The organism is Streptomyces sp. NPDC008313 (assembly GCF_042956125.1).
Taxonomy (GTDB): Bacteria; Actinomycetota; Actinomycetes; order Streptomycetales; family Streptomycetaceae; genus Streptomyces.
Genome location: NZ_JBIBFR010000028.1, coordinates 1 through 56,206 on the forward strand (window position 1 = coordinate 1; position 56,206 = coordinate 56,206).

General features: G+C 73.1%; 51 protein-coding genes, 1 tRNA gene, 2 pseudogenes and 1 riboswitch (1 of these 55 cut by a window edge). Of the genes and pseudogenes, 32 read left to right on the forward strand and 22 right to left on the reverse strand.

The window, feature by feature from the left end; all coding sequences use genetic code 11:
• Positions 1–92 precede the first annotated feature (92 nt).
• From ACFY93_RS29470 to ACFY93_RS29490, 5 genes and pseudogenes are all read right to left on the reverse strand, one after another.
• Positions 93–941 (reverse strand): annotated as a pseudogene (locus ACFY93_RS29470) (MFS transporter); the annotation flags it as partial.
• A gap of 236 nt (positions 942–1,177) precedes the next feature.
• On the reverse strand, positions 1,178–1,810 hold the full coding sequence (locus ACFY93_RS29475; protein ID WP_391364765.1) for a response regulator: 633 nt from the start codon (positions 1,808–1,810) through the stop codon (positions 1,178–1,180).
• A gap of 66 nt (positions 1,811–1,876) precedes the next feature.
• A complete protein-coding gene (locus ACFY93_RS29480; RefSeq protein WP_391364600.1) occupies positions 1,877–3,190 on the reverse strand; it encodes a histidine kinase in 1,314 nt (437 codons plus the stop codon).
• A gap of 15 nt (positions 3,191–3,205) precedes the next feature.
• The gene (locus ACFY93_RS29485; RefSeq protein ID WP_391364601.1) at positions 3,206–3,922 is read right to left on the reverse strand and encodes an ABC transporter permease; all 717 of its coding nucleotides are present in this window, start codon (positions 3,920–3,922) and stop codon (positions 3,206–3,208) included.
• Positions 3,922–4,992: an ATP-binding cassette domain-containing protein gene (locus ACFY93_RS29490; RefSeq protein ID WP_391364603.1), complete on the reverse strand. Its 1,071-nt coding sequence runs from the start codon at positions 4,990–4,992 to the stop codon at positions 3,922–3,924. The genes ACFY93_RS29485 and ACFY93_RS29490 overlap by 1 nt, the downstream gene beginning before the upstream one ends.
• Positions 4,993–5,152: 160 nt before the next feature.
• Here ACFY93_RS29490 and ACFY93_RS29495 point away from each other — a divergent pair, with 160 nt between their 5' ends.
• The 7 genes from ACFY93_RS29495 to ACFY93_RS29525 all read left to right on the forward strand — a co-directional run bounded on the left by ACFY93_RS29495 (position 5,153) and on the right by ACFY93_RS29525 (position 13,175).
• Entirely contained in the window at positions 5,153–6,016 is an 864-nt protein-coding gene (locus ACFY93_RS29495) for a MaoC/PaaZ C-terminal domain-containing protein (RefSeq protein WP_391364605.1), read from the forward strand.
• Between the two features lie 155 nt (positions 6,017–6,171).
• A riboswitch (cobalamin riboswitch) is annotated at positions 6,172–6,309 on the forward strand.
• A gap of 120 nt (positions 6,310–6,429) precedes the next feature.
• Positions 6,430–7,692, forward strand: coding sequence for a prenyltransferase/squalene oxidase repeat-containing protein (locus tag ACFY93_RS29500; RefSeq protein WP_391364607.1), 1,263 nt, complete (start codon positions 6,430–6,432; stop codon positions 7,690–7,692).
• Complete coding sequence (locus ACFY93_RS29505) at positions 7,689–8,375, forward strand: SCO2322 family protein (RefSeq protein WP_391364609.1); 687 nt, start codon at positions 7,689–7,691, stop codon at positions 8,373–8,375. The genes ACFY93_RS29500 and ACFY93_RS29505 overlap by 4 nt, the downstream gene beginning before the upstream one ends.
• A 20-nt stretch (positions 8,376–8,395) precedes the next feature.
• Positions 8,396–9,655, forward strand: coding sequence for an energy-coupling factor transporter transmembrane protein EcfT (locus ACFY93_RS29510; protein WP_391364611.1), 1,260 nt, complete (start codon positions 8,396–8,398; stop codon positions 9,653–9,655).
• The gene (locus tag ACFY93_RS29515; protein WP_391364613.1) at positions 9,652–11,367 is read left to right on the forward strand and encodes an ATP-binding cassette domain-containing protein; all 1,716 of its coding nucleotides are present in this window, start codon (positions 9,652–9,654) and stop codon (positions 11,365–11,367) included. Before ACFY93_RS29510 ends, ACFY93_RS29515 begins: the two co-directional genes overlap by 4 nt.
• Positions 11,364–12,257, forward strand: a complete 894-nt coding sequence (locus ACFY93_RS29520) for an ECF transporter S component (RefSeq protein ID WP_391364615.1) — start codon at positions 11,364–11,366, stop codon at positions 12,255–12,257. Before ACFY93_RS29515 ends, ACFY93_RS29520 begins: the two co-directional genes overlap by 4 nt.
• A gap of 504 nt (positions 12,258–12,761) precedes the next feature.
• The gene (locus tag ACFY93_RS29525; RefSeq protein WP_391364617.1) at positions 12,762–13,175 is read left to right on the forward strand and encodes a transglycosylase SLT domain-containing protein; all 414 of its coding nucleotides are present in this window, start codon (positions 12,762–12,764) and stop codon (positions 13,173–13,175) included.
• Positions 13,176–13,284: 109 nt separating this feature from the next.
• Here the strand turns inward: ACFY93_RS29525 and ACFY93_RS29530 are convergent, their stop codons facing one another.
• On the reverse strand, positions 13,285–15,462 hold the full coding sequence (locus tag ACFY93_RS29530; protein ID WP_391364767.1) for a phosphatase PAP2 family protein: 2,178 nt from the start codon (positions 15,460–15,462) through the stop codon (positions 13,285–13,287).
• Between the two features lie 478 nt (positions 15,463–15,940).
• Between ACFY93_RS29530 and proP the strand changes: the two genes are divergently transcribed.
• The 3 genes from proP (at position 15,941) to ACFY93_RS29545 (ending at position 19,706) form a co-directional block, all read left to right on the forward strand.
• Positions 15,941–17,353, forward strand: a complete 1,413-nt coding sequence (proP, locus tag ACFY93_RS29535; protein WP_391364619.1) for a glycine betaine/L-proline transporter ProP — start codon at positions 15,941–15,943, stop codon at positions 17,351–17,353.
• Between the two features lie 169 nt (positions 17,354–17,522).
• Positions 17,523–18,884, forward strand: coding sequence for a DUF2330 domain-containing protein (locus ACFY93_RS29540; protein WP_391364621.1), 1,362 nt, complete (start codon positions 17,523–17,525; stop codon positions 18,882–18,884).
• A 150-nt stretch (positions 18,885–19,034) separates the two neighbouring features.
• Entirely contained in the window at positions 19,035–19,706 is a 672-nt protein-coding gene (locus ACFY93_RS29545) for a class I SAM-dependent methyltransferase (RefSeq protein WP_391364623.1), read from the forward strand.
• A gap of 51 nt (positions 19,707–19,757) precedes the next feature.
• Here the strand turns inward: ACFY93_RS29545 and ACFY93_RS29550 are convergent, their stop codons facing one another.
• Positions 19,758–20,162 (reverse strand): hypothetical protein, encoded by a 405-nt coding sequence (locus ACFY93_RS29550; protein ID WP_391364625.1) that lies wholly within the window; start codon positions 20,160–20,162, stop codon positions 19,758–19,760.
• Positions 20,163–20,299: 137 nt separating this feature from the next.
• On the opposite strand from ACFY93_RS29550, the gene ACFY93_RS29555 reads away from it, so the two are divergent.
• A complete protein-coding gene (locus ACFY93_RS29555) occupies positions 20,300–20,719 on the forward strand; it encodes a DnaJ family domain-containing protein (protein ID WP_391364627.1) in 420 nt (139 codons plus the stop codon).
• A gap of 66 nt (positions 20,720–20,785) precedes the next feature.
• On the opposite strand, the gene ACFY93_RS29560 is transcribed toward ACFY93_RS29555, so the two are convergent.
• Positions 20,786–21,430, reverse strand: a complete 645-nt coding sequence (locus ACFY93_RS29560) for a hypothetical protein (protein WP_391364629.1) — start codon at positions 21,428–21,430, stop codon at positions 20,786–20,788.
• Between the two features lie 14 nt (positions 21,431–21,444).
• Positions 21,445–22,167: a hypothetical protein gene (locus ACFY93_RS29565; RefSeq protein ID WP_391364631.1), complete on the reverse strand. Its 723-nt coding sequence runs from the start codon at positions 22,165–22,167 to the stop codon at positions 21,445–21,447.
• A gap of 210 nt (positions 22,168–22,377) precedes the next feature.
• Here ACFY93_RS29565 and ACFY93_RS29570 point away from each other — a divergent pair, with 210 nt between their 5' ends.
• Positions 22,378–22,896: a GNAT family N-acetyltransferase gene (locus ACFY93_RS29570; RefSeq protein WP_391364633.1), complete on the forward strand. Its 519-nt coding sequence runs from the start codon at positions 22,378–22,380 to the stop codon at positions 22,894–22,896.
• A 130-nt stretch (positions 22,897–23,026) separates the two neighbouring features.
• Here the strand turns inward: ACFY93_RS29570 and ACFY93_RS29575 are convergent, their stop codons facing one another.
• Positions 23,027–25,096 carry a DHA2 family efflux MFS transporter permease subunit gene (locus ACFY93_RS29575; protein ID WP_391364635.1) on the reverse strand — a complete coding sequence of 690 codons (2,070 nt, stop codon included), beginning with the start codon at positions 25,094–25,096 and terminating at the stop codon, positions 23,027–23,029.
• Positions 25,097–25,279: 183 nt separating this feature from the next.
• Here ACFY93_RS29575 and ACFY93_RS29580 point away from each other — a divergent pair, with 183 nt between their 5' ends.
• Positions 25,280–26,392 carry a peptidoglycan-binding protein gene (locus ACFY93_RS29580; protein ID WP_391364637.1) on the forward strand — a complete coding sequence of 371 codons (1,113 nt, stop codon included), beginning with the start codon at positions 25,280–25,282 and terminating at the stop codon, positions 26,390–26,392.
• A 182-nt stretch (positions 26,393–26,574) separates the two neighbouring features.
• Here the strand turns inward: ACFY93_RS29580 and ACFY93_RS29585 are convergent, their stop codons facing one another.
• Positions 26,575–27,237, reverse strand: coding sequence for an HAD-IA family hydrolase (locus ACFY93_RS29585; protein WP_391364639.1), 663 nt, complete (start codon positions 27,235–27,237; stop codon positions 26,575–26,577).
• A gap of 254 nt (positions 27,238–27,491) precedes the next feature.
• Positions 27,492–28,073 carry a TMEM165/GDT1 family protein gene (locus ACFY93_RS29590; RefSeq protein WP_391364641.1) on the reverse strand — a complete coding sequence of 194 codons (582 nt, stop codon included), beginning with the start codon at positions 28,071–28,073 and terminating at the stop codon, positions 27,492–27,494.
• 578 nt (positions 28,074–28,651) lie between these two features.
• Between ACFY93_RS29590 and ACFY93_RS29595 the strand changes: the two genes are divergently transcribed.
• The 4 genes from ACFY93_RS29595 to ACFY93_RS29610 all read left to right on the forward strand — a co-directional run bounded on the left by ACFY93_RS29595 (position 28,652) and on the right by ACFY93_RS29610 (position 32,916).
• The gene (locus ACFY93_RS29595) at positions 28,652–29,296 is read left to right on the forward strand and encodes a DUF1524 domain-containing protein (RefSeq protein WP_391364643.1); all 645 of its coding nucleotides are present in this window, start codon (positions 28,652–28,654) and stop codon (positions 29,294–29,296) included.
• 157 nt (positions 29,297–29,453) lie between these two features.
• Positions 29,454–31,106 (forward strand): alkaline phosphatase D family protein, encoded by a 1,653-nt coding sequence (locus ACFY93_RS29600; RefSeq protein WP_391364645.1) that lies wholly within the window; start codon positions 29,454–29,456, stop codon positions 31,104–31,106.
• A gap of 353 nt (positions 31,107–31,459) precedes the next feature.
• Positions 31,460–31,924 (forward strand): DoxX family membrane protein, encoded by a 465-nt coding sequence (locus ACFY93_RS29605; protein WP_391364647.1) that lies wholly within the window; start codon positions 31,460–31,462, stop codon positions 31,922–31,924.
• Between the two features lie 356 nt (positions 31,925–32,280).
• Positions 32,281–32,916, forward strand: coding sequence for a VTT domain-containing protein (locus tag ACFY93_RS29610; protein WP_391364649.1), 636 nt, complete (start codon positions 32,281–32,283; stop codon positions 32,914–32,916).
• 18 nt (positions 32,917–32,934) lie between these two features.
• On the opposite strand, the gene ACFY93_RS29615 is transcribed toward ACFY93_RS29610, so the two are convergent.
• From ACFY93_RS29615 to ACFY93_RS29630, 4 genes are all read right to left on the reverse strand, one after another.
• Positions 32,935–33,165 (reverse strand): DUF2277 family protein, encoded by a 231-nt coding sequence (locus ACFY93_RS29615; protein WP_391364651.1) that lies wholly within the window; start codon positions 33,163–33,165, stop codon positions 32,935–32,937.
• Between the two features lie 124 nt (positions 33,166–33,289).
• Positions 33,290–33,874, reverse strand: a complete 585-nt coding sequence (locus ACFY93_RS29620) for a hydrolase (RefSeq protein ID WP_391364653.1) — start codon at positions 33,872–33,874, stop codon at positions 33,290–33,292.
• A 4-nt stretch (positions 33,875–33,878) separates the two neighbouring features.
• Positions 33,879–34,319: a hypothetical protein gene (locus ACFY93_RS29625; RefSeq protein ID WP_391364655.1), complete on the reverse strand. Its 441-nt coding sequence runs from the start codon at positions 34,317–34,319 to the stop codon at positions 33,879–33,881.
• Positions 34,316–34,774, reverse strand: a complete 459-nt coding sequence (locus tag ACFY93_RS29630; protein ID WP_391364657.1) for a MarR family transcriptional regulator — start codon at positions 34,772–34,774, stop codon at positions 34,316–34,318. The genes ACFY93_RS29625 and ACFY93_RS29630 overlap by 4 nt, the downstream gene beginning before the upstream one ends.
• 380 nt (positions 34,775–35,154) lie before the next feature.
• Between ACFY93_RS29630 and ACFY93_RS29635 the strand changes: the two genes are divergently transcribed.
• From ACFY93_RS29635 to ACFY93_RS29675, 9 genes are all read left to right on the forward strand, one after another.
• Positions 35,155–37,188 (forward strand): SpoIIE family protein phosphatase, encoded by a 2,034-nt coding sequence (locus ACFY93_RS29635; RefSeq protein WP_391364660.1) that lies wholly within the window; start codon positions 35,155–35,157, stop codon positions 37,186–37,188.
• 72 nt (positions 37,189–37,260) lie between these two features.
• Positions 37,261–37,617, forward strand: a complete 357-nt coding sequence (locus ACFY93_RS29640; protein ID WP_391364661.1) for a hypothetical protein — start codon at positions 37,261–37,263, stop codon at positions 37,615–37,617.
• Positions 37,618–37,638: 21 nt separating this feature from the next.
• Positions 37,639–38,556 (forward strand): GNAT family N-acetyltransferase, encoded by a 918-nt coding sequence (locus tag ACFY93_RS29645; RefSeq protein ID WP_391364663.1) that lies wholly within the window; start codon positions 37,639–37,641, stop codon positions 38,554–38,556.
• 296 nt (positions 38,557–38,852) lie between these two features.
• On the forward strand, positions 38,853–39,344 hold the full coding sequence (locus tag ACFY93_RS29650; protein ID WP_391364665.1) for a hypothetical protein: 492 nt from the start codon (positions 38,853–38,855) through the stop codon (positions 39,342–39,344).
• Positions 39,345–39,540: 196 nt separating this feature from the next.
• Positions 39,541–39,984 (forward strand): hypothetical protein, encoded by a 444-nt coding sequence (locus tag ACFY93_RS29655; RefSeq protein WP_391364667.1) that lies wholly within the window; start codon positions 39,541–39,543, stop codon positions 39,982–39,984.
• Positions 39,985–41,815: 1,831 nt separating this feature from the next.
• Complete coding sequence (locus ACFY93_RS29660) at positions 41,816–43,066, forward strand: helix-turn-helix domain-containing protein (protein WP_391364669.1); 1,251 nt, start codon at positions 41,816–41,818, stop codon at positions 43,064–43,066.
• A gap of 88 nt (positions 43,067–43,154) precedes the next feature.
• Positions 43,155–43,760, forward strand: coding sequence for a hypothetical protein (locus ACFY93_RS29665; RefSeq protein WP_391364671.1), 606 nt, complete (start codon positions 43,155–43,157; stop codon positions 43,758–43,760).
• A 194-nt stretch (positions 43,761–43,954) separates the two neighbouring features.
• Positions 43,955–44,455, forward strand: coding sequence for a hypothetical protein (locus ACFY93_RS29670; protein WP_391364673.1), 501 nt, complete (start codon positions 43,955–43,957; stop codon positions 44,453–44,455).
• A gap of 74 nt (positions 44,456–44,529) precedes the next feature.
• Positions 44,530–45,183, forward strand: coding sequence for a methyltransferase domain-containing protein (locus ACFY93_RS29675; RefSeq protein ID WP_391364675.1), 654 nt, complete (start codon positions 44,530–44,532; stop codon positions 45,181–45,183).
• A gap of 717 nt (positions 45,184–45,900) precedes the next feature.
• Here the strand turns inward: ACFY93_RS29675 and ACFY93_RS29680 are convergent.
• Positions 45,901–46,121: pseudogene (locus ACFY93_RS29680) on the reverse strand (IS5/IS1182 family transposase); the annotation flags it as partial.
• Positions 46,122–46,276: 155 nt separating this feature from the next.
• Between ACFY93_RS29680 and ACFY93_RS29685 the strand changes: the two are divergent.
• Positions 46,277–46,846, forward strand: a complete 570-nt coding sequence (locus ACFY93_RS29685) for a GNAT family N-acetyltransferase (protein ID WP_391364678.1) — start codon at positions 46,277–46,279, stop codon at positions 46,844–46,846.
• Positions 46,847–47,050: 204 nt separating this feature from the next.
• On the opposite strand, the gene ACFY93_RS29690 is transcribed toward ACFY93_RS29685, so the two are convergent.
• Positions 47,051–47,122: transfer RNA gene (locus tag ACFY93_RS29690), tRNA-Val, on the reverse strand.
• Between the two features lie 33 nt (positions 47,123–47,155).
• Between ACFY93_RS29690 and ACFY93_RS29695 the strand changes: the two genes are divergently transcribed.
• The 4 genes from ACFY93_RS29695 to ACFY93_RS29710 all read left to right on the forward strand — a co-directional run bounded on the left by ACFY93_RS29695 (position 47,156) and on the right by ACFY93_RS29710 (position 49,762).
• Positions 47,156–47,308, forward strand: coding sequence for a hypothetical protein (locus ACFY93_RS29695; RefSeq protein ID WP_391364680.1), 153 nt, complete (start codon positions 47,156–47,158; stop codon positions 47,306–47,308).
• Positions 47,309–47,381: 73 nt separating this feature from the next.
• Positions 47,382–48,755: a hypothetical protein gene (locus ACFY93_RS29700; protein ID WP_391364682.1), complete on the forward strand. Its 1,374-nt coding sequence runs from the start codon at positions 47,382–47,384 to the stop codon at positions 48,753–48,755.
• A gap of 134 nt (positions 48,756–48,889) precedes the next feature.
• Complete coding sequence (locus tag ACFY93_RS29705; RefSeq protein ID WP_391364684.1) at positions 48,890–49,486, forward strand: DUF4383 domain-containing protein; 597 nt, start codon at positions 48,890–48,892, stop codon at positions 49,484–49,486.
• A 51-nt stretch (positions 49,487–49,537) separates the two neighbouring features.
• Positions 49,538–49,762 (forward strand): FmdB family zinc ribbon protein, encoded by a 225-nt coding sequence (locus ACFY93_RS29710; protein WP_391364686.1) that lies wholly within the window; start codon positions 49,538–49,540, stop codon positions 49,760–49,762.
• A gap of 198 nt (positions 49,763–49,960) precedes the next feature.
• Here the strand turns inward: ACFY93_RS29710 and ACFY93_RS29715 are convergent, their stop codons facing one another.
• From ACFY93_RS29715 to ACFY93_RS29725, 3 genes are read right to left on the reverse strand one after another with little or no spacing between them, the layout of a single operon-like run.
• Complete coding sequence (locus ACFY93_RS29715) at positions 49,961–50,827, reverse strand: HAD family hydrolase (RefSeq protein ID WP_391364688.1); 867 nt, start codon at positions 50,825–50,827, stop codon at positions 49,961–49,963.
• The gene (locus tag ACFY93_RS29720) at positions 50,824–53,400 is read right to left on the reverse strand and encodes a phosphoribosyltransferase domain-containing protein (RefSeq protein ID WP_391364770.1); all 2,577 of its coding nucleotides are present in this window, start codon (positions 53,398–53,400) and stop codon (positions 50,824–50,826) included. The genes ACFY93_RS29715 and ACFY93_RS29720 overlap by 4 nt, the downstream gene beginning before the upstream one ends.
• Before the next feature lie 47 nt (positions 53,401–53,447).
• Complete coding sequence (locus ACFY93_RS29725; RefSeq protein WP_391364690.1) at positions 53,448–54,611, reverse strand: HpcH/HpaI aldolase/citrate lyase family protein; 1,164 nt, start codon at positions 54,609–54,611, stop codon at positions 53,448–53,450.
• Positions 54,612–54,788: 177 nt separating this feature from the next.
• Between ACFY93_RS29725 and ACFY93_RS29730 the strand changes: the two genes are divergently transcribed.
• A complete protein-coding gene (locus tag ACFY93_RS29730) occupies positions 54,789–55,673 on the forward strand; it encodes a TerD family protein (protein ID WP_391364693.1) in 885 nt (294 codons plus the stop codon).
• Positions 55,674–55,716: 43 nt separating this feature from the next.
• Here the strand turns inward: ACFY93_RS29730 and ACFY93_RS29735 are convergent, their stop codons facing one another.
• Positions 55,717–56,206 carry the 3' portion of a Tellurium resistance gene (locus ACFY93_RS29735; RefSeq protein WP_391364695.1) on the reverse strand. Its footprint extends 248 nt past the window's final position, so only the last 490 of its 738 coding nucleotides appear in the window; its start codon lies off the right edge, out of view — the gene reads right to left on this strand; its stop codon occupies positions 55,717–55,719.

Here is a 56,206-nt window from a genome sequence, read left to right on the forward strand (position 1 = left end):
CCTCCTGCGCCGACGGCGACAGATGCCGCGCGTCCCCCACCAGATCGCTCACACCCGATCCAACGACCCAGAACCCAAACCGTTTCTGATCAATAGAAGGCGACGCCGACCATGATGGAGGCGAGGTTGGTGAAGAGGACCGGGCGGCGGGCCGTGGTGCGCAGGTCCACCAGCGGGGCCTTCACGCGCAGCTCCATGACGCCCCACAGGACGAGGACGACGGCCGCCGCGCCGAACAGCACGAGCGTCGTGCCGGAGGTCCAGCCCCAGTCGCTGCCCTTGGTGATCGGCAGCAGGAACAGGACGAGGCCCGCGGAGAGGCCGAGCGCGCCCAGCCCGTCGAAGGTGCCCTCGGCGCGGGTGCGGGACTCGGGCACGAAGGCGAGCGTGAGGACGATGGAGAGGGTGCCGAGAGCGGCGGAGAGGAAGAACAGGGCGTGCCAGTCGGCGTGCTGCGCGACCAGGGCGGCGACGGGAAGCGCGAGTCCGCCGCCGACGCCGATCGAGGAACTCATCAGGGCCATCGCCGAGGCGAGCTTCTCGCGGGGCAGCTCGTCGCGCATCAGGCCGATGCCGAGCGGTATCGCGCCCATCGCGAAGCCCTGGAGCGCGCGGCCCGCGATCATCACGATCAGGTCGCTGGTGAATCCGCAGACCAGCGAGCCCACCACCATCACGGCCAGGCTCGCCAGCAGCATGCGCCGCTTGCCGTAGAGGTCGCCGAGGCGGCCCATGATCGGGGTGGCGACGGCTCCGGCGAGCAGGGTGGACGTCATGACCCACGTGGCGTCGCTGGGCGCGGTGTCCAGCAGTTCCGGCAGGTCCTTGATGACCGGGACCAGCAGGGTCTGCATCACCGCGACGACGATGCCCGCGAAGGCCAGGACAGGCACGATCGCGCCGGTCGGTCTCGTGGGCCGGTCGGTCGTCGTGTGCGTCATTGCGTGAGGCCTCCTGGCCATGAGGAAGAAGCGACGGGCTCGATGCGCCGTACGGGATAGGTGCAGGTGGAACCCGGTCTCCCGGGGCAACTATTCCGATGCTTCGGCGTACTAACGAAATCTTGACCGACTCATGGGAATCTGACAGACCATCAGATAACACGTCATGTGAGGGTGCGTCAGGTCTTGGGCCGGTGCGGCCGGGGGCCTCCGGCGCTCGAAACGGGCGCGGTGGCTCAGAGCCAGCCCTGCCGGCGGGCCTCCCGCACCGCTTCCATCCGGTTGCGGGTGCTCGTCTTGCCGATGGCGGAGGAGAGGTGGTTGCGGACCGTGGACTCGGACAGGTGCAGTCCCGCCGCGATGTCGGCGACGGTCGCGCCGTCCACCGAGGCCGCCAGCACCTCGCACTCACGGGTGGTCAGCGGGTTGGGCCCGGCGCTCAGCGCCGCCGCGGCGAGCACCGGATCGACGACGGTCTCCCCCATGAGCACCCGGCGGATCGACGTGGCCAGCTCCTCCACGGGCCCGTCCTTGACGAGGAACCCGGCGGCTCCGGCCTCCATGGCCCGCCGCAGATAGCCGGGCCGGCCGAAGGTGGTGAGGATCAGCACCCGGCAGCCGGGCGCCTGCGCCCGCAGCTCGGCCGCCGCGTCCAGTCCGCTCATCCCGGGCAGTTCGATGTCGAGCAGCGCCACGTCGGGCCGGTGGGTCAGCACCGTGTCGACGATCACGTCCCCCGCCGCGACCTGCGCCACGACCTCGATGTCCTCCTCCATGCCGAGGAGCAGAGCGAGGGCGCCCCGCATCATTCCCTGGTCCTCGGCGAGCAGGACCCGGATGGACGGGGCGGGCCGGTGGTCCCGGGGCATCTCGTTCACGGCCCAAGGGTAGGGCGCGTGCCCGCGCCCGGATCCGGGCGTCCGGCACCGTCCGTGTCACAGTGCCCCGGACTCGGCCGGCAGCTCGGCGGTGACCAGGAAGCCCCCGCCCTGCGCGGGCCCCGCCTCCAGGGAGCCCCCGGCCGCCGCGAGGCGTTCGGTGAGGCCCTTGAGCCCGGTCCCGCCGATGACCGCGAGGGGCGGACCGGCGAGGGGACCGGCGGCGGGCGGCGGACCGGCGGGCGGCGGACCGTCGAGGGACGGACCGTCGAGGGACGGACCGGCGCCGGGGCCGGTGGCGGGCGGCCCGGTGAGCGCCTCCGCCCCGTCGTCGGAGACCTCGAGGCGGACGCGTTCGGCCGTGCCGTCGACGGTGATCCCGCACCGGGTCGCGCCGCTGTGCCGTACGACGTTGGTGACCGCCTCGCGGACCACCCAGCCCAGCAGCGCCTCGGTGCGGGGCACCAGGGGCGGCCCCGACCGCCGTACGACGGGCTCGACCCCCGCCGCGGTGAGCGCGGAGCATGCCCGGTCGAGCTCGGTGGCGAGGCTGCCCTCCCGGTAGCCGGTGACCGCCTCGCGGATCTCGGTGAGCGCCTGGCGTCCGACCGACTCGATGTCCGTGACCTGGACGAGGGCGGCCTCCAGATCGCGGTGGGCCAGCCGCCGGGCCGCCTCCGACTTCACGACGACGACGGAGAGGGTGTGTCCGAGCAGGTCGTGCAGGTCGCGGGAGAAGCGCAGCCGCTCCTCCTCCACGGCCCGGCGGGCCAGCTCCTCGCGGGCGGCGCGCAGTTCGCGGACCGTCTCGGTGAGCGAGAGGATCGCCGCGGTCACCATCGTGGACAGGAACGTGCCGTACGCGACGTTCACCGCGGCGGCCGTCCCGCCGCGCAGCTGGGCGACGGCGGCGCCGAGCGCGGTCAGCGCGACGGCGGTCCAGCCGAGCCACCGGCCCCGTACGACCGCGCCCGCGGCCAGTCCGAGCAGCGGGAAGAAGTAGAGCCAGTTCTCGCCGTACGCGAAGGCGAGCCCGCTGGTCACCGCGGTCATCAGGACGAGGGCCACCCGGGTCGAGCGGGCCTCCCGCGTGACCTTCAGGAAGGCCCGGAAGATCACGTACACATAGAGCGAGTTGAAGGTGAGCAGGCCCAGGGCGCCGATCCACGGGTTCGCCGTCCCGCCCCGCAGCAGGTTCGAGCAAGCGCCCATCCCCAGCAGGAGCCAGGGCAGCAGCGAGAAGCCCGTGGGCGAGGGCCCCGTCCGTCCGAACCTCCTCGGGGCCCGCTCCCCGGCCGGACGGGCCGGACGGGCCGGACGGGCCGGACCCAGGCGGCACAGCCGGCGACTCGTCGTGCGCATCCAGGACATGGTGGGGGTCTCCGATCAGGCGGTCCGCGCCGCACGACGGTACGACGTCGCGGCGTACGCGCCGAAGAGCAGCAGCCAGAGGGTGAGCACCGTGACCGCGCCCGCGGCGGGCGCGTGTCCGTCGGCGACGGACGTGCCGAGCTGCGCGAAGCGGTTGGCGGGGGTCCAGCGGGAGAGGGAGTGCAGCCACGCCGGGAACAGGTCGACCGGGAACCACAGTCCGCCGACGATCGAGAGGCCCAGGTTGCAGACCATGTTCGCCACACCCGCGGTCTGCGGCGTCAGCCGGTAGCCGTTGCCGAGACCCAGCAGGGTGAAGGGGACGGAGCCGAGCCAGAGCAGCACCGCGATCGCCGCCCACTGCCAGGCGTCCAGGCGTACGCCGTTGAGCAGGCCGCCCGCGGCGAGCACCGCGGCGATGGCGGGCAGCACGGTCACGGAACCGGTCAGCGCACGCCCGAGGACCACCTCGCGCGGTGTCATCGGCGTGACGGCGAGCTGCCGCAGCCAGCCGGTCCCCCTGTCCTCGGCGACCGCGCCGCCGGTGCTGAGGGCGGAGCCCACCGCGCCGTACGCGGCCATGCCGACCATCGCCATCGTCTTCCAGGCGCCGTCGTTCTCGCCGAGGTTGGTGAACAGGAGGTACATCACGACCGGCATCGCGACGCCGCCGATCACGAAGCCGGGGTCGCGCAGCGTCCGGCGCGCTTCGAGTCTCAGGTAGGCGAACATCACACCGTCTCTCTGTCCGGTCGAGGCGCGCGGGTGGCGGTGCGAGCGGCGGTGCCGATGCCGGCCTCGGCGCGGGTGCCGGCAGGGGTGCGGGTGCCGGCAGGGGTGCGGGTGTCCGCGTGGTGGTGGGGCGCTCCGGGGCCCGTCAGGGCGAGGAACGCGTCGTCCAGCGACGCCGGGGCCACCTCCAGGCCGCGTATCGCGCCCCGCTCGGCGAGGGCGACCACGGTCGCGTCGGAGTCGTCCGTCCGCAGCCTGGCCCGGCTTCCGCTCATCTCCACGGACACCACACCTGGCAGCAGCGCCAGCGTCCGGGCGACCTCGTCGGGCGAGGGGGCCACACCGCCCGGGCCGGCCGGGCCGACGGGAGCCTCGACGGAGACCAGGCTGCCGCCCGCGGCACGCCTGAGCTGTTCGCCCGTGCCGTCGGCCACGATCCGGCCGCGGTCGATGACCAGGATCCGGTCGGCGTGCGTGTCGGCCTCCTCCAGGTAGTGCGTGGAGAACAGCACGGTGTGGCCCCGCCGCGCGTGGGAGCGCATCGAGTCCCAGAAGGCGAGCCGCGCCTCGACGTCCAGCGCGGCGGTCGGCTCGTCGAGCACGAGCAGCGCCGGGTTCCCGGCGAGCGCCACCGCGAACCGGACCCGCTGGGCCTGTCCGCCGGAGAGCCGGTCGGCCCGGCGCCCGGCCAGTGCGGTGACGCCCGCCAGCTCCAGCACGTCGTCCACCGCCATCGGCGCCGGGTAGCGGCTGGCCACGAAGGCGACCAGTTCGCGGACGGTGACGCGGGGCACCGGCCGCGTGTCCTGCAGCATGGCGCCGACCCGCCCGGCGCGTACGGCCCGCTCCGGGGCGGCCCCGAACAGCTCGACCCGGCCCTCGTCGGGCTCGTCCAGGCCCAGCAGCAGCGAGATCGCCGTGGACTTGCCCGCGCCGTTGCGCCCGAGCAGCGCCACCGTCTCCCCGCCCGCGATCTCCAGATCGACTCCGTCGACGGCGCGCACGGCGCCGAAGGTCTTGACCGCCCCCGTGAAGGACACGGCCGGAGGTTTCCCACCTGTCTGTGTCATGGGTACGACGCTAGGGCGCGGCCCCCGGAGCCAGGAAGATTCGGTTGTCCGGACTCCGGCAGGACAAATGTCCCGGGTCGCCGCCCGCGAAAACCAGAGCATCCCAGGACCGCAGCATCTGAAGACCAGAGCATCCGAGGACCAGAGCATCAGGAGAACCATGCCCATCGACGCAGCCGAGGCCGTCGCCGCCGCACCCCGCGTCGCCGAGATCGCCTGGGACCACAAGGACGTCCAGCTCTACCACCTCGGCATCGGCGCGGGCCTGCCCGCGACCGGCCCGCGTGAGCTGCGCTACACCCTGGAGTCCCGGCTGCGCGTCCTGCCGAGTTTCGCGACCGTCGCGGGCGGCGGCGCTCCGGGTGTGACCGCCGCGCTCGCGAGGCCCGGGATCGACGTGGACCTCGCGCACGTCCTGCACGGCGGGCAGGGCCTCGTCCTGCACCGCCCGGTCCCGGTCACCGGCCGGGCCGCGGCCACCTCGCGGATCACGGCCGTGTACGACAAGGGCACGGCGGCGGTCCTCGTCATGCGCACCGAGGTCGCGGACGCCGAGGGACCGCTGTGGACCGACGAGGCCCACGTCTTCGTCCGGGGAGAGGGCGGCTGGGGCGGTGACCGCGGCCCGTCCGCGCGCCCCGAAGCACCGGCCGGGCCGCCCGTACGGACCGTGGAGCGGCACGTACGGGAGGACCAGGCGCTGCTCTACCGGCTCTCGGGCGACTGGAACCCGCTGCACGCCGACCCGGACTTCGCCCGGCGCGCCGGGTTCGGCCGGCCGGTCCTGCACGGCCTGTGCACGTACGGGATGACGCTCAAGGCCGTCGTCGACACGCTGCTGGACGGCGAGGTGGCGCGGGTGCGCGCGTACCGCACGCGGTTCGCCGGGGTCGTCGTCCCCGGCGAGACGCTGAGCGTACGGATGTGGCGTCCGGACTCCGCCGGGCGGGTCCGGGTGGCGGTGAGCGCGGCCGACCGCGACGACACGCCGGTGCTGGCCGACACGGTGGTCGAGCTCGGCTGATCATCGGGGGCGCGAGGTGCTTGTGCCGGGGCCGAGGCCGCCCGCCGCCGGTACTCGTGCCGGGGCCGCCCGCCACCGATGCTCATGCCGGGGCCGGGGCCGGGGCCGCCCGCCGCCGGTGCTCATCCGGTCCGGCGGGACGCACCGCCGGGCGATTCCTACGGGCCGGTACAGTGAGTGGGTCGTCCTCACACCCGTACGGGGGAAAGCCGGTGCGATTCCGGCGCTGACCCGCAACCGTGAACCGTCCTCCGGGACGGTCAGCCGGACCGCTCCGTACGGGGGTGAGCGGCTCGCGTCACCGGCAGTCCGCCGGTGGCCGGCACCGTCGAGGAATACGGGGCCGGAGCCGCCCGGTGCCCGAGGGTGCCCGTGCTGCCCGGCTCCCCCGCAGGGAGAGGCACCCGCCGATCATGAACGTTCGCCGCAGCGCAGCGGTACTGGCCGCCACCGCCGTGATCGGCGCGGCCGTCGCGCCCGCCGCCCACGCCGACGACGCGTCCCCGTCTCCCTCCACGGCGCTCCCGTCCGGCCTGTACGGCACGGGTGATCCCACCTACGACGGTGTCTGGCGGCAGTCGCTCGCGCTGCTCGCCCAGGACACGATGGGCGTGAACCCCGCCGCGAAGGCCGTGGACTGGCTGACGGGGCAGCAGTGCGAGAGCGGGGCCTTCGCGCCGTACCGCGCGGACGCGTCGGCGAAGTGCGACGCGAAGACGATGGTCGACACGAACAGCACCGCCGCCGCCGTCCAGGCCCTCGAAGCGCTCGGCGGCCACGACTCCGTGACCGGCGCGGCCGTGAAGTGGCTGAAGTCCGTGCAGAACAAGGACGGCGGCTGGGGCTACACCCCGGGCGGCGCCAGCGACACGAACTCGACGGCCGTGGTCATCGGGGCCCTGGTGGCCGCCGGCACGGACCCGGAGGACGTGCCGTCGAAGGACGACAAGACCCCGTACGACGCCCTGCTGGCCCTCACCGTCCCCTGCGACGAGGACGGCGGCGGCGCGTTCGCCTTCCAGCCCGACAAGAAGGGCAAGGTCGCCGCCAACGCGGACGCCACGGCTGCGGGCGTGTCCGGCAGCCTCGGCAAGGGGCTGGCGCCCGGGGCCGGGAAGGCGGGCGCGGCGGCCCAGGGATCCGAGTGCTCCGACGGCGACTCGTTCACACCCCGGATCGCGGCCGGCAACGGCGCGCGGTACCTCGCCGACGCCCTCGCCGAGGACGGCCGTCTGACGACCCCCCTCGCCGGCGCGAAGGTGGACCAGCCCGACTACGGCAACACGGCGGACGCCGTCGTGGCCCTGGCCGCCGCCGGTTTCGTGTCCGAGACGAAGAAGCCGCTGGCCTGGCTGGAGAAGAACTCCGCGAGCTGGGCCGAGAAGTCCGGTCCCGCCGCCTACGCGCAGCTGATCTTCGCGGCGCGCGCCGCGGGCGCCGACCCGCGTGACTTCGGCGGCGCGGACCTGGTCGAGCAGCTGAACGCGACCGGTCCGGCGCCCGCGGCGGCCGGCTCGGCCGCCACGCCCTCGGGCGACGAGAAGAAGAAGGACGAGAAGGACGAGAAGGACGACGACGGCGGCATGGGCGTCTGGTGGTTCGTCGGCGTCTGCCTGGTCGCCGGGATCGGCATCGGCTTCCTGATCTCCGGCCGCAACAGGAAGAACCGGCCGTGACCCGCGTCCGCGGCGGACGGGGCGGCCTCCCGGGCACCGCTCTCGCCCTGGCCGCCCTGCTGCTCCTCCTCGCGTGCGCCGGGCAGGCGCGGGCGGCCGGCTACCGCTACTGGTCGTTCTGGGACCTCGACGGCGGCAGCTGGACGTACGCCACGCAGGGCCCGTCGCTCACCCGGCCGTCCGACGGGGACGTGCAGGGCTTCCGCTTCTCGGTGAGCGAGAACTCGCAGGACGCGTCGAAGCCCCGCGGCAACGCCGACTTCGCGTCCGTCTGCGGGGACACCGAGCCGCGCGACGGCCGCAAGCGGGTGGCGCTCGTCCTGGACTTCGGCACGGCGGCGGACGCCCCGGGCGGCGAGACCCCGCCGCCCGCGCGCACCGCCTGCGCGAGCGTCGGTCCGGACGCGACGACCGCGGAGGCCCTCGCCTCCGTGGCGAAGCCCCTGCGCTACGACACCAACGCCCTGCTGTGCGCGATCGCGGGCTACCCGAGGACCGGCTGCGGCGAACAGGTCTCCGGTTCCGGACGGAAGGCGCCCTCCGGGGCGAAGGGGTCCTCGGCCCCCGCGGCGTCCGCGAGCGACGACGACGGCGGTCCGTCGGTCGGCCTGCTCGCGGGCCTCGGCGCGGTGGCCGTGCTCGGCGCGGCGGCCGTCTGGCAGACACGCCGCCGCCGCGGCTGACGGGACGCAGCGTGACGACGATGCCTCCACCCGCGCCGACGGCGACGCGGCCGCCCCCGGCCCCCGGCGTGTCCGCGACGGCCGGGGCACCCGGCACGCGCGGGGCACGCGCGCGGCGCCGCCGTCACCCCCTCGCCCCCCGCGCGCACCGCGGCAACGCGCTGCACCCGGGGGCGTGGTGGGTGTGGGCCCTCGGCCTCGGCACCGCCGCGTCGCGGACCACGAACCCCCTGCTGCTCGCCCTGCTCGTCGGCACTGCCGGATACGTCGTCGCCGCGCGCCGCACGGACGCGCCCTGGGCCCGCTCGTACGGGGCCTTCGTGAGGCTGGGTCTCGTGGTGCTCGGCATCCGGCTGGCGTTCGCCGTGTTCCTCGGATCGGCGATCCCCGGCACGCACATCGTCGTCACCCTGCCCGAGGTCCCGCTGCCGCACTGGGCCCAGGGCGTCCGGATCGGCGGCCGGGTCACCGCCGAGGGGCTCGTCTTCGCCCTGTACGACGGGCTGAAGCTGGCGACGCTGCTCATCTGCGTGGGCGCGGCGAACGCCCTCGCGAACCCGGCGCGGCTGCTCAAGTCGCTGCCGGGCGCGCTCTACGAGGCGGGGGTCGCGGTCGTCGTCGCGCTGACCTTCGCGCCGAACCTCATCGCCGACGGCCGGCGGCTGCGCGCCGCGCGCCGGCTGCGCGGGCGCCCGGACCGGGGCCTCGGCGGGCTGCTGCACGTCGGACTGCCGGTGCTGGAGGGGGCGCTGGAGCGTTCGGTCGCACTGGCGGCGTCGATGGACGCGCGCGGATACGGGCGCACCGTGGAGGTGTCGCCCGCCGTACGGCGGACCACGGCCGTGCTGACCCTGGGCGGTCTGCTCGGCGTCTGCGTGGGCACGTACGGGCTGCTGACCGCCGACGGCGGCCGGTACGGGGCGGCGGTGCTCCCGGCCGGTCTCGCCGCCGCGCTGGGCGGGCTCGCGCTCGGCGGGCGCCGGTCGCCGCGCACCCGGTACCGGCCGGACGTGTGGGGCGTACGGGCGTGGCTGGTGGCGGGTTCGGGCGTGGCGGTGGCGGCGCTGCTGATCGTGACCGGCGCACACGATCCGGCGGCGCTGCACCCGGGGGTCGTACCGCTGACGGCGCCGTCGCTGCCCCTGTGGCCGGCGGCCTCGGTCCTGCTCGGCCTGCTCCCGGCCCTGGTCGCCCCGGCGCCCGCGCCCACTCCCACTCCCCCGACGCCCCCGACCGCCCCGCCTGCCCCGACAGCCCCGACTGCCAAGGAATCCTCATGATCCGTTTCGAGGATGTCTCCGTGACGTACGACGGTGCGGCCGAACCCACCGTCCGGGGCGTCGACTTCGAGGTGCCGGAGGGCGAACTGGTCCTGCTCGTCGGCCCTTCCGGGGTCGGGAAGTCGACGGTGCTGGGCGCGGTCGGCGGACTGGTCCCGCACTTCACCGGCGGCACCCTGCGCGGCCGGGTCACCGTCGCCGGGCGCGACACCCGCACCCACCGACCGCGCGAACTCGCCGACGTGGTGGGCACGGTGGGCCAGGACCCGCTGTCCCACTTCGTGACCGACACCGTCGAGGAGGAGCTCGCCTACGGCATGGAGTCCCTGGGGCTCGCGCCGCACGTGATGCGCCGCCGCGTCGAGGAGACCCTGGACCTGCTGGGCCTCGCCGGTCTGCGCGACCGCCCCATATCCACGCTCTCCGGGGGCCAGCAGCAGCGCGTCGCCATCGGCTCGGTCCTCACCCCGCACCCCGCCGTCCTCGTCCTGGACGAGCCGACCTCCGCCCTGGACCCCGCGGCAGCCGAGGAGGTCCTCGCGGTGCTGCAGCGTCTGGTCCACGACCTGGGCACCACGGTCCTGATGGCCGAGCACCGTCTGGAGCGCGTCGTCCAGTACGCCGACCAGGTCGTCCTTCTGCCGTCCCCGGGTGTCCCGCCGACGCTCGGCCCGCCGTCCGCGCTGATGGCCGTCTCCCCGGTGTACCCGCCGGTGGTGGACCTGGGCAGGCTCGCCGGCTGGTCCCCGCTCCCCCTGACCGTCCGCGACGCCCGGCGCCGCGCCGGTGACCTGCGGGAACGGCTGGCCACGACCGCACCGGAGGGCGCCGCGCGGTCCACACCGGACGCCGCGCTCCCGCTCACGGTCACCCCCGTCCCCGGCGCCCGCCCCCGCAGGCAGGGGCCCTGGTTCCGGCGCGGTCGTGCCACCGCCGGCACCGACGCCGTGGACACCGCCGCCCCGGCCGCCGAGGTGCGGGGTCTCGCCGTACGGCGCGGCCGGATCGAGGCGCTGCGGCACGTCGACATGACCGTGGGCGCGGGTGAGATCGTCGCGCTGATGGGCCGCAACGGGGCCGGGAAGTCCACGCTGCTCGGCTCGCTCATAGGGCTGGTCGAACCGGCCGCCGGTTCGGTCCGGGCCGCCGGGGCGGTGCCGCACCGGACGGCGCCGCGCGACCTCGTACGCCGCGTCGGTCTCGTACCGCAGGAACCGCGGGACCTGCTGTACGCGGACACGGTGGCCGCCGAGTGCGCGGCGGCCGACGGGGACGCGGGCGCCGAGCCGGGCACCTGCCGGACGCTGGTGTCGCGGCTGCTGCCGGACATCGCCGACGGCACGCACCCCCGGGACCTGTCCGAGGGGCAGCGCCTCGCGCTCGCGCTGGCCGTCGTGCTGACGGCCCGCCCCCCGCTGCTGCTCCTCGACGAGCCGACCCGGGGCCTCGACTACGCGGCGAAGGCCCGGCTCGTGGCCGTGCTGCGGTCGCTGGCGGCCGACGGGCACGCCATCGTTCTGGCCACCCACGACGTCGAACTCGCCGCCGAGCTCGCCCACCGGGTGGTGATCCTCGCCGACGGGGAGATCGTCGCCGACGGCTCCACGGCGGAGGTGGTGGTCGCGTCCCCGTCGTTCGCCCCGCAGGTCACGAAGGTGCTCGCGCCCCAGCGGTGGCTGACGGTGGCCCAGGTGAGGGACGCGTTGTCATGACCGCACCCCAGCCCGAGGCACAACCCCAGGCACAGCCCCAGCCCCCGGCACGGCCCGAGCCGCAGCCGCAGCCGCAGCCGCAGCCGCAGGCGAGGGCCGTCCGGCTCGGTCTCCGTTCCACGGCCGCGCTCGTCCTGGTGAGCCTGGTCGGGGCCGCCGGCTTCGGGTGGCCGCTGTTCGCGGGGCCGGGCTCACAGGTCGCGGCGCACGCGCAGGACGCCCCGTGGCTGTTCGCGGGGCTGCTCGTGCTGCTGGTCGGGGTCGTGTCCGCGACGATCTCCGAGTCCGGGCTCGGCCCGAAGGCGGTCGCCATGCTGGGCGTCCTGGCCGCGACCGGTGCGGCGCTGCGGCCGATCGGGGCCGGGACCGCGGGGATCGAGCCGATGTTCTTCCTGATGGTGCTGAGCGGGCGGGTGCTCGGGCCCGGGTTCGGTTACGTCCTCGGATCGGTGACGATGTTCGCGTCCGCGCTGCTCACCGGGGGCGTCGGCCCGTGGCTGCCCTTCCAGATGCTCGCCATGGGGTGGTTCGCGATGGGCGCCGGGCTGCTGCCGGGTCCCGACCGGCTGCGTGGGCGCGGCGAGCTGGTGATGCTCGCCGGGTACGGGTTCGTCGCCGCGTTCGCCTACGGCACCGTGATGAACCTCGCCGGGTGGCCCTTCATGGACGCGCTGGCCTCCAGCGTCGCGTACGACCCGCACGACGGCGTGGGCACCAACCTCGCCCGGTTCCTCGCGTACTGCCTGGCCACCTCGCTCGGCTGGGACCTGGGCCGGGCGGTCGTCACCGTGGTGCTGACGCTCACCCTCGGCACGACGCTCCTCAAGGCGCTGCGCCGGGCCACCCGCCGGGCTGCCTTCGAGGCCCCGGTCTCCTTCGGCCCCGAGTGAGGCGGCGGCCACCCCGCCGACCGCCTCCGGGCCCTTCGCCAGACGCGGCGAGGCGTGGCCCCCGTCACCTTCGCCCCCAGACCGCCCCGTGGTCTCCGTCACCTTCAGCCCAGACCGCCCCCGGACCGTCCGTGGCTCCGGTCACACGCGAGCGTGACCCCGTACGGGCACTCGTGCACGGTCGGTCACGCCCGGCGTGAACCACCCCACAGGGCCCCGGCCCTCCACTATCCGGGGCCGTAGTCCTCAGCCCCTGTCATGCCCTCGTCGATTGCCCGTCTGACCTGGGCGTTGAGAGCCACGTCACACCACAGGCGCCACCGCCGGATGCGACCACCACTAGTAAAAGGGGTCATTGCGGACAGGCTTCCGGCCTGTTTCTCTGGAGGAGTCGCACGGCGCCGACGTGCCCACCCGGGCCGCGGCGCCGACGCGTTCCCCCGCCACCTCCCGCGTGGCTCCGGCACGCCCGCGACTTCCCGTCCCCGAAGAAAAGGCTGCTTCGTGACCGTCTCCGTCATCCGCCGCATCGCCTCCCCGAAGAAGGCCCTCACCGGTGCCGCCGTGGCCGCCGCCACGACCGGCATGGTCCTGGCCGCTTCTCCCGCCCAGGCAGCCACCACCTCGGCCTCCTCGGCGCAGACGATCGCGCACAAGATGATCCCGAACGCGGCGCAGTACAACGCGTTCAGCCGGATCGTCGAGCATGAGAGCGGCTGGAAGGTCAACGCCACGAACTCCTCGTCCGGCGCCTACGGGCTGGTCCAGGCGCTGCCCGGTTCGAAGATGGCTGCGGCGGGCGCCGACTGGAAGACGAACCCCAAGACCCAGATCAAGTGGGGCCTGGACTACATGAACTCCCGCTACGGCAGCCCGGCCGGCGCCTGGAACTTCTGGCAGAGCCACGGCTGGTACTGAGCCCTCTCCAGCCACTCCCCGGCGCCCCGCGCAGGCGCCCCCCGTACGCGAAGGCGGCGGCCCCCGATCCCCGGGGCCGCCGCCTTCGCCATGTACGGATCCCACCGGGTCAGCCCGGTGTACGGTCCTTGGCCGCGCCCGTCCCGGTACCGGCCCCGGCCTCCCCGTCGCCACGGTCCTTGTCGCCACAGTCCTTGTCGCCGCCGTCACCGCCGTCCCCGTCACCGCCGTGGCGCGTGACCGTCCGCCGGGTGCCCCCGGCGCCCTCCGTCTCGCGGGCCTCCGCTCCGGCCGTGGCCAGCTCCCGGGGCCGGGGCCCCTGCAGCGCGTAGGTGAGCGCGAAGCCCGCCGTGACGACGGCCGCGCCGCCCACCGCGTCGAGGACCCAGTGGTTGCCCGTCGCCACGATCGCGGAGACGGTGAACAGCGGGTGCAGCAGGCCCAGCGCCTTCATCCACCACTTGGGCGCGAGGACCGCGATCACCAGACCGCACCACAGCGACCAGCCGAAGTGCAGCGAGGGCATCGCCGCGTACTGGTTCGTCAGCGCGGTGAGCGTCCCGTAGTCCGGCTTGGAGAAGTCCTGCACGCCGTGCACCGTGTCGACGACGCCGAGGCCCGGCATCAGGCGCGGCGGGGCGAGCGGGTAGAGCCAGAAGCCGACGAGCGCGAACACGGTGGCGAATCCGAGCGCGGCGCGGGCCCAGCGGTAGTCGGCGGGCCGGCGCACGTAGAGCACGCCGAGGACCGTCAGCGGCACGACGAAGTGGAACGATTCGTAATAGAAGTCGAAGAAGTCCCGCAGCCACCCGACCTTGACCACGGCGTGGTTGGCCCAGTGCTCGATGTCGAGGTGCAGGAAGCGCTCGACGGACAGGATCTGGTCGCCGTGGTGCTCGGCCCGGGCCCGGCCCCCCGAGTTGGTGCCGCCGGTCGCGGCGAGCCTGACCTGTTGGTAGGCGGAGTAGCCGACACGGATCAGCAGCAGTTCCAGGAGCAGGTTGGGGCGGGTGAGGACCCGGCGCAGGAACGGCAGCAGCGGGACGCCGCGGAAGCGGGCGGGGACGGGCGGGGCGTGGTCGGTGGGGATGGGCGCCCGGTAGTGGGGTGAGGCCGTGGAGAGGAACGGCACGGCCACGGCGGCGGCGAGGGCGGCGAGCAGCACCACGTTGTCGCGCAGCGGATACAGCGAGGACATGTTCGGCAGCATCATCTCGGCGGGCAGCGTCATCACGAGGACGACGGCGACGGGCCAGACGTAGCGGTCGGAGGCGCGCCTGCCGACCCGGCCGACCACCGCGAGGAGGACCCACAACAGCTGGTGCTGCCAGGTGGTCGGCGAGACGACGACGGCGACGCAGCCGGTGACGGCGACGGCGAGCAGCAGCTGTCCGTCGCGCGCGTAGGTGACGGCGCGGCGCAGGCCGAGGACGGCGACGGCCGCGCCGAGCACCAGGAACAGGCCGGTCTCCGGCGGTCCGCTCAGTCCGGGCCGCAGCAGCCCGCCGTGCAGGGACTGGTTGGCGAGGCCGTCGGCCTTCCCGCCGAGGCCGACGCCCGCCAGGTGGTGCACCCAGTACGTGGACGAGTCGTGCGGCATCGCCGCCCAGGCGAGGGCCGTGCAGGCGGCGAAGGTGACGGCGGTGGAGAGCGCCGCGCGGGTTCGCCCGGTGAAGCGCAGCAGCGGCACGAACAGCAGCACGGCGGGCTGCAGGGCCGCCGCCAGGCCGATCAGGGCTCCGCTCGCGCGCTCGCTCCGGACGGTGAAGCAGCCGAGCAGGACGAGCAGGACCGGGATGACGCTGGTCTGGCCGAGCCGGAGGGTGTTGCGGACCGGCAGGGACAGCATCAGCAGGCTGATCGCCACGGGTGCCGCGAGCAGGGCGGTGCGCCGGGGCACGGGCTGCGGCAGGGCCCGCGCGGCGACCAGTCCGAGCGCGACGACCAGCAGCAGCGTGCCGAAGGTCCAGCCCCAGCCGAGGGCCTGTTCGGCGGCCCGGGTGAGCGGCTTGAGGACGAGCCCGGCGAACGGGGTGCCGGTGAACGCCGTCGAGTCGTACAGCGAGCCCTTGACGTGCAGAACGCCGTTCTCGCCGACCCACGTCTCCAGATCCGTCAGCCGGTCCCCGCTGGGCGTGCCGAGGACGACGGCGACCTGCCGCACCGCGAGGAAGGCGGCGATCACCCACAGGCCGATCCGGACCGCCGCCAGCCGCGCCGTCACCGTCCCGGCGGCGTCCGCCGCCAGGGCCTCGCCCGATAACCCGCCGTGCTCCACGTCCGCCACGCCCTGCCGGCCTCCCGCCCCGTTCATGCCGCCGCCCGTCTCCGTCCAGACCCAAGAGGCTCGCACCGCCCCCCGTGGAAGACGTGCGCGACCCTCCCTGTGCCTGACACCCGGTTCACTTTTGTCCGGATGACGATAGTCCGCGGCGGGTTCGGTTCCGTCCTCCTGGCGCGAGATGGATCACAGAGCGGGGTCAGCGGACACCACCCGGGAGAGCCGGACGTTCCTGCGCACAGGGCATTCAGGTGCACTATGCATCGACTCGCGCACCGCACGTTACCGGGGCAAGTCGCCCTATCGTCGCTTTCTCGGCCCGCACGATCCGCGGGCCGCCGCACGGCCCGCCGACGACGACGGACCTGCACACCCCCGCCCCACCGCGGCGGCCCGGCACGGCCCGCCGCACCCCGGCGGCCCCGACGGCCGCCGACGCGGGCGGCCTGTCCCTGTCCCCGTCGAAAGGCAGGCGAGCGGAATCTTGGCGACCGTCGCTACCACCTCCCCCGTCGCACCCTTGTCACCGTCCTCGCGCGCCCCGGCCTCCCCGGCCCCCGGAGCGCCGCGGGCCACCGTCACCGATCCCGCCCTGGTGCGGCGCGCCGTCAAGGCCGCCGCACTGGGCAACGCGATGGAGTGGTTCGACTTCGGCGTCTACAGCTACATCGCGGTGACGCTCGGCAAGGTCTTCTTCCCCTCGGGCAACCCGACCGCGCAGCTGCTCTCCACCTTCGGCGCCTTCGCCGCCGCCTTCCTCGTCCGCCCGCTCGGCGGCATGGTCTTCGGGCCGCTCGGCGACCGCGTCGGCCGCCAGAAGGTCCTCGCCCTGACCATGATCATGATGGCGGCGGGCACGTTCGCGATCGGTCTGATCCCGTCGTACGCCACCATCGGCGTCGGCGCCCCCCTGCTGCTGCTCGCGGCCCGCCTCGTGCAGGGCTTCTCGACCGGCGGCGAGTACGCGGGCGCCACGACCTTCATCGCCGAGTACGCGCCCGACAAGAAGCGCGGCTTCTTCGGCAGCTGGCTGGAGTTCGGCACCCTCGCCGGATACATCGGCGGCGCGGGCCTGGTGACCCTGATGACGGCCCTGCTCTCCACCGAGGACCTGCTGTCCTGGGGCTGGCGCGTGCCGTTCCTGATCGCGGGCCCGATGGGAATCATCGGCCTCTACCTGCGGATGCGCCTGGAGGAGACCCCCGCCTTCGCGGCGGAGCTGGAGAAGGCCTCCCGCGAGGAGAAGGACCGCCCGAAGCCGCCGCTGCGCCACATGATCACCGGCCAGTGGCGGGCCCTGCTGCTCTGCGTCGGCCTGGTCCTGGTCTTCAACGTCACCGACTACATGCTGCTCTCGTACATGCCGAGCTATCTGACGAGCGAGCTGACGTACGACGAGACGCACGGCCTGCTCGTGGTGCTCGGTGTGATGGCGCTGATGATGGTCGTACAGCCCTTCGCGGGCGCGCTCACCGACCGGATCGGCCGCCGTCCGGTGATCGCGGCGGGCTGCGCCGGGTTCCTCGCGCTGTCCGTGCCGGCCGTCCTGCTCATCCGCCAGGGCAGCCTGCTCGCGGTGACCCTCGGCATGGGCGCGCTCGGCCTGCTCCTGGTCTGCTTCACCTCCGCGATGCCGGCCGCGCTGCCCGCGCTCTTCCCGACGAAGGTCCGCTACGGATCGCTGTCCATCGGCTTCAACGTCTCCGTCTCGCTCTTCGGCGGCACGACCCCGCTGGTCGTCACGGCGCTCATCGGCGCGACCGGGAACATGATGATGCCCGCGTACTACATGATGGCCGCGGCCGTCGTCGGCGGCGTCGCCGTCTGGTTCATGGCCGAGTCGGCCGGCCGTCCGCTGCCGGGCTCGGCGCCCGCCGTGGAGCCCGACCGGCGCTGACCAGGAGTGCGAGCCGCCCCCGGGGCTGCGCGGAGCAGGCCCGGGAAACGGGCTGGTAACCACCCGGAATCGTCTGGAACCACAGCCTCCGTCGTGTCGTCTGTGCCCCTGTCCGCCCGCGAGAGGCGAGCGGGCGGGGCCGAACGGCACGACGGAAGGGCCATCAGGGATGTTTCGGGGGAAGTGGCGCGGCGGGCCGGACGAGCGGAAGCCCGGCGGCGCGCGGCCTGATCGCGGGCTGCCGGCCGGTTCCGCACGGCGGCGGGGACGGGGCCGCGTCCTGGCCGTCGTCGTCGCGCTGCTCGGGCTCCAGCTCGGGTCGCTGGTGGCACCGGCGTACGCGTGCGGCTGCGGGGCGATGGTGCCGGACGCCGACCGGCACGTCAGCGTGGACCGCGAGGTCTCCGTCGTCCGCTGGGACGGGCGCGAGGAACAGATCGTGATGAGCTTGACGGTCGCCGGGGACGCCCACGAGGCGGCGTGGGTCATGCCGGTCCCGCACCGGGCGACGGTACGGCTCGGCGACCGCGCGCTGTTCGACCAGCTCGACGCGGCGACCGCGCCGGAGCACCGCACCCGGCACCACTTCTGGCCGGGCGACGGCGACTGGCCCTTCGACGGCTCCGACACGGTGGGCGACGGCGCCGCTCCCGGAGGCGCCGCCCCGTCCGCCGTCGGCGTCGTCGGCCGCGAGCGGCTCGGCCCCTTCGACGTCGCCCGCCTCACCGCCACCGACCCCGACGCCCTCGGCGACTGGCTCGCCGACAACGGCTTCGACCTCCCGGACCGCCTGAACACTGCACTGCGGCCGTACGTCGACCAGGGCTGGGAGTACGTGGCGATACGGCTGGCCCCGGAGACGGGCGGGGGCGAGGGCGGGGCCGCTTCCGGGCCCGGGGCCGCTTCCGGGTCGGGGGCCGCTTCCGGGTCCGGCGAGGGGCGGAACGCCAGCCCGGACGCCACCGGGGACGCCGGGAACTCCGGGAACGCTGGGAACTCAGGAGGCACCGGAAGCTCCGGGAACGCCGTGCTCGGCGGCACGCTCGACCCGCTGCACCTCACCTTCGCCAGTGACGAACTCGTCTACCCGATGCGCCTGTCCCGCCTCGCGCGGACCCCGCAGTCCCTGAGCCTGTACGTCCTGGCCGCCCACCGCATGGAGCCCGTCTCCGCGATCGGCGGCGACCGGCCCCGGGTCCGCTACGCGGGCCGGGTCCCGGCGGCGACCGGCGCGCTGGCCCGGCTCGCCCACGGCACGGACTTCCTGACGGCCCTGGACCAGGAGTTCCCCCAGCCGTCGCGGATCTCCGCCGACCACGAACTGCGGCCCGCCGCCTCGGACACCCCGTACCGCGAGGTCGTCTACACGGACCGGCTGCTCATGATCGGCGGCATCCCGGCCTGGCTGCTGACGGTGGGCGGCGCGCTGGTGCTGGTGGCCGCCGCGGTGATCCTGTGGATCTCGCGCGCCCGGCGCCGCCGGCCGGTACCGCCCCCGCCGCCGGTGTACGCGCCCCCGCCGATCGGCTGACCGCCGCCTCCGGCCCCGGGCCCGTCGCCCGGGGTCCAGCCGCCCGGGCCCGGAAATCCCTGACAGGCGCACCACCCGGCGATAGGGTCATTAGCGGACCTAGTTAGATGCCCTAACTAGAAGCCCTGTCCCGACGAAAGGCACTGGTGCATGAGCGAGTCGAAGCTCTGGAACGACGTCGACGACTACTTCACCGCCCTGCTCTCCCCCGCCGACGACACACTCGCCGCGGCCCTGCGCGACAGCGACGCCGCCGGACTGCCGCCCATCAACGTGGCGCCCAACCAGGGCAAGCTGCTCCAGCTCCTCGCCCAGCTCCAGGGTGCCCGCCGCATCCTGGAGATCGGCACGCTCGGCGGCTACAGCACCATCTGGCTGGGCCGCGCCCTCCCGGCCGACGGACGGCTGATCAGCTTCGAGTACGACGCGCGCCACGCCGAGGTCGCCCGCCGCAACCTCGCGCGCGCCGGCCTCGACGGCATCACCGAGGTGCGCGTGGGCCCCGCCCTGGAGACGCTGCCCCGGCTGGCCGACGAACGGCCCGAGCCCTTCGACCTCGTCTTCATCGACGCGGACAAGGTCAACAACCCGCACTACGTCGAGTGGGCGGTCAGGCTCACCCGTCCCGGCGGCCTGATCGTCCTCGACAACGTCGTCCGCGGCGGCGCGGTCACCGACCCGGGCAGCACCGACCCGAGCGTCCGCGGCACCCGGGCGGCGCTCCGGCTCATCGCCGAACACCCGAGGCTGAGCGGCACGGCGCTGCAGACGGTGGGCTCCAAGGGCTACGACGGGTTCGCCCTGGCCCGCGTCCTGCCCTGACGGGCCCCGCCCCCGTGACGACCGCGGCTGCGGCTCGCGCTCCGGCTCCCGCTACGCGGGCTCGTGGTAGAAGCCCACGTTCACGCTCTGCGGGCCGGTGCGGTCCAGGATGACCAGCTCACCGGAGCCGCCCCGCGGCAGCTTCGCCGTCCCCCCGTACGGCAGGGGCTGCGGCTGTCCCGCGGCGCCGGTCAGCGAGAGCCGCACCTCGGAGGACGGCTCGGGGTGCGAGCCGCGCAGCCAGGTGACCTGCCAGGTGCCGTCGGCCCCGCACAGGAACTCCAGATGGACGCGGGAGACGAACAGCCAGTCGTCCGGGGTGGCGAGCCGGCACAGCGCCCGGTCCCGTCCCACACGGAGTGCGGCCCCGGCCTCGCTGGGCGCGTCGGCCATCAGCATCCCGGCTGTCGCGCCCGCGTCCGCCCCGGACACCGAGGCCATGGTGAGTTCGAGCACGTGCGCTCCTTCGGTCCCAGCACTTCCGGCTGACCCAACTGATCCACTTGTCCTGACGTGCGACGCCACCGACGCACCGCCGCCGCATGATAATTCGCCGCCTCCTCCGCCCGCGCCCCGTCCTGCACAATGGATGCATGACCGAGCGCAAGCCACCTGGTGTCAGCTTCGAGTCCTGGACGGACCGGCAGATCCGCGAGGCCGAGGCGCGCGGGGAGTTCGCGGATCTCCCCGGTGCGGGCAAGCCGCTGCCGAGCGCGATCGACACGCCTTACGACGAGAACTGGTGGATCAAGCAGAAGATGGCCCGTGAGGGCCTCTCCGCGCTGCCGCCGACGCTGGCCCTGCGCAAGGAGGCGGAGGACGCGCTCGCGGCGGCGGCGCGCGCCCCCTCCGAGCGTGCCGTGCGCCGGATCGTCGAGGACATCAACGCCAAGATCCGCCCCGTCATGTTCCGGCCCCCGCCGGGCCCTCCCCTCGGCCTCAAGCCCTACGACGTCGAGGCGGTCGTCCGTGACTGGCACGAGCGGCGGGCCGGCGGAGCGGGAGCGGCGTAGCGACAGGAGGCCGCGCCCCGGTGTGATCCGGGGCGCGGCCTCGTCCGTCCGTACGACGGTCCCGCGTCAGAGCCGCAGCAGCCGTTCCGTCACCTCGCGGTAGTCCCGCAGGGCCAGCCGCAGTTGCTCGGTGTCGGTCGTCGCGGAGTCGCCGGTGCCCTTCTCGTGCCAGGTCCCGCGCAGGGCGCGCCGACGCTCGGCGACGGCGTCCGTGAAGCGGGCGGCGGCCTCCTCCAGCACCTGGTCCGCCTCCTCGACGGACGCGCGGGGCTCGTCCACGAATCCGCCCACCGCGTGCCGCAGCCGGGTTCCGAGCGTGTCGCAGGCGTCGTGCGGGAGCAACGGGGTCTCGTGTGCCGGGCGGGCGGCACGGTCGCGGCCCTCGGCGGCGGCGCCGGTGTCCTCGTGGAACTCACGGGACTCGTGGAACTCACGGGGCTGGTGGGGCTCGTGAGCGGCCCCGGTCTCGCCGAGCGCGTGGGACTTGTACGGCGTCGGGGTGGCCGCCCGAGGTGCTCCGTCCAGGACTTTACCCGGCGCCGTTCCCCGGCCGTCCCGTGCGCCGCCCCTCGCGCCGTCCCGTGTGCCGTCCCGTGTGCCGTCGGGATTCGGCATGTTCGGGCCGTCCGGGGCGTTCTCGCGGGCCGCGGCCCTCTCGCGTTCCTCGACGGTCCCTCGGCTCGTACGCTCCTCGGGCGTCAGATCTGGCATGTCTCGCAAGGTGCTCAACTCCCCTTGGCGTGGTTCCGGTTGAGGGACCACGGCAGATGGGCGCGGCCACCGGAGGCGGCGCCCTCGGTACGGGTGGTGTGCGGGCGGCCGTCACCGGTGGCGGCCGCGGCGTCGGTGTCCGTGCGGTGGCGGCCGCCGTCCCGGCGGCCGGCGGTCATGAGGTCGTCGAAGAGCGCACGGGCCTCGACCATGGCCTCACGGAGTTCCTCCGTGTCCGCGCCGTCGGTGCCGTGGCCGTGCGCGGAGCCGTTCGCGCCCGGGTGCGCCGCCCGGTGCACCCGGCGGTAGCCGTGGAGGTGGTGGCCGTGGTGGACGGAGAGCGCCTCGACCTGCTCGTCGTAGCGGTCGCCGGCCGGGAAGCCGCGCTCGGCGGCGAGTTCACCGAGCAGCCGGTCCGCCTCGGCCACCGCCTCGCGGGGCGAGTCGACGAAGCGCTCCTGCGCCGCCGTCCAGCGGGTCGCGTAGCGCTCGCCCGCCGCCGGCTCCAACGGCCGCATACGCAGCGACCCGTGGCGCCTGACACGCTCCGTGAGGTCGCGTTCGGCGGCCTTCACGTCGCCGTCGTGCCGGGCCACGGTCCGGTCGTACTCGGGCCCGAAGCGCCGCTGCAGGCTGCGCCCGCCCCGCGGCCTCCGGGAGAGGAGGACAAAGGCGGCCGCGACGAGGACAACGGCCACCACAATCACGATCAGAGCAATGATCACGCCTGTGGACATGGATGCCTTCCGGGGTTCTCGACCCGACGGGCCGGTTCTGCAACCGGGTTGCCGCAAAGGCCTTCCTCAAACGGCGTCCGTCACTCAGCGGAGCGAGGCGCTACGGGCCTCCGCTCTCCCCGCGCGCGGCCCCCACGAGCCCGCGACGGCCGCCGGTGCGCCCGTAATCCGGTTGCGTCCGGGGGGCCGCGCGCCGGGACAATGGCGGCCATGACCCGTACGACGGCGGACTGGAACGTCGCCCCGCAGCCCTTCGACTCCCCGGTCGCCGCCGCTCTGTGGCGGGCGTACTACACGGAGGTCAGTGACCGCTGGTACCAGCTCCACGAGGGGCGCCCGACCGGCCCCGAGGAGCTGGAGCGGGAGGTCGCGGCCGACACCGGGGACTATCTCGCGCCGCCTGGCGGGGAGTTGCTGGTCGCCCGGTACCGGGGCGAGCCGGCCGGCACGGCCGGGGTGCGGATGACGGACCCGGTCACGGCCGAGCTCAAACGGGTGTTCCTGCACAAGGAGTTCCGCGGCCTCGGCGGCGCCCGGCTCCTGGTGACGGCCGCCGAGGACGCGGCCCGCGCGCTGGGCGCCGAGCGGATCGTGCTCGACACCCGCCACGACCTGGTGGAGGCCCGCGCCCTCTACGCCCGTCTCGGCTACGAGGAGACGGAACCGTACAACGACAGCGAGTACGCCGAACACTGGTTCGCGAAGAAGCTGTCCCCGCTCACCGCGTAGCGCCGGTCGGCCGATTCACGGGCGCGGGCCGTCCGCCCCGCGCCCGGAACGCCCGTCGGGCCCACACCCGTCGCTGCCACACCCATCGCTGCCGCTCATCGCGGCCGCGTCCGGAGCGCCCGTTCGCGGCTCACGCCACCCTGCCGTACGGGCGCGGCGCCCCCTTGCCCTGGGGGCGTTCCGCGTCCGAGCCGCACAGCTCGGCGTTGAGCTGCTCTACGAGCCGGGACAGGTCGGTGGGCCGGTCGGGACCCCACCAGTCGCCGAGCAGTTCGGCCAGCGACTCCTCGCGGGCCGCGGAGAGTTTCGCGGCCGCCTCACGGCCCTTCTCCGTCAGCACCATGTCGATGCCCTCCCGTACGGCGAGGCGGCGCTCCTCGACCTGCCGGGCGGCGGCGATCACGACACTCAGCGGCAGGGCGCTGCGCTCGGCGAGCACCGCGGGCTCGACCCAGCCGAACTTCCTCATGCGCAGCAGCAGCCAGCCGGCCGCGGGCAGCAGGTCGTACCCGGCCCGTTCGGTGATCTTCTCGTAGATCTCGCGGCGGCCCTCCCGGCTGCCGAGCGTGGACAGTGCGCGGCACACCTCGTCGTAGGACGAACGCTCCACCGGGTTGCTCGCGAGGGTCTCCGTGGTGTCGGGAGCGGTGACCGCGGCCCGCAGCGGGTCCTCGCGCAGGAACCAGGCGAGGACGAAGCCGAGGAGGGCGACCGGGGCGGCGTACAGGAAGACGTCGGTGATGGCGGACGCGTACGCGTGCAGGACGGACGGCCGCAGGTCCGCGGGGAGCCGGGCGATGCCCTTGGGGTCGGCCTTGAGCGCGTCCACGTCGAGTCCGGCGGGCAGCCGCCGCCCGCTGAGCGCGGCGGTCAGCTTGTCGCCGAGGCGGCTGGAGAAGACCGTGCCGAAGATGGCGACGCCGAAGGACGCCCCGATGGAACGGAAGAACGTGGCGCCGGAGGTGGCGACGCCCAGATCCTCGTACGAGACGGCGTTCTGCACGATCAGGACCAGCACCTGCATGACCAGGCCGAGGCCGAGACCGAAGACGAAGAAGTACGCGCTCGTCTCCCCGGCGCCGCTGTGCTCGTCGAGCTGGTGGAGCAGCAGCAGGCCCACGGCCGTGACGGCGGTGCCCACGACCGGGAAGACCTTCCAGCGGCCGGTTCGGCTGACGATCTGCCCGGACACCGTCGAGGAGAGCAGCAGACCGAAGACCATGGGCAGCATGTGGACGCCGGACATGGTGGGCGTGATGCCGTGCACGACCTGGAGGAACGTCGGCAGATAGGTCATCGCGCCGAACATGGCGAAGCCGATGATGAAACTGATGACGGCGGCGAGCGTGAAGGTGCGGACGCGGAAGAGCTTCATCGGGAGGACGGGTTCGGCCGCCCGCCGCTCCACGGCGACGAAGGCCACCGCGAGGAGGACACCGAGCACCGCGAGCGCGATGATCTGCGGCGAGCCCCAGCCCCAGGTGGTGCCGCCGAGCGAGGCGACCAGGACCAGGGCGGTCGCGACGGAGGCGATGAGGAAGGTGCCGAGGTAGTCGATGACGTGCCGGGACGAGCGCCGGGGAATGCGCAGGACCGTCGCGATCACGGCGAGCGCGATCACGCCGACGGGCAGGTTGACGTAGAAGACCCAGCGCCAGCTCAGATGCTCGGTGAACAGTCCGCCCAGCAGTGGCCCGAGCACACTCGTCGCTCCGAACACGGCTCCGAACAGCCCCTGGTACCTGCCCCGCTCCCGGGGCGGGACGATGTCGCCGACGATGGCCATGGACAGCACCATCAGGCCGCCGCCGCCCAGCCCCTGAAGGGCGCGGAAGGCGATGAGCTGCGGCATGTTCTGCGCCATACCGCACAGCGCGGAGCCGACCAGGAAGATCACGATCGCCGTCTGGAACAGCCTCTTGCGGCCGTACTGGTCGCCGAGCTTGCCCCACAGCGGGGTCGCGGCCGTCGAGGCCAGCAGATACGCGGTGACGACCCAGGAGAGGTGTTCGAGGCCGCCGAGGTCGCTGACGATGGTCGGCAGCGCGGTCGACACGATCGTCTGGTCGAGCGCGGCGAGCAGCATGCCGAGCAGCAGCGCGCCGATCGAGACCAGGACGCTTCCGTGCGGGTGCTCGTCCGCCGGCGGTGCCTTCCTCCTGGACAGCGTCGCGTCCGTACCCCGCGTCTCCTCGGTCATAGGGACCTCCCAGGGCCCGGCTCTCGGTCGAGTTCCATCCTGATCGGTGTGTCCCGTTATGGCCTGTTGAGTCCTCTCCGTGACCGGAAATCGGGGGGTGCCTGGGAGATTCGGGGGGCGCCTGGGAGATTGTGTGCGGGAGATCTGCATAATCTCTGGAGTTCACAGGGGGAGGGACTACGCGTGAGTGAGCCGAACGGGCACGTCTGCCCCGAGTGCGGGACACCGCGGGGGCGGGACGGCACACCGTCGTGCCCGTGCACCCGTCGCGTCTCCGACGCCCTGCGGGACGCCCGCACGGCGGAGGCGGCGGCCGCGGAGGACTTCGACCCGCTGCGCATTCGGCCGTACGTGGAGCTGGGGGGCTCCCCGGCCGCCGAGGCGGGCGGCGAGGGCACGCAGAGCGGTACGGGCGGTACGGGCCCGGGGGCGAGCGCCGACGGCGCCGAGGGCCGGAGCCGCACCGGAGGCGGCTACGGGACCGGCTCGGGCTACGGGACCGGCTCGGGCTCCGGTGCCGCTCCCGGTCCGGACGCCGCCCCCGGTCCGGACGCCGGTGCCGGGCGCGTCACGGGCGGCGTCGCGGACCTGCACCTGTTCCCGGAACCGGCCGCCTCCGAGCCGTCCGCCTCCGAGCCGGACGCCTTCGGGCCGTCCGCCCCGGCGCCCGAGTCCGCCGGAGGCGACGGACCGCCCCCGCGCCGCCGTCGTGTGCTGGCGCTGAGCGCCGCCGGGGCCGCCGTCGTGGCGGTCGCGACGGCGGGAGCGTTCGCGGCCGGGCTGCTGTCGTACGAGAAGCCCGCGCGGGACGGGGCCGCGGCGGACGACGTACGGGCGAGTGTGCCGCAGGAGTCGTCGGCCGCCGGCTCGGTCGCACCGTCCGCCACCGGTTCGGCCGGCCCGTCGTCGGGGAGCGCGTCCCCGTCGGCCGGGGCGAGCGCGTCGCCCTCGGAGTCCGCGTCGAGCGCGTCGGCGAGTCCGTCGCGCTCCGCGACGCCGAGCCGGACGCCCACGACCGCCCGCGCCACCGGTTCCGTACGGCCCACCGACGACGGCGGGGACCGCCACACGGGCCAGGTCCTGCGGCCGGGCGACCGGGGCCGCGAGGTCACGGAACTCCAGCAGCGCCTGCGGCAGCTGTACCTCTACATGGGTGACACCGACGGCGACTACGGCCGCGACGTCGAGGACGCGGTACGCCGCTACCAGTGGGCCCGCGGCATTCAGGCCGACGAGCAGGGCGTGTACGGGGCGGCGACCCGCACGAGCCTGGAGTCGGAGACCAGGGAGCCCTGAGGCACCCCTGAACCGCCCCCGGCGGAGCGGCCCGCCCGCCACGGCGGCCGGTCTGTGCGCGGGCCGCCCGGGAGGCCCGCGCGGAACGTCCGTCCGGCGCGGGACGTCTCCGGCGCGAGGGCCTGCCGGTCACGGCGGTCAGCCGGTCACGGCGGTCACCGCGGTCCCGGCGGTCCCGGCGGTCAGCCGATGTGCAGCCGGACCGTGCCGTCCCCGGCCGCCTCGACCCGCACCTGGGTGAGGTCGCGGACCAGGACGTCCGGGCCGTGCAGGGCGGCGCGGGGGCCGACACCGACCACACGCATACCGGCGGCACGGCCCGCCCTGATGCCCGCCCCCGAGTCCTCGAAGACGACGCAGTCCTCGGGCGCCACACCCAGCTCGGCGGCGCCCTTCAGGAAGCCCTCGGGGTCCGGCTTGCTCGCCCCGACGGACTCGGCGGTGACACGCACGTCGGGCAGGCCCAGACCCGCGGCGCCCATCCGGGCCGTGGAGAGCGCCACGTCGGCCGAGGTGACCAGGGCGTGCGGCAGTCCGGCGAGGGAGGCCAGGAAGGTCTCGGCGCCGGGTATCGCGATCACGCCGTCCATGTCGGCCGTCTCCTCGGCGAGCATGCGCGCGTTGTCCGCGTGGTTCTGCTCCATGGGCCGGTGCGGCAGCAGCACCGCCATCGAGGCGTAGCCCTGCCTGCCGTGCACGACCTTCATGACCTCGTCGCCGTCGAGCCCGTGGCGGTCCGCCCAGCGGCGCCAGCAGCGCTCGACGACGGCGTCGGAGTTGACGAGGGTGCCGTCCATGTCCAGCAGAAGGGCGCGGGCGGTGAGAACGGTGGTGGCGGCCGTCATCGGAGGCTCCAGGAAGCGGGACAGTGAAGTGGGGGCAAACGCGGGGAAGGGGCCCGGCACGGTGTCCGGGGCCCCGGGAACAAGGCGGCCCCGCCCGCCGGTCAGGGAGGTGCGGACGGGAGCCACTTTGTTTCTACACGATACAAAACCGGGGCCCCGGACGCCACCGCTTCGCGCCGGACACTCGTCACGGCGACGGGCCCGGGTGTCCGGCGGGCCGGGGCCGGTGCGTCCGGCGGGCCGGGGCCTCGGACTCAGCCCGCCACCGCCTCGTACAGGCTCCAGATCCCGAGCCCCAGCATCAGCAGCGCGGCGATCTTGGTGATGAGTTCCAGCGGCACGCGCTTCATCAGCGCCTTTCCGCCGATGATGCCGAGCGCGGCCACCGACCAGAGGGCGAGGACGGCGCCGAGACCGACGGAGAGCGGGTCGTCGTAGCGGGCGGCGAGGTTCGCCGTCATGATCTGGGTGAGGTCGCCGAACTCGGCGATCAGGATGAGCATGAAGCCCGCCCCCGAGACCTTCCAGAAGCTCTGGTTCTCGGGCTTGCGGACCTCCTCCTCGTCCTCGCCCTTCTTCATCAGGAGCACGGCCGCGCCGCCGAGGAAGAGCACGCCGGTGAGCGCGTGGACGATCTGCTGCGGCAGCAGCGTCAGCACGCTGCCCGCCGCGACGGCGAGCACCACGTGCAGGGCGAAGGCGGCGGCGACACCGGCGAACACGTAGGAGGCGCGGTAGCGCGTGCCGAGGACGAGTCCGGCCAGGGCCGTCTTGTCCGGCAGTTCGGCAAGGAAGACGACGCCGAAGACGAGCGCCATCACGCTGATGCTGATCAAAATTCCTCAATCGGTCGGGGCCGCCCCACCGAGAGTGCTGTGACCGCGTACGACACCCCGGCACGGCAGCACACGGACGTGCCCGCGCCGGTGGCACGGGCAGTGCACTGCTGGCCGAAGGTCTCGCCGGCCTGCCCCGCGTGACGCGGGACCTGCCTCCGGGCGCCGGCTCAGCGAGCTGAGCAGTATGTCGACGGTCCGGCGAAGAGCTACTCCCCTTCTGCGCCGTCCATGGTACGCGACCGGCCCCCACCTCCCCGCATCACGCCCCGCCGGGCCACTCCCGCCCGCCTCCACGGCACGCGCCCCCCGGAACCCGCCACCCGCACGCATCCCGCTCCCCGCGCCACCCGGAACACGCCGCCCGCACGCCGCCCGCTCCCCGCACGGCACACCCGGACAGCGCCCGGACGCACGACACGAACACACAGCCACGGGAAAACCTGTGCGACCGAAACCCTTGTCGTGTCATGCGCACGTCACTAGCTTCTCACCCGGCGCACATCTCCCCGCAATGCGGCGCCGCGAGCATGTGCTCGCCCGCACGGCCGGCTTCCCCCCACTCCAAGGGAGTTCACATGTCCAAGGTCTACGCGCGTCGACGGCTGAGTGTACTGGCGGCCGCCACCGGCCTGATAGCCCTGGCCGGGCTCTTCCAGAGCCCGGCCGCCTCCGCGGCACTGCCCACGCCGGTCAGCGCCGCCACCGCCCGCGGCTACCTCGCCTCGCTCACCGTGGCGACGGAGAACCGCACCGGCTACGACCGGAGCCTGTTCCCGCACTGGATCACCATCAGCGGGTCCTGCGACACCCGTGAGACCGTCCTCAAGCGCGACGGCTCGAACGTCGTCACCAGCTCCACCTGCGCCGCCACCAGCGGCACGTGGAAATCCGTCTACGACGGCGCGACCTGGACCGCCTCGTCCGACCTGGACATCGACCACCTCGTCCCGCTGGCCGAGGCCTGGGACTCCGGCGCGAGCAAGTGGACCACCTCCCGGCGCCAGTCGTTCGCCAACGACCTGACGCGTCCCCAGCTCATCGCCGTCACGGACAACGTGAACCAGTCGAAGGGCGACCAGGACCCGGCCGAGTGGATGCCGCCGCTCAGCTCGTACGCCTGCACCTACGTCCGCGCCTGGGTCCAGGTGAAGTACTACTACGGCCTCTCGGTCGACAGCGCGGAGAAGTCCAGGCTGACCTCGGTCCTGAACGGCTGCTGAGCCGCCGCGGGACCGGCCGCCGGGCCTCCGCCGCAGCGGCCCGAGCCACGGCAGTCGCCGCGCGGCTCGGGCGGCTCGGGCGGCCGACACTCCCGGATCCTCGCCCCTGGCCCCCGTCGTTCCGTACCGTACGGGACGACGGAGGAGGGTGATCACCATGGCGAACCTGCGCCTGGGACCGCTGCTGAGGTACGTCGGCGGCACGTCCGCGACCATCTGGGTCGAGACGAGCCGGCCCTGCACCGTGGAGGTGCGCTGCGCCGGGGACGCCCGCGGGGGCGCGGCCACCTTCCAGGTCGCCGGGCACCACTACGCGCTCGTCCCGGTCACCGGACTCACCCCGGGCACGCCCACCGCGTACGAGGTGCTGCTGGACGGCGCGCCCGTGTGGCCGCTCCCCGACTCCCCCTTCCCGCCCTCCGTCATCACCGTGCCGGAGGAGTCGGCCGAGGTGGTGCGGGTGGCCTTCGGCTCCTGCCGCTGGGCCGCGCCCCCGGCGGACGAGAAGGACCCGGTGGGCCCCGACACGCTGGACACCCTGGCGGCCAGGATCGCCGGACGCGCCGAGGGCGAGCGGGCCGATGTGCGGCCGGACGTGCTGCTCCTGCTCGGCGACCAGGTGTACGCGGACGAGGTCTCCGACGCCACGCGCGAGTGGCTCGGCGCCCGACGGGACCTGTCACAGCCTCCGGGCGCCCAGGTCACGGACTACGAGGAGTACACCCACCTCTACTACGAATCGTGGCTGGACCCGGAGGTGCGCTGGCTGCTGTCCACCGTCCCCAGCTGCATGATCTTCGACGACCACGACGTCACCGACGACTGGAACACCAGCGCCTCCTGGGTCGCCGACATGCGCGCCAAGCCCTGGTGGAGCGAGCGCATCGTGAGCGGCCTGATGTCGTACTGGGTCCACCAGCACCTGGGGAACCTGCCCCCGGAGCAGCTGGACGCCGACCCGCTGTACGCGGCCGTCCGCGCGGCTCCGGACGGCACCGACGCCCTGCGCGCGTACGCGGCCCGGGCCGACGAGGACGGCTCGGCCCGCTGGAGCTACCGCCGCGACTTCGGGCGCGTACGGCTCGTGATGGTCGACAGCCGGGCGGCCCGCGTCCTCGACGAGCAGAACCGGGCGATGCTGAACCCGGGCGAGGCGACGTGGGTGCGGGAGCAGATGCTGGAGGAACCGGGCTCGTACGACCATCTGCTGATCGGCACCTCGCTGCCCTGGCTCCTCCCCCACCTGGTGCACGGCACCGAGGCCTGGGACGCGGCGCTGTGCCGGGGCGTGCGCGGGCCCCGGTGGGCGCGGTTCGGTGAGTGGCTGCGCAGGGCGGCCGACCTGGAGCACTGGGCGGCGTTCCCGGCGTCCTTCGACGACCTCGCCGCGCTGATCGCCGAGGCCGGTTCGGGCGAGCGGGCCCCGGCGACGGTGTGCGTGCTCTCCGGGGACGTGCACCACGCGTACATCGCCGAGCCCTCCTGGCCCGGCACGCGAAAGCCCGCGTCCCGGGTGCTCCAGCTGACCTGCTCCCCGGTCCACAACTCCATCCCGCTCTCGATGAGGCTGAGCTTCCGGCTCGGCTGGAGCGGTCTGGGGCGGCTCGTCGAGCAGGGGCTCCGGCGGCACGGCCGCGAGCGCCGCCCCGCCGTCCGCTGGCGCAAAAAGGGCGGTCCCTGGTTCGGCAACCAGCTGATGACCCTGACGGTGCGCGGCCGTTCGGCCTCGCTGCGGCTCGAACAGGCCCGGCCGGGCGGGAAGGGCGGCACCCGCCTCACCACGGAACACGAGTCCGTACTGACGCCCTGACACCTCCCGCGCCCCGCTCCGGCCCCTCCTGGGTCCGCCCCCCGCGGCCCCCGCCCGCGCCGCTCACCTCGCTCCAGTACGGAGTCGAGGTGACCCGCGCCGCCTTGGGCGAGGGCTTATTCAGCCATGGCGCTTTCGGTCACGCTTTCGATCCCCGTTCCAGGCGCCCCTGGGGCCACTCAAGCCCCTCACGTGCGGCGGCACCTCTGGCGGGGCCCCGAAAACGAGCGGAACCCATGGCGCAATGTTGAACTTGCAAGCAATTATTAGGTTCACCTAACGTGGTGGCCCCACTCGGTTCCGCTCCCCCGGACCGGCCCTCCCCAGGCCGGCCAGACCGAAGGAGTCCCCACATGACCGGTCGCCTCGACAGCGCCCAGCACTACGCCATCGGCCTCTTCCGCATGGTCGTCGGCCTGCTCTTCGCCTGTCACGGCGCCGCCTCGCTCTTCGGCGTCCTCGGCGGCGCGATGGGCGGCGGCTCCATACCCGCGGGCACCTGGCCCGGGTGGTACGCCGCCGTGATCCAGCTCGTCGGCGGCACCCTGGTGCTGCTGGGGCTCGGTACCCGCGCCGCCGCGTTCGTCTCCTCGGGCTCGATGGCGTACGCCTACTTCGACGTGCACCAGTCCCACGCGCTGTGGCCGATCCAGAACGGCGGCGAGCCGTCGGTGATGTTCTGCTGGACCATGCTCCTGCTGGTCTTCACCGGCTCGGGCGCCTTCGGCCTCGACCGGCTGCTCACCCGCCGCGCCGCCACGGCCTCCGCCCCCGCCGGCGCCGGCCCCGCCACGGACCAGAGCCCGATCGCGGCCTGAGCGGCCGAAGGGCCCGAGGGCGCCGCACCGGCCGGAGGGCCCGAGCGCACGGCCCGTCGGGCCCGAGGGCCCGGCGTCCCGTCCCGGACCCGGTGTCACGGACCCGCGTCCCGGACCCGCGCTCCGGACCCGGCGTCACGAGCCCGTCCGCGGCCGGAAGGGACGCCCCGTCACGTTCCGGTGCATCCGGTGCATCCGGTGCATCCGGTGAACATTACGTGTCGGACACGGGAACCCCCCATGGATCTCTCTGTCACAGGTGCGGCGTACGCTGTATGGCTGTCACAGGCCGCCCTGCCGCTCCCCGCCTCGCCGCGGCGTGGTCGCGCCTACGGGGGAGCAGCAGGGGAGTTTCGGTGCTTGAGAGTGTGGGGCCGCTGATCGGCAGCCCATGGATCTATGCCGCGGTGGCGGTGTCGGTCCTGCTCGACGTGTTCCTGCCGGTACTGCCGAGCGGGGTCCTGGTCATCACGGCGGCGACCGCGGCCGCCGCGGGCTCGGCCACCGGCGCCGTGCCGCGCGAGGTACCGGACATCCTCGCGCTCACGCTCTCGGCGGCCACGGCGTCGGTGCTCGGCGACATGGTCGCGTACCGCCTGGCCTGGCGCGGCGGGGAGCGTCTCGACCGGGCCATCGCCCGTTCCCGCCGCCTGACCAGCGCGCAGGAACGTCTCGGCGCGGCTCTGGCACGCGGCGGCGGCGCGCTGGTCGTCATCGCGCGCTTCGCGCCCGCAGGCCGCTCGGTCGTCTCCCTCGGCGCCGGGGCGGCGCACCGCCGCGTACGGGAGTTCCTGCCCTGGTCGATGCTGGCGGGCCTCGCCTGGGCCGCGTACAGCGTTGCCCTCGGCTATTTCGGCGGGCAGTGGCTGGGCGCGACCTGGCTGGCCACGGGCGTCTCCTTCCTCGCCCTCTTCGCGGCGGGTGCGGGAGCGGCCTTCCTGGTGCGCCGCCCGACGAGACCCGAGCCGTCCTCTCCGCCCACCGCGCTGTAACCGGCCGCCCGCCGCGCTCTAGCCCGCCGCCCGCTGCGCGGCTCCCCGCACCTCCAGGTTGCCGAGCAGTTCCGCCGTCGCCTCCGCGATCACGTCGACGGCCCGCTCGAACACCTCCCGGTTGTGCGCGGCGGGCGCCCGGAACCCGGACACCTTCCGCACGTACTGCAGGGCGGCCGCGCGGATCTCCTCCTCGGTGGCCTCCTCGGGAAGGACGGGCGGCCGCAGGGTCTTGATGCTTCGGCACATGCGTCCAGTCTCGCGCGAGGGCGGCCGTCGCGGCAGGCCCGGGCGCCGGTCAGTGCGTCACGGGTCAGTACGTCACGGGTCAGTACGTCACGGGTCAGTACGTCACGGGTCGGTGCGTCACGGGTCAGTCCCGGGTCTTGGCCAGCGTTTCGAGGACCTCGGCCGTGGTGCCGCTCTCGCCGAGGCGCGGGAAGATCCGTTCGAGGCTGTTGCGGTGGGCCTCGGCGTCGAGGTCGGACATGGCGTCGGTGGCGAGGGTGACGTGGTAGCCGTGCTCGTGCGCGGCGCGGGCGGTGGACTCGACGCCGATGCTGGTGGCGATCCCGGTCAGCACGATCTGCGTGACGCCGCGCCGGCGGAGCTGCACGTCGAGGCCGGTGCCGTGGAAGGCGCCCCAGTTGCGCTTGGTGACGGTGACGTCCTCCGGGTGGCCGGCGAGTTCGGCGACGACCTGGTCCCAGCCCTCGGGCCGGGTACCGGCACGGCCCGCGGCCTCGGTACGGCCGGGCACGGCGTCCGCTCCGTCGGCGGCGAAACTGACCCGGACGAGGACGACCGGGAGGCCGTGGCCGCGGAAGGCGTCGGCGAGCTCGACCGTGCGGGCGACCACGTCGGAGGCCGGGTGGGGTGCGGTGGGCGCGCCGACGATGCCGTTCTGCAGGTCGATCACGACGAGCGCGGTACGGGGGTCGAGGGTGGTGAGAGCCATCGGATCAGGCCTTTCGGGGGGTGAGGTTCCGCAGGGAGCGGTCCAGCAGGGTCGCCGTCAGGAGCAGTACCGCTCCGGCGAGCATGAACAGGGCCAGGTGGTGCAGGCCCGGGGTGTGGGCGCCATGGGCGAAGAAGGCCGCGTCGGCGGCGGAGGCGGCCATGGCGCCCATGTACGTGAAGGTGCGCAGCAGACCCGCGGCGGAGCCCATGCGGGCGGCGTCGGCCTGCCGGTAGAGGGCGCTCTGATTGGCCAGGCCGATGAGTCCCTGGGGCACACCGACCATGGTTCCGACAGCGGCCGGCAGCCAGATCGCGCTGCCGGAGTGCACCAGCAGCAGCCCGGGTTCAGTACCGGAACCGAGGATCATCGGGGTGATCAGGCGCCGGTCGAAGGCGTCCGCCGGGCGCGGGCGGGACCGCCCGGTGCGGAGCGCGGGTCTCACGGCCCGGTCAGCCGTTCCACCAGGGCCAGTGCCTCGATGAGGGTCTGCCGCTCGGCCTCCGTGCAGCGGTCCTGCAGCGCCCGCGCGAGCCATTCCTCGCGGGCCTGCCGGTTCCCCTCGGCCCGCTCGCGGCCGGCGTCGGTCAGGGTGATCAGCTGGCGCCTGCCGTCGCCCGGGTCGGGGTTGCGTTCGATCAGGCCGTGCTGGTCCAGCGCGGCGAGCGTGGCGGCCATCGACTGCGGACGGACGCCCTCGGCGGCCGCGAGGCCGCTGGCCGTGGCGGCCCCGCTCTTGTTCAGCAGGGTCAGCGCGGACACCTGGGACGGCGAGAGGTCCCGCGTCTCGGCGACACCCCTGAGCCGCCGCCGCAGCCGGCTGAACACCACACGCAGGTCCCGCGCCGCCCGAGCGGCGGACCCGGAGACCGCCTCGTCGGCCGCGCCCGTCTCTTCCATGCCGCCCACCGTAAAACCCTCAGTCCAGACTGTCCAGTTCCACCTGCACAGCCTGGGCTGAACAACCTGGACGGACGGACGGGCGGACGGGAGGGGCGGGAGGGGCGGACAACCTGGACGGACGGGCGACCCGGCGCGGACGGGCGACCCGAGCCGACCGCGCCGGGTCAGGGCGGTCAGGCCGGTCCGGGCGCCTGAACCGACCAAGTCACCCGGGACCGCCCGGCCCGCCCGGCCCGCCCGGAGGGGGTGGTACCGGTGGCGCGGCGCCGACTCGCGCCCCGGGCCGACATCGGGGTCCAATATGAAGGAAAGGGGCGTAAGCAGCCCGGGCCGCCGGAGAGGCGTGGATCAGCGATGACGGACGGCGGCTGACAGGCATGGTGGGACTCGCCGTCTTCGATCCGGCTCCGGTCGCCGTGGTGATCACCCGGGGCGCCGACCACCGGCTCGCGTACACCAACGCGGTCTACCGGGAGACCTTCGGGGACCGGCCGCTGGGCCAGCCCGTCCGCGCCGCCTTCCCCGACCTCGCGCAGACCGGCTACTTCGACATCTTCGACCGGGTGCTGACGACCGGTCTGCCCGAAGTGCTCACGGCGGTCCCCCTCGACATGGTCTACCCCGGGGGTACGGAGGGGGAGACCCGCTACTTCTCCTTCAGCATCTCCCGCGCCACGATGAGCGACGGCGGCCACGGAGTGCTGGGAATCGTCGTCGAGGTCACCGCGCAGGTGACCGCGGCGGACCGGATCCGTGTCCTGGCCGAGGAGCGCCGCCGGACCCTGCTGCGCTACCGCAGCCTGGTGAGCGCCGGATCACAGATGGTGTGGGTGACCGCGGCGGAGGGCGGCGTCATCGAGCCCAGTTCCGGCTGGGAGCGGGTGACCGGACAGAGCTGGGAGGAGTTCCGCGGCGACGGGTGGATCGACGCCGTCCATCCCGACGACCGCGCGTGCATCACCACCCGGTGGAAGCAGGCGCTGGACGAGGTCGCTCCCCTGTTCACCCACACCTATCGGCTGCGACTGGCAGACGGCCGCTACCGGCACTTCGCCGTCCAGGCCGCTCCGGTCCGCGACGGGGACACGGTGATCGAGTGGGTGGGCACCTGCAGGGACATCGAGAACGAGTGGCAGGAGGCCCGCCGCGAGGAACTGCTGGCCCGCGCCGTCGAGGCCACCTCCGACACCGTACGGCTGGACGAGATGCTCACCGCACTCACCGGCGTGATCGTGCCCGACCTCGCCGACAGCTGCACCATCTACGTGCTGCCGCAGGCGCTGGGCCGCTCTCCCGGCACCCGGCTGACCGCGGAACGCGTCGCCGCGGCCACCCGTGAGGGCCTGCCCGGTCTGCCTCCGCACCACGAGGCGCACCTGAGCCCCCACAGTCCCCTCGCCCGCGCCGCCGACCAGCGCCGCCCCGTCCACGCCGTCTTCCCGCCCGGATCGCCCCCGCCCGAACTCGCGCCCCCGGGGGAGGAGCCGTGGCTCGCCACCGGAGCCAACAGCGTGGTCCTGCTGCCCGTCGTCGTCGACGGGACCACGACCGCCGTGGTCACCGTCTCCGTCAGCGGCAACCGCCCGCCTCTGGGCCAGGCCGAGATCGACCTGCTGGCGGCGCTCCTGGAGCGGGCTCACGCTCCGCTCAGCAACGCCCTGGAGTTCCAGCGCACCCGGCAGGTGGCGCTCGCCCTCCAGCGCAGTCTCCTCACCGACCCGCCGGACGTGCCCGGTCTCGGCATCGCCGTACGCTACCGGCCCAGTACCGCCGCGGCCGAGGTCGGCGGCGACTGGTACGACTCCTTCCTGCTGCGTGACGGTGCCCTCGCCCTGGCCATCGGAGACGTCGCCGGACACGATCTGCCCGCGGCGGTCACCATGAGCCAGCTGCGCAACATGCTCCGCGGACTCGCCCTCGACCGCCAGGAACCCACCGGCGAGATCCTGCGCCGCCTCGACGTCGCCGTGCAGACCCTCTACACCGAGTGCACCGCCACCTGCGTACTGGCCCGGGTGGAGGCCGCACCGCCCCCGGGCTTCCAGCTCCGCTACTCCGTGGCCGGGCATCCCCCGCCGCTGCTCGTCGAGGCGGACGGCACCGCGCGCTTCCTGACCGGGGCCGGAGGTCCGCTGCTCGGGCTCATGCCCGCCCCCCACCACACCACCGCCGCCGAACCGCTTCCCGCCGGCTCCACCCTGCTGCTGTACACGGACGGACTCGTGGAACGACGCCATGAGGACCTCACCACGGGCCTGGAGCGGCTGCGCCGGCACGCGACGGCCGCACACCGGCTGGAGCTGGAGGCCTTCTGCGACGAACTGCTCGCCGAGATGCTGAGCGTCGACGGGGACGACGACGTGGCCCTGGTGGCCCTGCGGCTGCCTTCCACGGCTCCGGCGACGGAGTGACCCGGCGCTCCGGAGCGGCGGATTCCGGGAAGCCTGTCGCATCGCAAAATCGAACAGGCGTACCATTGCCGCGTGGCTGAGACCTATGACTTCCCGAGTGACCTCCTGTCCGGTCAGGAGGAGTTGCATCAGGTCCGGGCCGAGCTGCTCGCCCTCCTGAAGCGACTCCCCTGGTCGGTGGAACCCCTGGACGGCTTCAGCGACGACAACGGCTGGCGCAAGGTGGAACGCCCCGCCTCCCCCGGCTGGACCCCGGACGAGCAGGCCGAGGTCGAGAAGCTGCGCCGCCGGGAACGGGAACTCGCCGTCTTCGTCACCTGCCACCGCTTCTGGTCCGAGATCACGGCCCCGGACCAGGTGGACGCCCGCATGAGCCTGAAGCACCACGGCGGGCACGGAGGTCCCGAGGACTCCGACTCAGGTTCATGACAACGTGGCTAGTGTGACCGGGTGACAGATTTCGGGATTCTCCGCGACCGCACCGCATGGCAGCAGGACTTCGAGCGGCGGCTGCTCGCCGCGTACACGGCGGCCGGGCTCGGCACGGCCGCCGCGGAGAGCATGCTCGGGAAGGTATGCGCGGGCATCGGGGACTGGACCGTCGCCGAGATCACGGACGCGGGGACCCCGGTGGGGCACGTCGCGGTGGTGGTGGCCGACGACCACGGCACACCCGCGGGCCGCATCGGCGACCTCCACGTCGACCCGCCTCACGCCGGCCGGGGGCACGAGCGGGCCGCGCGGGACTGGGCGGAGGCTTGGTGCGCGGAGCGCGGGGCACACCGGCTGGACGTACGGCTCACCGAGCCCGCGGGCGGGCTGTTCGACGCCTACGGCGTCCGGGGCCAGCTCAGGACCCGGCACATCGCCGCCCCGCCGGAACCGCTCGACGGCGTCACCGCACGGCCGATGACACCGGCCGAGTATCCGCAGTGGCTCAGCTCCGAGAAGGCCGGCTACGTCAGCGGCATCGTCCGGTCCGGAGCCCTGAGCCCGGAGGACGCCGTCCGCAAGTCCGACCGCGACTTCGCCGGGCTGCTTCCCGAGGGCCTGTCGACGCCCGGCAACTCGTTCCTCGTCCTGGAGGCGGAGGGCGAGCCGATCGGCACCGGCTGGCTGAAGCACGGGTACCTGCCGGGGACCAGCTACGGCTACTCGCTGCACGTCGACGAGAAGCACCGCGGCAGGGGCTACGGCCGGGCCGCGATGGCGGTGGGCGAGCGGACCACGCTCGCGGCCGGCGACTCGGCGCTGATGTTCACGGTGTGGGGCGGCAACGAGGTGGCGATGAACCTGTACACGAGCGCCGGCTACCGCGTCCTGACCGAAGACCGCTCCCTCCCCCTCAGCCGCCCCGCGGCTTCCTGACGCGCCGAGCCGCAGCACGACACAACCGCCGCCCTTCCCCCCGACGGGAAGCGGGCGCCCTCGTCACCGTTCGTCCGGGACCGTCCCGACGGGCGCGCTGCCGCGTCCGTGCCCCCGCCCGCCGAGTTCCGCGTCGAGCGCCTCCCGCGCCACCCGCGACCTCGGCGTAGGCGGGTCCCCGCAGCCGCCGCATCGACCTGACGAGGGTCACGAAATCATCATCTCCCTCACTCCTCCTTCACATCTCACCCTCCTGGGCCCTACGGTCACTTCACTCGAACGCCCTGGGGGACGAAGTGACCAACCCGTACACCGCTCCGCTACCGCCGTCGCCCCGCCCGCCCGACACGCGCCCACTCCACAAGCGCGTCCTCGTCTGGATCGGCGGCACGGCCCTGCTCGTCACGGGCGCGCTCATAGGCTCCAGCGGGGACGACGGTCAGCAGCCCGTCGAGGCCAAGGCCAAGCCCGCGACGACCGTCACCGCGACGCTCACGGCCACGCCCGAACCCGCCCCGACGGTCACCGAGACCGAAACCGTCAAGGCCAAGGCCAAGCCTGTTCCCACCGTCACCGTGACCAGGACCGCCAAGGCCAAGGCGGCCGACAGCGGCACCAGCGGCCAGGACAGCACCGGCACGTGCACGATCGTCTCCAGCTCGGGCAACTGCTACTCGGCGGGCCAGTTCTGCCGCAACAGCGACCACGGCGCCGTCACCACCACCGCGAGCGGCTCCCGGGTCAAGTGCGCGTACCGTTCGAACGCGTGGCGCTGGAGCTACATCTGACGGCCCGTACAGCCCACCGTGCCGCCCGCGCAGGGGGGACCACAGGAGAAGGCCGGGCCCCGACCTCCGACACCCCGCACCGGCCCGCGCTTGACCGCACGAAGGGACACACCGGTGTGCTGATACTCTCCCCGCGCGCTGACCAGCGTGAATCACCCCGGCATGGGCCGCGGAGCTGGTCCTTCGAAGGGGCGACGTGAGCAAGCGGATCCACCAGGCCGTCGGAATCGTGGCGGCGATCATCGCCTTGTCGGGGTGCGGAACCTCGGCCGCCGAGGAGGCGAAGCCCCCGTCGACTCCGTCGTCGCCGACGGCGCGTCCCGCCGAGGCCGGCACCGAGACCACCGGTGACGAGGTCGATGCGAGGCTCACCGGGATATGGGGCAACACGTCCGCCTCCTTGCGTAACCCCGACACTCTGCTCGTGCTCGTCATCAAGAAGGACGAGCAGGTCGAACTGAGGGGAATGCACTTCTGCCGCGGCAAGGTGGCCAAGGAGGACGGAATGCACGTCATCAGGCTCACCTGCGAAGACGGCTACACAGACAGGACCGTCGGACGTGTCTACGGGCTGGCAAAGGACACCATGACCGTCGATTGGGAGGGCTACGGGGCCGACAGCCTCAGCCGGGAACCGTAGACACGCGGCCGACAGCAGGCCGAGGCCTCCGCACCATGCCGGTGGTCGGGATTGATGCATCTCGCCGCTGCACTGCGGTGCTTGCCCGGCCGCTCGTCCCACCGGAGACCAGACGATGCAAGTAGCGGGCGGGACTGGCCTGTTCGGCTGTGACGGCCGATGGGTACGCTTCCTGGCAGCCCCTGGTGATCAGTGCCGAGGCGCCAAATCGCGCAGCACGGTCTGAGACGAACGGGGGATGAGATGGTCTACCTGGTGCTTACTGCGTTAGCACCTGCGTCCATTGCGGCGGCCGCGATAGTCGTGCTGGTACGCCGTGAGCGACGCCGGATGATTCCGGGTCCGGACGGGCAGCAGATCGAAGCGACGGCTACGAGAGCCTTTCGTGACGCGCGTCGGCAGGCTCACGCCTATCAGCATTTCATTGACGCCAGTGGCAGCATCAGCGCCCTGCGGGATCGTGACTCCGGGCTGTAGGCACCTTCAAGAGCTGAGGCGGCCGGGAAGGCGAAGTGGACTCCACGCGGACTGTCTGGCACGTATGTGGCACAGATCCGCCCAGCGGCTGAAAAGGACCAACGCCGAGGCATCCGGATGCACACCGGCTGACCTGGGCCTTGTCGTGTCCTGAGACTGGCGGGCGCGGACGGTCTCGAACTGCCCACAAGAAAGCCTCTGACCAGTGAAATAGGTCAGGGATTCCCGCCGCTCTCACCTCCCATTACAACCGTGCTCCCTTGGTTTCCCGTCCGATCGGGCAGGAAAGTCACACGGGGCTCGCCTGGTCGCTTGCCTCTCCGGGCGGGTGCGGTTCAGGCTCCGGCGTTCGCCACAACGCAAACGTACTGTGGCGGTTGCGTTCCGCCATCGTTCGGAAAATCCAAAACGGCCGGGTAGGTCATACGGGTGTCCGGGTAGGACTGCGCGCACTCTGGAGGACTGTCGGAGAAGATTGATGTACCGTCCGGTTGGATCGCTTGTCCGTCTGCGCCGACCAGGTCAGCTCCGCACTGATATCCCGGTGCGTTCATGAGCAGGGTGGCGTCCCTTCCGGCTCCGTCACTGCTACCGGTCCAGGCGAGGCAGTAGTTGGACCCGGGATCTCCGCCGGTAGCCGGCTCCGCGATGACGTGGATGGCTTGGAGAGGAGTGGGCCCACCACAGAGCGCCTCGATGTCAGTCACGTACCAGGATGCCCCCGGGCTGCAGATGTCCCTCTTCGATTCGCAGCTTGCCTCGCCGTCGGCGAACTTGAACGTCACGTGAACGCATGGCGGTGCCTTGCTCGCCGAGGGCGGCACGTTTGTGGCCTTCGAGAGAGATGCCGTCGGCGATGGGGAAGGCACAGCATCCTTCACTCCGTTGGCACGTGATGCGCTGTGCGTCGCCGGATGAGGGGTTGCGGCATCGACAGAGTGCCCGCCCCCCGCCGGATGCCGCAGGAGCATAGCTACGCAAATCCCTAGAATGACCGCGAAGGCTCCCCCGGTTGTCGTCACCTTCCAAGGGAAGCGCGAGCGGGGGGCTTCAGCGATGACCGGGATGCTTTCCAGAGTGTCACCGTTGTGGAAGGCAAGCACTTCATCAGGACGCGGCGGTCGCTTCGGCGGTTGTGGCGTACGCACTGTCCCCCTCCCAGGTTCGTAATACGTGGCTCACCATAGGGACAGCAAGGGGCACGTGGAGCGGACTGACCGGAAGAGCAACGGCGTTGTGATTCGGCCGAGGGGATGAACGGAGCCGAGCCAGCCGGGTGCTCGGCTCATGCCACCGGACCTTGGGCCCGCCCCATACGCTGTCAGTGACGAGCCGTACAGAGAGGGGCGTGACCGTGCCAATCGACGCTACCCCGGACCCGTACGCCGACCCGATGGTGTTCGGCCAGAGAATGCAGATTCTCCGCACCCGACACGGCATGACCCGCGACCAACTCGGCGGGCTCCTCGGCCGCTCCGGGTCATGGGTCAAGGGCGTCGAAACCGGCCGCCTGCGGACGCCTCGTCTCGAAGTCATCCTGCGTGTCGCCGAGTTGCTCCGCGTCCGGGACCTCTCCGACCTCACCGGAGACCAGACCACGCACCTCCCCTTGTTCACCGGCCCCGGCCACCCCCGGCTCGCCGCGGTCAAGGCCGCCGTCGACGCCTTCCCTCTGGGCGCGAGCCGTGAGGCGCCCCCAGCCGAACACCTCGCAGCCCGGCTCGCCCGAGCCTGGTCGGCCCGCCACTCGGCACCGAACCACCGTGAGGTGATCGGCGCCCTGCTGCCCGGCCTCATCCGCGACGCACAGCTCGCGGTACGGCAAGCCGACCTCGCGGCCACCCGGCGGGCGGCACAGGCCCGCCTCGCCGAGGTGTACTCCCTGTCGCAGTTCTTCATCGCCTACCAGCCCGACGCCGCACTCCTGTGGCGCGTCGTCGAACGCGGCCTCGTCGCCGCGCAGGAGTCCGAGGACCCGCACGCCCTGGGCATCGCCGCGTGGCTCGCGGCGCAGGCACACCGAGACGCGGGCCCGAACCATCACGACGCAGCCGACGCCGTGAGCCTCGAGACGCTCCGTTACCTGGAGCCTCTTCTCCCTGACGCCGGCGACGACGTCCTCGCCATCACCGGGGCATTGACGTTCGAGGCCGGATACACCGCAGCTCGCCGCGGGGAATCCGGTACCGCCTGGAGGTACTGGGATCAGGCTCGCGCCATGGCCGACCGTCTGCCCGAGGACTACTTCCACCCGGTGACGTCGTTCTCGCGCGCCATCATGGGCGCCCACGCGGTGACCGTCGCGGTCGAGCTGCACGCCGGAGGGGAGTCGGTACGGCAGGCGGCCGCCGCGGACGCCGTCGTGATCCGTTCCCGGCCACGCCGCGCTCGGCACCGTATCGAGGAAGCTCGTGGCTACCAGCTCGACGGGCAACCGGATGTCGCCCTGGCCACGCTCGCTCAGGCACACGAGGCCGCCCCGGAGACCATCAAGTACAACGGCTACGCGAAGAGCATCGTGCTGGAGGAGACCGAGGCCAAGAGCCCCGCCCGCCGGCGTCGCGCCTCGGCGCTGGCGGTCAGGCTCGGTCTGCCGGCCGCGTGAGCGAGGGGGCACAAACTGTGCCCCTGCCGCTGCCGGACTCCTCGTACGGTCCACGTGTGACAAGGAGCACCGTGACCGTGGAGGTCGCATGACCAACATCAGCAGGCGCGCCTTACAGTCTGCCGAGTCGATGGCCGGCGTAGGCATGCACGCCGTCGCCTCACACCGACTGGCCATCGAACACTGGCTGCTGTCCGCCCACCGCACTGCAGGCCAGGCCCGCCACGAGTGGGCGGTGCACGGCATCGCGCTTCTGCCCCTCGGCGGAACGTTCTCCGCCGTGCGCATCCCCGGCCGCCTGGTGCAGGCCCTGGCAGGCGGCACGGACCCGGAGGACATCGACGCCGTCCTCGACGAGACTCTCGAAGGCGGCCCGGTCATCTGCGACGCTCATGGCCCCCGCTACTACGCCCTCGTACCGGCAGCCGTGCCCCGCACCTGGCACCAGGCAACGGACGACTGGCGGGTTCACGACGTGGACTGTCTCGGCCGCGGCGCCTACTTGGGCGTACCGCGCCTGGATTTTGTGCAGTACACGATCGGCGCCGCCTCGTACTGGTCGGTCCCCCCGACGGCTCCTGCCGCGCTGTGTGGCCCTCTTGCGGTGGCCCGGCTGATCGCTGCCGGCGTCCACCAACTGACAGAGGACCGCGACCCGTGGCCGCTGAACGCCCCGTTGTCCCCACGTGCCTGAGCTCTCCTCCGCTTGGACATCCACGACTTGAACGTCCAAGGGCACGTCTGCCCGCCCTCTCGGGCTTCGAGCCTGTGCGCCTCTCACCTCTCGCCTCTCCAAGAGACTCCCGCTCGTCCCACGCTCCCGGAGCCGGGACGGCCGGGCCCCGGCCGCTTCCGCCCGGAGACGGCCGCCCACATCAGGAGGACACCGTGACCGTCGCGTTAGCACCATCCACCAGCACCCACACCCGGGACCCGCAAACACTCCTCAATGCCGTCGCCCCGCACATCACCGAGCTGACGATCAACGTCTTCGACGGCGGCATGAGCATCTGGGAGCGCGAGGTCGCCCTGCTCCTGCGCGACCACACCATGGTCCGGAACATGGCCGAACGCGTCCTCGGCAACGCAGTCATGTACACCCTCGCTTCCATCGAGAACCCGGACGTCCACCTCGGTGTCGGCACGCTCGTGGACATCGGCGTCCACCAGCTCATCCTCGACACCCCCGTCTGGTGGGGGATCTGCCGCCTCTACAACGGCGGCCGATTCAAGCACCACGCTCCGTTCATCGAGCGCCGCAACGACGGCCTGTGCCTACGGACCTCCGACTTCCTCACGTCCCAGGGCTGGTCCATCGACGAGGAGCTGTGGACCATCGACGGCGCGAACTGCTCCCCCTGTGACAACAAGGTCCCGGACAGCCACTGATCCCACTACAGTCGCCCCTGCCCTCACCGTTCGAGGGCAAGGGCTCCCGCGCACCACCGACCGAAGGATTCGCAGTGCCCGTACCCCACGACATCCCGGCCGAGACCGCACTCTGGGACACCTACGCCGAGAGCGCGTTCGACACCGAGGCCGAGCCTTCGTTCTGCTGGACGCAGTACACCGGACACGGGCCGGGCCCCGAACTCCTCGGCACCTGCGAGTCCGTGCTGGAGATCGGCTGCGGCACCGGTCGCGCCCTCGCCCACCTCGCACAGCAGGGTGTCACGACCGTCGGCGTGGACCTGTCGCCGCGGATGGTGCAACTCGCCACCGAGCGGTGGGCACCGCTCGGCATCCGCTTCGAACAGGCCGAAGTCCTCGCCTGGCTGGCCACCGACCAGAGCCAGTACGACGCGGTGTACTCGATCTTCGGCGCGGCCTGGTTCACCGACCCGTCTCGCCTGTTCTCCCTCGTCCGTGGCCGCCTGACCCCAGGCGGGCGGTTCGTGTTCTCTCAGCCGCCTGCGATCCCGGGGGCCTACGGGCCGCAGGGTATGTACAAGGGCGGCTTCGCCGGGAGGGCGCAGTTCACCTACCGCTACAGCTACAGGCCCGCGGTGTGGGAGCGGTTTCTGATCCGGGCCGGGTTCGCCACCGCGGAGGCCCAGGTGGTGGAGGCTCCGACGGCCGACCACATCGGCACGCTCATCGTCGAGGCGCAGACCTGAGTCCGCCGCTCGCCTGCCTTCCATCCGGCCGGGTCCCTACATGTGCACATGAGCCCCTTCCTTTTCGCCAGGCCGACCATCTGCAGCACAAGACAGACAATGCGCAAAGCCCCGGTCGCCGGATGCATACCGGCCGACCTGGGCCCTACTCATGTCCTGGACCTGGTGCCAGGTACACGGTGCTTCTCGGCTGCTACGAGTTCCCGTTGACCGTCGCTGACCGCACAATGCGGCACGGCTGTAGCACGTTCCGGGCTCATGCACGTTTCTGATAGCGGACCGTTGGCTGCTCGAAAGTGGTGGTCTGCCTGAAGGGCTGCTCGGTACGGTGACGCGGTGTGCTTCTACGCCATGACCTACTACAAGCTGCACTACGCGTGCGTCTCGTGCCGTGTCAGCTTCAAGCAGCATGCCTATCCGCAGCGGGAGCACCTGTGCCCGAACTGTGCTCGACCCCTCATTTGTGCTGGTCACGACTTCGCCCCTCCGCCCAGGCGTGATGTCCGCGGGTGGTCTGTGGTGGCTGCGGTGTTGGGGGAAGGGCTGCGCTACGAGGGGCGACCGGTCTGCGGGTGTGGCAAGGAGCCCAAGTACCGCCCGCGGACAAGAGCCGAACTACGGGTGCGTCGGATCGTCGCCACAAGGGACGGGCTTCCGTTGTCCGAGGCGTTTTCCCGACCGGACCCTCTGACTCCGTCGGCTGGCTGAGCTCGCACCTCAGCATGCTGGGCGGCTATGACTGATGAGGGCTGCTGCAACGCCGACGAAACCCAGGAAGTGCTCGGGCTTGCGCTCGCAGCGGCGGTGCAGGCGTCGCAGCCGGCCAGCCAGGACACAGCTCTCTCCACCACCGAGCGGTGATGACCGAGCCGCTTCGATGATTCGGTGCCCTTGCGGGCGATGCGCGGGGTCACGTTCCGCTCTCGAAGCCATCGCCGCCGACGGGAACCGCTCCGACTGAACAACTGGGAGGCCACGCCTCGTGGTGAAGTGCGGCTGCCGACCGCTGCTCTTGAAAAGACGTGGCTGCGGAGCAGTCGTGATGCGACAATCCGTCCGCAATTCGATCCACATCCGCGTCCCGGAGGTCCGCTTGGACATCACCTCGCTGCTGCCGTTGACCACGTCCCGGTTGTCGCTGCGTCTGTTCACTCCCGGCGACGCCGACGATCTGTACGCCTACCAGAGCCTGCCGAGCGTGGCGCGCTACTTGTACCGTCCGGCGCACACCCGTGAGCGCAGCGAGCAGGTTGCCGCCGAGCGTGCGGCGCAGACGGCCTGGAGGGCCGACGGGGACAGGCTGGCGCTCGCTGTCTGCCGACGCGACGAGCCCGGCGTCCTTGGAGAGGTGAGCCTCACCCTGGCCGATGTCCGGGCCGCCCAGGCCGAGATCGGCTGGACTCTCCACCCGGGTCACGAGGGACACGGCTACGCGACCGAGGCTGCCGCGGCGCTGGCCGGCTTCGCCTTCGGCACGCTCGGTGTGCACCGGCTCTACGCACGGCTGGATGTGGAGAACACCGGGTCTGTGCGGGTCTGTGAGCGTCTCGGGATGCGCCGGGAGGCCCACCTGGTCGAGAACGACCTCGATGGGGATCGCTGGGGCAGCGAGTACATCTACGCGGCGCTGTCCGCGGATCTTCGCAGTCGGTCACACGATTGAGCCCGACGCTGCCCGACCGGTACTTCGGCGCCGGGATCCAACCCTCGACCCCCGGCACTCCACCAGTGGCCCTCCCCCGCTTCCTCAGGTCACCCTCGTCGACGCGCCTCGGACCGGGTCCCGCAACCTCGATCCCTGGCCTTCGTGCTCTTCATCGCATGGCAAAGGCCCCCCAGCCGTGATCGGCTGCGGGCCTTTTCCCGGTGGGCGCGGACGGTTTCGAACCGCCGACATCCGCCTTGTAAGGGCGGCGCTCTACCGCTGAGCTACGCGCCCGGGACGAGTCGACAGCCTACATTGCCAAGGGACGTGGCCCGCAAACCCGGATCCGTGACCGTCGCGCTGCCGCGCCCCGCGGGCACGGTGTACCGGGTGTCCGCCCACAGCCAGGACAAGAAGCGTCACCGTGCGGGCGGCCGGGTGACCACGTACCGGCAAGTCACCGCGCGGAACGCGAACTAACCGGCCCGTGTGTTCGTCCTTAACCGGTGGGAGAATGACACCGGCAGGGCGGATGACACCACGGGAGAGGGATGTGACGGCGACACCTTCGCGGCCGTTTTCGCCGTACAGGGGTCCGCGGCGCCCCCGGCCCCTCCTCGACGCGCTGACGCTCATGGCTCTGCCACTGGTCGTCGCCGCCGCGCTGCCCGCGGCGTTCGCCGGTGGCGGTACCAGGCGGTGGTTCGGCGGGCGTTCGGAGAGCCAGCGGGCCGAGGCGCAGGCCGCGAAGGACGCGGCCGCCGCCGCGTTCTACGAGCTGGACACGGCCCAGCGCGATCTGCGGATCTCCATCGAGACCATCAGGGCCGTCGACGACACGCCCGCCGCCCGCCGCGCCGTCGCCGGGTTCGAGTCACTGGGCCGCCGTATCGACGAGGCCAGCGGCCAGTACATCGCCGCCGTCGACGCCCACGACCTCGACCGCGACGACCTGGAGGCGTCGGCCGCCGCGAGCGCCCGTACGCAGCTGACGCGGGCGAAGGACGAGCTGGTCGACGTCAAGCGGGAGCTGGACCGGTTCGAGCAGGGGCTCGCCCCGCTGCTCGGCAAGGCCGAGACCCAGCTGGCCCGCCTTGCGCCCGCCGTCGAGCGCGCCCGGCAGTCCCTCCTCGCCGCGTCGAACGCCCTCGACGGCGTCCGCGCGGCCGGGCTGCGGGCCGACGACCTCGCCGGGCGGCTCGCCGCCCTCGCGCCCGAGCTGACCAAGCTGAACCAGGGGGCCGGGCAGCACGGCGTCCCGCAGACCCTGGAGCGTGCCGAGCGGGTCGCCCGGGACGCCGAGGGCGTGCGCGCCGAGGCGGAGCGGCTGCCGGAGCGGGCCGCCGAGATCGACCACCGGCTGGTCTCCCTGCGCACCCGCGCGCAGGCGCTGACCACGCGGTCCGGGCAGGTGGAGCCGGTGCTGAGCGAGCTGCGCCGCCGGTTCACGGCCCCCTGCTGGCAGGACCTCCAGCACGTGCCCGAGGCCGCCGCGGAGAACGTACGGCAGGCCGAGCTGAAGCTGCGCGAGGCGCGGACGGCCCGCGACGAGCAGCGCTGGCCCGACGCCACCTCACTGCTGTCGACGGTCCGGGCGCTGCTGAACAACACGGACGAGGCCGTCTCCGCGGCCGGTGACCGGCTGAACCGGCTGAACGCCGTCGCCAAGGACCCCCACCACGAGGTCGACCGCACCCGCTTCGTGATCCGTGACGCCCAGCGGCTCGCCATGGCGGGCCGCAGCACCCCCGACCCGCGGCACGCCCGCCCGCTCGACGACGCGGTGGCCCGTCTGGACCGGGCCGTCACCGCGCTGGACGGTCACCATCCCGACTACTGGCACTTCCTGACGGAGACCGAGGCCGTGCGGGAGGCCGCGGGGCGTGTGGTCGCGCGGATACGGGAGGAGCGGGGCGCCGGGGCGTGACCCGGGCACCGGGGCGTAGCCCGGGCATCGGGACGGCCGGCCGAGCCGTACGGGCCGCACGCGGTGGCGGGTCCGGCCTCCCCGGCGGATGCTGGGACACGTAGGGCCGCCGCCAGGCTGCGAAGGAGGCGGACATGGCCACGCACGCACTGCGGCCCAAGGCGAGGCGGCGCATCCGGCTGGACGAGCACCTGCCGGTCGACCACCGGCTGAGCCAGTTCTACCGGGTCGGCGCGGGTCTGATGGGGCTCGTCCTGCTCGCCTTCGGCATCCTCGGCCTCATCGACAAGGTCGGCTTCTTCGACACCCGGGGCGACACGGTCGCCGGGCTGAACACCAACGGCACGCTCAGCGTGCTGTCGATCTGTTTCGGGCTGCTGCTGTTCGGCGGCATGGTGTGGGGCGGCAACATCGCCTCGACCATCAACATGGTCACCGGTGTCGTCTTCATCCTCAGCGGGTTCGTGAATCTGGCGCTGCTCGACAGCGGCTACAACTTCCTGGCGTTCCGCATCCAGAACGTGCTGTTCAGCTTCCTGGTGGGCGTGCTGCTGATGTTCTTCGGGATGTACGGGCGGGTCGGCTCGGCGCTGCCGCACGACAACCCGTACTGGAGAGCCCGCCATCCCGAGCAGGCGGAGAGCGAGCGGCGGGCGCGGGCGAGGGGGCCCCGCGGACCGCGCCCGGCACAGCGGCCGGATCACCCCGGACTGCCCCGCCGGCCCGCGTGACCGGCGGCGACACCCCTCGTTTCGGCGGGGTGCGCCCGCTAACCTGTGCCCATGCCTCGCTACGAGTACCGCTGCCGGACCTGCGGCGACACCTTTGAGATGAGCCGCCCGATGGCGGAGTCCTCCGACCCCGCCGCCTGCCCGGCCGGGCACGACGACACGGTGAAGCTGCTGTCGACGGTCGCCGTCGGCGGCTCGGCCTCCGCTCCCGCGCCGGCGCCCCGGGCGGGCGGCGGAGGCGGTGGCGGTTGCTGCGGCGGAGGCTGCTGCGGCTGACCGGGCCGCACACCGACCGGCCGACGGGGGCCTCACCCCGGTCACCGACCCCGCGACCCGGCGCGCGACCCGGCCCTGAGCCGAGCCGGGCTGAGCATGAGTCCGGCCCGGCTCACGCCCGGGCGGCCCCGCACCGGCCCCGGTGTCTGCCCTCACGCCGGTCCCGGCCGCCCGGCCGGTCCCACCCGGCCCTCGTGCTCACGCGTCCCGTCGGCCTCCCGCCCGCAGGAACTCCCGTACGATCCGCTCCCCCGCCAGCACGCCGCGTTCCGGCAGGGCCGTGGTCGTCGGGCCCGTCCAGCCGCTCTCGGCCAGTTCGCCGTGGCCGGGGCGCCAGCCGCGGTCGGCGGCGAGCAGCAGGTCGGAGTCGAGGAGCGAGTCGCCCGCGGCGAGGGTGAGTCCGGCGCCGGTGCGGCGGGCGATCTCGCGCATCGCCGCGCTCTTGGTGAGCGGCCTGGGGACGGCGTAGAGCTTGCGGCCCTGGAGCGAGACGGTCCAGCCGCGGTGGTCGGCCCAGACGGCGAGATCCTTGACCCATTCGCCGGGGAGCAGTTCGCGCTCGACGACGAGGTAGGCGAACAGGTCCTCGGCGACCCGCTGCTTGCGCACCCAGGCCGGGTCGGCGGAGGCGGCCAGGTGGGCGCGTATCTCGTCCAGCGGGGCGCACTCGTCGGCGAGCCGGGCGGCGACCCGTGCCTGCCACCGCGGGTCGGAGACGCCGTCGACGAGCAGGTGCCCGCCGTTGGCGCAGATCGCGTACTTCGGGAGGGGCCCCGGGAGGCTGATGCGGTGGTACTGCTCGCGGGTGCGGGTCGTGGTGGGGACGAAGAGGGCGGTGCCCCCGAGGTCCGTGAGCAGTCCCGCCGCGGTCTCCGTCATGTAGGACAGCGGCCGGCCCTGGTACACCTCGACGCAGAGCAGCCGGGGCGCCTCGGCGTCGGACATGGTCAGGGCGAGCGCGGCCGCGGAGTAGATCAGCGTGCGGTCGAGGTCGCTGGCGACGAGCACGGGCGCGGTGCCCCGCGCGGCCTCCGGGCCGGTGAGGGCGCTGTTCGTCGCGGTCATCGCGTCGTCACCGCCGTGCCGTCCGCTCCGGTCGCGCCCCGGGTGTACCTGGGGTGGATCAGCCCGACACAGCTGTACGGGAGGTCGCCGACCTCCTCGACGGGTACACCGCGTTGCTCGGCCAGCAGCCGCACGTGGTCGAGGTCGGCGCCGGCGCCCGTGCGGGCCAGGATCTTCCAGGGCACGCGGCGCAGCAGCACCCGGGTGGTCTCGCCGACGCCGGGCTTGACGAGGTTCACGTCGTGGATGCCGTACTCCTCGCTGATCCGCTCGACGGCCGCCCAGCCCTCCCAGGTGGGGGCGCGGTCGGCGGTGAGCAGCTCCTTGACCTGGACGTCGACCGTGTCGGTGACCTCCTGGAAGCGGGCGGACACGGCGTCGAGGAAGGCGCCGGACAGGTCGGAACCGGCGAGTTCGCGGTAGAACTTCGCGCCGTGGAAGTCGTGCTCGCCGACGAGGTCGGAGCGCAGGACCGTACGCGAGATCAGGCCGGAGACGGTGGAGTTGAGGCAGGCGGAGGGGATCAGGAAGTCCTCGCGGGTGCCGTACGTGCGGACGCAGCCGCCGGGGTCGGCGAGGACCGCGATCTCGGGGTCGAAGCCGGTGATCCCTTCGGCCGCCTCGAAGCGCTCGACGGCGTCGGCGAGTTCGCGGGTGATCGCGCCCTTGCCGGTCCAGCCGTCGACGAAGACGACGTCGGCCGGGTCGTGGTGGGCGGCGAGCCAGCGCAGCGCGTTGGCGTCGATACCGCGGCCGCGGACGATGGAGACGGCGTAGTGCGGCAGGTCCAGGCCGTGGCGGTGCCGGGCCCAGCGGCGCATGAGGACGCCGACGGGGGTGCCGGCGCGGGCCAGCGAGACGAGGACGGGCCGTGCGGGGGCGGGCCGGGTCCGGGCGCGGTCGGCCAGGACGAGTTCGGTGACGGCGCCGACGGCCGTGGCGATCCGGGCCGCCGAGGTGGCGAGCGCGGCGTGGAAGAGCTCCTGGTAGCGGTCGCTCGGCTGGTACTCGACCGGCAGCGACTCGGCGTAGTGGGCGCCGCCGCTCTGGATGGCCTCCTCGCGCTCCTCGGTGGGGGCTTCCAGGCGTACGTCCGAGAGGTCCTGGAGCAGCCAGCCGACCTCGTCCGGCGCGTACGAGGAGAAGGCGGGGCCGCGGAGGGGCTCGGGGAGCATGGAGGACCTTTCGGGCACGGGCGCGGGCAGGCGCGCGGTCGTGTGCCCATGGGTGTACGCGGGCGGGTGGCCGGGGGCGTGCGCGGGTATCGCGGCGGGGGTGCGCGCGGCTGCCGGTACGTACGAGGGGACGACCGCGAGCAGGACGCTCGGGGTGTGTCCGGCGAGCCGGGCGGTCAGTCCCCCGGGGCCGTGCAGTTCCGGGGTATCGGCTGCGGAGTCGACCACGGCGACGACGGCGTCGAATCCGGCGCCGGCGACGTTGTAGGCGTAGCGCTCCCCGGGGCCGTCGGCGGGGTCGTCGTGGGCCGGGAAGACGAGGCGGCTGCGGATCGCGTAGCCGGGGTCGTCGACGGCGAGGACGGGTGAGCGGGTGGTCGTGGAGAACCGCACCTCGGCGTCGGCGAGCCGCTCCAGCTCCTGGGCGAGCCGCAGGGGTGCGTACATCAGTTCCTCGAAGCCGAGTACGAGTACGCGGCGGGCGCCGTCGGGGAGCGCTCCGGCGACGCGCGCGGCCATCTCCGGCAGCGCCGCGTCGAGGCGCGTGCGGTCGCCGGGCGTGAATCCGTGCCGGCCGCCGTCGGGGACGCCCGCGGGCCATCCGAGGTCGATCCGCCGCACGGCCGCCGTGCCGGTGGTGCCGCCGGGTATCGCCGTGCCGGTGTCGCCGCCGGGTATCGCCGTGCCGTGCGTCTCGTGCTCCGCGACCAGCGCCTGCCCCTTCTCCAGGACGCCCTCCGGGAGGCGGACCGTGCCGGAGGCGGCCGCGACGAGGTCGACACGGGCGCCGATGTCCCGGGCGAACTCCTCCAGGCGGCCCAGGTCGGCGGCCGAGCGCATGTCGACCAGGGCGACGACGACGTAGTGGTCGCGCGGGTGGCGGGCGTGCAGGTCGCGGATGGTGTTGAGGACCGTGTTGCCGGTGGAGAACTCGTCGTCGACGAGGACCAGCGGGCCGGAGCCGGACAGCAGCGCGGGGTCCTCGGGCAGCAGCAGATGCGAGGTGGCGTGCGAGTGGGACTCCTCGAAACCGCCGGCGGGGGCGACCCCGGGGACGGCGCGCCGGGTGGAGTGGAGGCAGGGGGCCACGCCGACGCCGTCCGCGACGCAGTGCCCGAGGCCGGTCGCCGTCTCGGCGTAGCCGAGGATCACCGCCTCGCGTGCCCGCTCCTCGCCCAGCAGCGCCCGTACCCGCCGGCCGAGCTCGTACCCGTACCCGTACACCACGGCGGGTGACTGCGGGACGTGCTTGCCGAGCACGTTGGACACCAGGAGGTGGGCCCGTCTGGGGTTGCGCCGCAGCGCGAGCCCCAGCAGCCCGGTGAGTGACTCGTCCCCGACGAGTTCCACTCCGAGCCGCCGCGCGACCCACGTTCCCGTCCACTCCACGTCGTTCATCTGTTCCTTGTCGTCGTCATGGTCTTCCCTCGCTCCGGTGGCCCGTGTCATTCGGGCAGGCTGGCTGCCAGCAGCTCCACGAAGCCGATGTCCTCGCGGGCGACGCCGAAGACCTCGGCGCGCTGCAGGGTCCGCTCCGCCCAGGCGCGGTGCGGCTTCACCTCGTTCATCTTGTTGGTGTAGGCCGACCTCAGGACGCCGCCGCCGTCGCGTTCGGGCCGCAGGATGTCCTGGGCGTCGCTGAACTCCTCGTGGCTGACGACGGACAGGGCGTGCACGGGCGCCACGTGCGAGGGGTGGATGCAGGTCTTGCCGAGCAGGCCGTTGGCGCGGTCGAGGGCGATCTCGCGGAGCAGGCCGTCGATGTCGTGTTCGATCAGCGCGGTGCGCAGGGCCTCGGCCTTCGGGGTGAAGGGGCTGCGCCGCAGTTGCGGTTTGAACATGCGCTCCTGGAGCCGGAAGTACTCCCAGACGGGCCCGGTGACGGTGAAGCCGGTGCCGTCCGCCCGTCCGAGCACGTTCACGACGTCGGCGATCACGGAGGCGACGATCTGGACGTCGTAGGCGGTCATGTCGGGTGCGCGGCGCAGCCCGTACGCGGAGCAGAAGTCGGTGACGCCGAGCCGCAGGGCGAGGACGCGCTCGCGGTACTTGTCGACGGTGCGGTAGATGCCCGCGAGGGTCTCGCGGCGGGTCTCCAGGTGGAGCAGGCCGGGCGATTCGAGGACCGGCATGGCGAAAAGCCGCCGTCCGCTCGCGGATTCGGCGTCGGTGAGCGCCTCCAGGAACGGTACGCCGCGTTCCTCGGTGAACTTGGGCAGGACGAACCCGGACAGCAGCCGGACGGCGGGGCCGAGCCGGCCGGCCAGGTCGGGGATCTGTTCGGGTGTGCGGACCCGGACGAAGAGCAGCGGGAGGTCCGCGTCCGGCCGCCCGGCCAGGCCGGTCAGCTGGCGGACGAGGTTCTCCTCGGCGCCGACGACGTCCGCGTCGTCGATCGAGTCCTCCAGGCACAGCACCATGGAGACCACTCCGCGTCCGGCCTGCTTGAGGATGTCGTCGGCGAGCCGGTCCCGGGTGGCCGGGCTGTAGAGAGTGGCTCCCAGGGCCGCCGCGAGGACGGGGGCCGGGGAGTCCGCGGTGAAGGCGCACGGCTCCTGGTGGAAAAGACGCCGGCGCTCGTCGGGGGCCGTATGACCGAAATGACGCATGGAACTCCCCCGGGACTAGGCGGCCGAATGTGATGTGGCCGGTAATAGTACGTAAGTACCCACCTGGACGGTTCCCACTGGGTGTGAAGTCCAGGTAACCCCTCCGTGTCCGGCAGCCGCTGCCGGGGCGGCGACCCCGCGTTGTCGTGAGCAGGTCCGAGAGGGCAGGATGACCGTATGACGCGAGGGATGCTGAAGGGATCGAACGTCCCGCTGGACGCCACGGCGGTACGGGCGGTCCTGCGCTGGACGCCCGGGCAGGGCTCCCCTGACGTCGATGTCTCGGCGCTGCTCCTCGGCCACGACGGCCGGGTGCGTTCCGACGAGGACTTCGTCTTCTACAACCAGCCCCGCCATCCCTCGGGCACGGTCTGGCGGCTCGGCAAGAAGCGCGTCACCGAGGGCCTGACCGACACGGTCCAGACGGACCTGGCGGGTGTCGAGTCCGCAGTCGGCCGGATCCTGGTCGTCGCGTCGGCGGACGGCGTCGCCTTCGACCGCGTACGCGGCCTGCGCATCCTGCTGTACGACGCGGCCGTCCCGGACGGCGAACCGCTCACGTACTTCGACATCAAGCCGGAGACCGGCGCCGAGACGGCCCTGATCTGCGGAGAGCTGTACCGGCGCGGCGAGGGCTGGAAGTTCCGGGCGCTCGGCGAGGGCTATTCGAACGGCCTGGAGGGGCTGGCCGGCGACTTCGGGATCTCGGTGGACGAGTCGGAGCCCGAGGCCACCCGGGCCCCCGAGACGTCCTTCCCGCTGCCTCCCGAGCAGCCCGCGCCCGCACCCCAGTCGCCGCCCGAACCGGCCTCCGGGGTGCCGCGGCAGCCCGCGTACGGCTATCCGCAGGAGCCCGTGACGCAGCCGGGCCCGCAGCCCGCGTACGGCTACCCGCAGCCCGCCGGGCAGCCGGACCGGCCGGCCTACGGCTACCCGCAGCCCCAGGCGGCCGCCGCGCAGACGGCCGCCCCGCCCGCGTACGGCTTCCCGCAGGCGGCGGGCGCGCTGCCGGACCCGGACTTCAGGCTGCCTCCGCAGGGGCCCCAGTTCATCGGCAGGTGAGGACCGCCGGCCGGGCGCCGGCGCGGACGTCCCCGGCCGGTGCTCAGCGGCCGGCCGTGGACTTGTAGCCGCGGCCCCACTGCAGGCCCCAGCCGTAGAGGCGGTCCAGCTCGGCCTGGAAGCCGTAGACGAACTTGACCTCGCGGCGCACGGTGAGCTCGCCCTTGTTGTTCTCTATCATCACGACGGCGCAGGAGCGGGCCTGCGGGTGCCGCTCGTCGAGGCCGATCTCGATCCGCGGCCCGTTGCTCGGGTAGAGCGTGACCACCGCGTGCGTACGGTCGAAGGCCGGGGTCTGGTCGTAGATGTAGACGAAGACCAGCAGACGCTTGATGTCGTCGCGGTGGTCGAGGTTCACGTAGACCGTCTCGCCCGTCCCGGAACCGAAGCGGTCGTCACCGCTGAGCTTGACGTACGGCGCCGCGTTGATGTCGCCGAAGAAGCTGCCCAGCGGCTGCACGACGCCCTTCTCGCCGTCCGTGAGCTCGTACATGACGCCCAGGTCGAGGTCGACGTTGACCATGCTCTGGGTG

Excerpts from the sequence above, each read along its gene's own strand:
- ACFY93_RS29485 (WP_391364601.1), bottom strand. The coding sequence starts at position 3,922 with ATGTTCGCCTACCTGAGACTCGAAGCGCGCCGGACGCTGCGCGACCCC.
- ACFY93_RS29540 (WP_391364621.1), top strand. The coding sequence starts at position 17,523 with ATGTTTCGGGGGAAGTGGCGCGGCGGGCCGGACGAGCGGAAGCCCGGC.
- ACFY93_RS29520 (WP_391364615.1), top strand. The coding sequence starts at position 11,364 with ATGACCGCACCCCAGCCCGAGGCACAACCCCAGGCACAGCCCCAGCCC.
- ACFY93_RS29575 (WP_391364635.1), bottom strand. The coding sequence starts at position 25,096 with ATGACCGAGGAGACGCGGGGTACGGACGCGACGCTGTCCAGGAGGAAG.
- ACFY93_RS29605 (WP_391364647.1), top strand. The coding sequence starts at position 31,460 with ATGACCGGTCGCCTCGACAGCGCCCAGCACTACGCCATCGGCCTCTTC.
- ACFY93_RS29600 (WP_391364645.1), top strand. The coding sequence starts at position 29,454 with ATGGCGAACCTGCGCCTGGGACCGCTGCTGAGGTACGTCGGCGGCACG.
- ACFY93_RS29560 (WP_391364629.1), bottom strand. The coding sequence starts at position 21,430 with ATGCCAGATCTGACGCCCGAGGAGCGTACGAGCCGAGGGACCGTCGAG.
- ACFY93_RS29630 (WP_391364657.1), bottom strand. The coding sequence starts at position 34,774 with ATGGAAGAGACGGGCGCGGCCGACGAGGCGGTCTCCGGGTCCGCCGCT.
- ACFY93_RS29595 (WP_391364643.1), top strand. The coding sequence starts at position 28,652 with ATGTCCAAGGTCTACGCGCGTCGACGGCTGAGTGTACTGGCGGCCGCC.
- ACFY93_RS29725 (WP_391364690.1), bottom strand. The coding sequence starts at position 54,611 with ATGCGTCATTTCGGTCATACGGCCCCCGACGAGCGCCGGCGTCTTTTC.
- ACFY93_RS29555 (WP_391364627.1), top strand. The coding sequence starts at position 20,300 with ATGACCGAGCGCAAGCCACCTGGTGTCAGCTTCGAGTCCTGGACGGAC.
- ACFY93_RS29730 (WP_391364693.1), top strand. The coding sequence starts at position 54,789 with ATGACGCGAGGGATGCTGAAGGGATCGAACGTCCCGCTGGACGCCACG.
- ACFY93_RS29665 (WP_391364671.1), top strand. The coding sequence starts at position 43,155 with ATGACCAACATCAGCAGGCGCGCCTTACAGTCTGCCGAGTCGATGGCC.
- ACFY93_RS29515 (WP_391364613.1), top strand. The coding sequence starts at position 9,652 with ATGATCCGTTTCGAGGATGTCTCCGTGACGTACGACGGTGCGGCCGAA.
- ACFY93_RS29620 (WP_391364653.1), bottom strand. The coding sequence starts at position 33,874 with ATGGCTCTCACCACCCTCGACCCCCGTACCGCGCTCGTCGTGATCGAC.
- ACFY93_RS29585 (WP_391364639.1), bottom strand. The coding sequence starts at position 27,237 with ATGACGGCCGCCACCACCGTTCTCACCGCCCGCGCCCTTCTGCTGGAC.
- ACFY93_RS29500 (WP_391364607.1), top strand. The coding sequence starts at position 6,430 with ATGAACGTTCGCCGCAGCGCAGCGGTACTGGCCGCCACCGCCGTGATC.
- ACFY93_RS29490 (WP_391364603.1), bottom strand. The coding sequence starts at position 4,992 with ATGACACAGACAGGTGGGAAACCTCCGGCCGTGTCCTTCACGGGGGCG.
- ACFY93_RS29635 (WP_391364660.1), top strand. The coding sequence starts at position 35,155 with ATGGTGGGACTCGCCGTCTTCGATCCGGCTCCGGTCGCCGTGGTGATC.
- ACFY93_RS29615 (WP_391364651.1), bottom strand. The coding sequence starts at position 33,165 with ATGTGCCGAAGCATCAAGACCCTGCGGCCGCCCGTCCTTCCCGAGGAG.
- ACFY93_RS29565 (WP_391364631.1), bottom strand. The coding sequence starts at position 22,167 with ATGTCCACAGGCGTGATCATTGCTCTGATCGTGATTGTGGTGGCCGTT.
- ACFY93_RS29475 (WP_391364765.1), bottom strand. The coding sequence starts at position 1,810 with ATGCCCCGGGACCACCGGCCCGCCCCGTCCATCCGGGTCCTGCTCGCC.
- ACFY93_RS29570 (WP_391364633.1), top strand. The coding sequence starts at position 22,378 with ATGACCCGTACGACGGCGGACTGGAACGTCGCCCCGCAGCCCTTCGAC.
- ACFY93_RS29480 (WP_391364600.1), bottom strand. The coding sequence starts at position 3,190 with ATGTCCTGGATGCGCACGACGAGTCGCCGGCTGTGCCGCCTGGGTCCG.
- ACFY93_RS29510 (WP_391364611.1), top strand. The coding sequence starts at position 8,396 with ATGCCTCCACCCGCGCCGACGGCGACGCGGCCGCCCCCGGCCCCCGGC.
- ACFY93_RS29715 (WP_391364688.1), bottom strand. The coding sequence starts at position 50,827 with ATGACCGCGACGAACAGCGCCCTCACCGGCCCGGAGGCCGCGCGGGGC.
- ACFY93_RS29720 (WP_391364770.1), bottom strand. The coding sequence starts at position 53,400 with ATGAACGACGTGGAGTGGACGGGAACGTGGGTCGCGCGGCGGCTCGGA.
- ACFY93_RS29705 (WP_391364684.1), top strand. The coding sequence starts at position 48,890 with ATGGCCACGCACGCACTGCGGCCCAAGGCGAGGCGGCGCATCCGGCTG.
- ACFY93_RS29545 (WP_391364623.1), top strand. The coding sequence starts at position 19,035 with ATGAGCGAGTCGAAGCTCTGGAACGACGTCGACGACTACTTCACCGCC.
- ACFY93_RS29710 (WP_391364686.1), top strand. The coding sequence starts at position 49,538 with ATGCCTCGCTACGAGTACCGCTGCCGGACCTGCGGCGACACCTTTGAG.
- ACFY93_RS29495 (WP_391364605.1), top strand. The coding sequence starts at position 5,153 with ATGCCCATCGACGCAGCCGAGGCCGTCGCCGCCGCACCCCGCGTCGCC.